Annotated in this window: 51 protein-coding genes, 1 tRNA gene, 2 pseudogenes and 1 riboswitch (2 of these 55 running past the window's edge); of the genes and pseudogenes, 20 read left to right on the forward strand and 34 right to left on the reverse strand. The window is 71.3% G+C overall.

What is annotated here, in order from left to right; translation table 11 throughout:
* From ABD355_RS21370 to ABD355_RS21400, 7 genes are all read right to left on the reverse strand, one after another.
* Positions 1-525 carry the beginning of a hypothetical protein gene (locus ABD355_RS21370; protein ID WP_344402119.1) on the reverse strand. 780 nt of this gene lie to the left of the window's left edge, so only the first 525 of its 1,305 coding nucleotides appear in the window; it begins with the start codon at positions 523-525; its stop codon lies off the left edge, out of view.
* A complete protein-coding gene (locus ABD355_RS21375; protein WP_344402120.1) occupies positions 522-1,601 on the reverse strand; it encodes a hypothetical protein in 1,080 nt (359 codons plus the stop codon). The genes ABD355_RS21370 and ABD355_RS21375 overlap by 4 nt, the downstream gene beginning before the upstream one ends.
* Complete coding sequence (locus ABD355_RS21380) at positions 1,598-2,425, reverse strand: hypothetical protein (protein ID WP_344402121.1); 828 nt, start codon at positions 2,423-2,425, stop codon at positions 1,598-1,600. The genes ABD355_RS21375 and ABD355_RS21380 overlap by 4 nt, the downstream gene beginning before the upstream one ends.
* Before the next feature lie 150 nt (positions 2,426-2,575).
* On the reverse strand, positions 2,576-3,256 hold the full coding sequence (locus ABD355_RS21385; protein ID WP_344402122.1) for an LPXTG cell wall anchor domain-containing protein: 681 nt from the start codon (positions 3,254-3,256) through the stop codon (positions 2,576-2,578).
* Positions 3,257-3,418: 162 nt separating this feature from the next.
* The gene (locus tag ABD355_RS21390; RefSeq protein WP_344402123.1) at positions 3,419-3,604 is read right to left on the reverse strand and encodes a hypothetical protein; all 186 of its coding nucleotides are present in this window, start codon (positions 3,602-3,604) and stop codon (positions 3,419-3,421) included.
* Positions 3,577-4,104 (reverse strand): ATP-binding protein, encoded by a 528-nt coding sequence (locus tag ABD355_RS21395; protein ID WP_344402124.1) that lies wholly within the window; start codon positions 4,102-4,104, stop codon positions 3,577-3,579. The genes ABD355_RS21390 and ABD355_RS21395 overlap by 28 nt, the downstream gene beginning before the upstream one ends.
* A gap of 260 nt (positions 4,105-4,364) precedes the next feature.
* Positions 4,365-4,742, reverse strand: coding sequence for an STAS domain-containing protein (locus ABD355_RS21400; protein WP_344402125.1), 378 nt, complete (start codon positions 4,740-4,742; stop codon positions 4,365-4,367).
* Between the two features lie 238 nt (positions 4,743-4,980).
* Here ABD355_RS21400 and ABD355_RS21405 point away from each other — a divergent pair, with 238 nt between their 5' ends.
* Together ABD355_RS21405 and ABD355_RS21410 are read left to right on the forward strand one after the other, a co-directional pair.
* Positions 4,981-5,910 carry an RNA polymerase sigma factor SigF gene (locus ABD355_RS21405; protein WP_344402126.1) on the forward strand — a complete coding sequence of 310 codons (930 nt, stop codon included), beginning with the start codon at positions 4,981-4,983 and terminating at the stop codon, positions 5,908-5,910.
* 212 nt (positions 5,911-6,122) lie between these two features.
* Complete coding sequence (locus tag ABD355_RS21410; protein WP_344402127.1) at positions 6,123-7,715, forward strand: ricin-type beta-trefoil lectin domain protein; 1,593 nt, start codon at positions 6,123-6,125, stop codon at positions 7,713-7,715.
* A gap of 13 nt (positions 7,716-7,728) precedes the next feature.
* On the opposite strand, the gene hutI is transcribed toward ABD355_RS21410, so the two are convergent.
* The 4 genes from hutI to hutU form a co-directional block, all read right to left on the reverse strand.
* Positions 7,729-8,901 (reverse strand): imidazolonepropionase, encoded by a 1,173-nt coding sequence (gene hutI / locus ABD355_RS21415; RefSeq protein ID WP_344402128.1) that lies wholly within the window; start codon positions 8,899-8,901, stop codon positions 7,729-7,731.
* 38 nt (positions 8,902-8,939) lie between these two features.
* Positions 8,940-10,301, reverse strand: coding sequence for a formimidoylglutamate deiminase (locus ABD355_RS21420; protein WP_344402129.1), 1,362 nt, complete (start codon positions 10,299-10,301; stop codon positions 8,940-8,942).
* Entirely contained in the window at positions 10,298-11,500 is a 1,203-nt protein-coding gene (locus ABD355_RS21425) for an allantoate amidohydrolase (protein ID WP_344402130.1), read from the reverse strand. Before ABD355_RS21425 ends, ABD355_RS21420 begins: the two co-directional genes overlap by 4 nt.
* A 482-nt stretch (positions 11,501-11,982) precedes the next feature.
* On the reverse strand, positions 11,983-13,647 hold the full coding sequence (gene hutU, locus ABD355_RS21430) for a urocanate hydratase (RefSeq protein WP_344402131.1): 1,665 nt from the start codon (positions 13,645-13,647) through the stop codon (positions 11,983-11,985).
* Positions 13,648-13,794: 147 nt separating this feature from the next.
* Here hutU and ABD355_RS21435 point away from each other — a divergent pair, with 147 nt between their 5' ends.
* The 5 genes from ABD355_RS21435 to ABD355_RS21455 all read left to right on the forward strand — a co-directional run bounded on the left by ABD355_RS21435 (position 13,795) and on the right by ABD355_RS21455 (position 17,533).
* The gene (locus ABD355_RS21435; protein ID WP_344402132.1) at positions 13,795-15,174 is read left to right on the forward strand and encodes a type III PLP-dependent enzyme domain-containing protein; all 1,380 of its coding nucleotides are present in this window, start codon (positions 13,795-13,797) and stop codon (positions 15,172-15,174) included.
* A 169-nt stretch (positions 15,175-15,343) separates the two neighbouring features.
* Positions 15,344-15,751: a hypothetical protein gene (locus tag ABD355_RS21440; protein WP_344402133.1), complete on the forward strand. Its 408-nt coding sequence runs from the start codon at positions 15,344-15,346 to the stop codon at positions 15,749-15,751.
* Entirely contained in the window at positions 15,748-16,605 is an 858-nt protein-coding gene (locus ABD355_RS21445) for a transcriptional regulator (RefSeq protein WP_344402134.1), read from the forward strand. Before ABD355_RS21440 ends, ABD355_RS21445 begins: the two co-directional genes overlap by 4 nt.
* A gap of 22 nt (positions 16,606-16,627) precedes the next feature.
* Positions 16,628-17,137 carry a roadblock/LC7 domain-containing protein gene (locus ABD355_RS21450; protein WP_344402135.1) on the forward strand — a complete coding sequence of 170 codons (510 nt, stop codon included), beginning with the start codon at positions 16,628-16,630 and terminating at the stop codon, positions 17,135-17,137.
* 21 nt (positions 17,138-17,158) lie between these two features.
* The gene (locus tag ABD355_RS21455) at positions 17,159-17,533 is read left to right on the forward strand and encodes a roadblock/LC7 domain-containing protein (protein ID WP_344402136.1); all 375 of its coding nucleotides are present in this window, start codon (positions 17,159-17,161) and stop codon (positions 17,531-17,533) included.
* A gap of 9 nt (positions 17,534-17,542) precedes the next feature.
* On the opposite strand, the gene ABD355_RS21460 is transcribed toward ABD355_RS21455, so the two are convergent.
* The 3 genes from ABD355_RS21460 to ABD355_RS21470 form a co-directional block, all read right to left on the reverse strand.
* Positions 17,543-18,139 carry a hypothetical protein gene (locus ABD355_RS21460; protein WP_344402137.1) on the reverse strand — a complete coding sequence of 199 codons (597 nt, stop codon included), beginning with the start codon at positions 18,137-18,139 and terminating at the stop codon, positions 17,543-17,545.
* 92 nt (positions 18,140-18,231) lie between these two features.
* Positions 18,232-19,092 carry a MurR/RpiR family transcriptional regulator gene (locus ABD355_RS21465; RefSeq protein WP_344402138.1) on the reverse strand — a complete coding sequence of 287 codons (861 nt, stop codon included), beginning with the start codon at positions 19,090-19,092 and terminating at the stop codon, positions 18,232-18,234.
* Positions 19,089-20,606, reverse strand: a complete 1,518-nt coding sequence (locus ABD355_RS21470; protein ID WP_344402140.1) for an aromatic amino acid ammonia-lyase — start codon at positions 20,604-20,606, stop codon at positions 19,089-19,091. Before ABD355_RS21470 ends, ABD355_RS21465 begins: the two co-directional genes overlap by 4 nt.
* Positions 20,607-20,748: 142 nt before the next feature.
* Here ABD355_RS21470 and ABD355_RS21475 point away from each other — a divergent pair.
* The 4 genes and pseudogenes from ABD355_RS21475 to ABD355_RS21490 form a co-directional block, all read left to right on the forward strand.
* Positions 20,749-21,039: pseudogene (locus tag ABD355_RS21475) on the forward strand (ATP-binding cassette domain-containing protein); the annotation flags it as partial.
* Positions 21,040-21,277: 238 nt separating this feature from the next.
* A complete protein-coding gene (locus ABD355_RS21480; RefSeq protein WP_344402141.1) occupies positions 21,278-21,952 on the forward strand; it encodes a carbonic anhydrase in 675 nt (224 codons plus the stop codon).
* Between the two features lie 32 nt (positions 21,953-21,984).
* Positions 21,985-23,586 (forward strand): SulP family inorganic anion transporter, encoded by a 1,602-nt coding sequence (locus tag ABD355_RS21485; protein WP_344402142.1) that lies wholly within the window; start codon positions 21,985-21,987, stop codon positions 23,584-23,586.
* A 32-nt stretch (positions 23,587-23,618) separates the two neighbouring features.
* Positions 23,619-24,050 carry a hypothetical protein gene (locus tag ABD355_RS21490; RefSeq protein ID WP_344402337.1) on the forward strand — a complete coding sequence of 144 codons (432 nt, stop codon included), beginning with the start codon at positions 23,619-23,621 and terminating at the stop codon, positions 24,048-24,050.
* Positions 24,051-24,052: 2 nt separating this feature from the next.
* Here the strand turns inward: ABD355_RS21490 and ABD355_RS21495 are convergent, their stop codons facing one another.
* Complete coding sequence (locus tag ABD355_RS21495) at positions 24,053-24,814, reverse strand: SDR family oxidoreductase (RefSeq protein ID WP_344402143.1); 762 nt, start codon at positions 24,812-24,814, stop codon at positions 24,053-24,055.
* Between the two features lie 147 nt (positions 24,815-24,961).
* Here ABD355_RS21495 and ABD355_RS21500 point away from each other — a divergent pair, with 147 nt between their 5' ends.
* Positions 24,962-25,816, forward strand: coding sequence for a helix-turn-helix transcriptional regulator (locus ABD355_RS21500; RefSeq protein ID WP_344402144.1), 855 nt, complete (start codon positions 24,962-24,964; stop codon positions 25,814-25,816).
* 338 nt (positions 25,817-26,154) lie between these two features.
* On the opposite strand, the gene ABD355_RS21505 is transcribed toward ABD355_RS21500, so the two are convergent.
* The gene (locus tag ABD355_RS21505) at positions 26,155-27,543 is read right to left on the reverse strand and encodes a cystathionine beta-synthase (protein WP_344402145.1); all 1,389 of its coding nucleotides are present in this window, start codon (positions 27,541-27,543) and stop codon (positions 26,155-26,157) included.
* 149 nt (positions 27,544-27,692) lie between these two features.
* Here ABD355_RS21505 and ABD355_RS21510 point away from each other — a divergent pair, with 149 nt between their 5' ends.
* From ABD355_RS21510 to ABD355_RS21520, 3 genes are all read left to right on the forward strand, one after another.
* The gene (locus tag ABD355_RS21510) at positions 27,693-28,721 is read left to right on the forward strand and encodes an SGNH/GDSL hydrolase family protein (protein ID WP_344402146.1); all 1,029 of its coding nucleotides are present in this window, start codon (positions 27,693-27,695) and stop codon (positions 28,719-28,721) included.
* Positions 28,722-29,008: 287 nt separating this feature from the next.
* Positions 29,009-30,229 carry an acetyl-CoA C-acetyltransferase gene (locus tag ABD355_RS21515; RefSeq protein ID WP_344402147.1) on the forward strand — a complete coding sequence of 407 codons (1,221 nt, stop codon included), beginning with the start codon at positions 29,009-29,011 and terminating at the stop codon, positions 30,227-30,229.
* Positions 30,230-30,512: 283 nt separating this feature from the next.
* Complete coding sequence (locus ABD355_RS21520) at positions 30,513-31,289, forward strand: hypothetical protein (RefSeq protein ID WP_099929345.1); 777 nt, start codon at positions 30,513-30,515, stop codon at positions 31,287-31,289.
* Positions 31,290-31,292: 3 nt separating this feature from the next.
* On the opposite strand, the gene ABD355_RS21525 is transcribed toward ABD355_RS21520, so the two are convergent.
* A complete protein-coding gene (locus ABD355_RS21525; protein WP_344402148.1) occupies positions 31,293-31,604 on the reverse strand; it encodes a hypothetical protein in 312 nt (103 codons plus the stop codon).
* 105 nt (positions 31,605-31,709) lie between these two features.
* Here ABD355_RS21525 and ABD355_RS21530 point away from each other — a divergent pair, with 105 nt between their 5' ends.
* Complete coding sequence (locus ABD355_RS21530) at positions 31,710-31,940, forward strand: DUF4287 domain-containing protein (RefSeq protein WP_115907750.1); 231 nt, start codon at positions 31,710-31,712, stop codon at positions 31,938-31,940.
* Between the two features lie 108 nt (positions 31,941-32,048).
* Here the strand turns inward: ABD355_RS21530 and ABD355_RS21535 are convergent, their stop codons facing one another.
* The 3 genes from ABD355_RS21535 to ABD355_RS21545 all read right to left on the reverse strand — a co-directional run bounded on the left by ABD355_RS21535 (position 32,049) and on the right by ABD355_RS21545 (position 34,605).
* Entirely contained in the window at positions 32,049-32,942 is an 894-nt protein-coding gene (locus tag ABD355_RS21535; protein WP_344402149.1) for a Bax inhibitor-1/YccA family protein, read from the reverse strand.
* 230 nt (positions 32,943-33,172) lie between these two features.
* Entirely contained in the window at positions 33,173-34,348 is a 1,176-nt protein-coding gene (locus ABD355_RS21540; RefSeq protein ID WP_344402150.1) for a 4-hydroxybenzoate 3-monooxygenase, read from the reverse strand.
* A 170-nt stretch (positions 34,349-34,518) separates the two neighbouring features.
* A tRNA-Leu gene (locus ABD355_RS21545) sits at positions 34,519-34,605 on the reverse strand.
* 414 nt (positions 34,606-35,019) lie between these two features.
* Between ABD355_RS21545 and ABD355_RS21550 the strand changes: the two genes are divergently transcribed.
* Together ABD355_RS21550 and ABD355_RS21555 are read left to right on the forward strand one after the other, a co-directional pair.
* The gene (locus ABD355_RS21550) at positions 35,020-35,793 is read left to right on the forward strand and encodes an ABC transporter ATP-binding protein (RefSeq protein WP_344402151.1); all 774 of its coding nucleotides are present in this window, start codon (positions 35,020-35,022) and stop codon (positions 35,791-35,793) included.
* Positions 35,793-38,321: an ABC transporter permease gene (locus ABD355_RS21555; RefSeq protein WP_344402152.1), complete on the forward strand. Its 2,529-nt coding sequence runs from the start codon at positions 35,793-35,795 to the stop codon at positions 38,319-38,321. Before ABD355_RS21550 ends, ABD355_RS21555 begins: the two co-directional genes overlap by 1 nt.
* Positions 38,322-38,381: 60 nt before the next feature.
* On the opposite strand, the gene ABD355_RS21560 is transcribed toward ABD355_RS21555, so the two are convergent.
* Positions 38,382-39,677, reverse strand: coding sequence for a class I SAM-dependent methyltransferase (locus ABD355_RS21560; RefSeq protein ID WP_344402153.1), 1,296 nt, complete (start codon positions 39,675-39,677; stop codon positions 38,382-38,384).
* Positions 39,678-39,849: 172 nt separating this feature from the next.
* On the reverse strand, positions 39,850-41,232 hold the full coding sequence (locus ABD355_RS21565) for an NAD(P)/FAD-dependent oxidoreductase (protein ID WP_344402154.1): 1,383 nt from the start codon (positions 41,230-41,232) through the stop codon (positions 39,850-39,852).
* Between the two features lie 567 nt (positions 41,233-41,799).
* Between ABD355_RS21565 and ABD355_RS21570 the strand changes: the two genes are divergently transcribed.
* Entirely contained in the window at positions 41,800-42,069 is a 270-nt protein-coding gene (locus ABD355_RS21570) for a DUF3761 domain-containing protein (RefSeq protein WP_344402155.1), read from the forward strand.
* Positions 42,070-42,087: 18 nt separating this feature from the next.
* Here the strand turns inward: ABD355_RS21570 and ABD355_RS21575 are convergent, their stop codons facing one another.
* The 6 genes and pseudogenes from ABD355_RS21575 to ABD355_RS21600 all read right to left on the reverse strand — a co-directional run bounded on the left by ABD355_RS21575 (position 42,088) and on the right by ABD355_RS21600 (position 47,848).
* Positions 42,088-43,020 carry a Ppx/GppA phosphatase family protein gene (locus tag ABD355_RS21575; protein WP_344402338.1) on the reverse strand — a complete coding sequence of 311 codons (933 nt, stop codon included), beginning with the start codon at positions 43,018-43,020 and terminating at the stop codon, positions 42,088-42,090.
* Between the two features lie 237 nt (positions 43,021-43,257).
* A pseudogene (locus ABD355_RS21580) lies at positions 43,258-43,659 on the reverse strand (DUF501 domain-containing protein); the annotation flags it as partial.
* Positions 43,660-43,705: 46 nt separating this feature from the next.
* The gene (locus ABD355_RS21585) at positions 43,706-44,182 is read right to left on the reverse strand and encodes an FtsB family cell division protein (RefSeq protein ID WP_344402156.1); all 477 of its coding nucleotides are present in this window, start codon (positions 44,180-44,182) and stop codon (positions 43,706-43,708) included.
* Positions 44,183-44,297: 115 nt separating this feature from the next.
* A complete protein-coding gene (gene eno, locus ABD355_RS21590; protein WP_344402158.1) occupies positions 44,298-45,584 on the reverse strand; it encodes a phosphopyruvate hydratase in 1,287 nt (428 codons plus the stop codon).
* Positions 45,585-45,818: 234 nt separating this feature from the next.
* A complete protein-coding gene (locus tag ABD355_RS21595; protein WP_344402159.1) occupies positions 45,819-46,499 on the reverse strand; it encodes a transglycosylase family protein in 681 nt (226 codons plus the stop codon).
* Positions 46,500-46,503: 4 nt separating this feature from the next.
* Positions 46,504-46,672: riboswitch (cyclic di-AMP (ydaO/yuaA leader) on the reverse strand.
* 195 nt (positions 46,673-46,867) lie between these two features.
* A complete protein-coding gene (locus ABD355_RS21600) occupies positions 46,868-47,848 on the reverse strand; it encodes a transglycosylase family protein (RefSeq protein ID WP_344402160.1) in 981 nt (326 codons plus the stop codon).
* Between the two features lie 218 nt (positions 47,849-48,066).
* Between ABD355_RS21600 and ABD355_RS21605 the strand changes: the two genes are divergently transcribed.
* The gene (locus ABD355_RS21605; RefSeq protein WP_344402161.1) at positions 48,067-49,305 is read left to right on the forward strand and encodes a cytochrome P450 family protein; all 1,239 of its coding nucleotides are present in this window, start codon (positions 48,067-48,069) and stop codon (positions 49,303-49,305) included.
* Here ABD355_RS21605 and ABD355_RS21610 read toward each other — a convergent pair.
* The 6 genes from ABD355_RS21610 to ABD355_RS21635 form a co-directional block, all read right to left on the reverse strand.
* Positions 49,270-50,280 carry a nucleoside triphosphate pyrophosphohydrolase gene (locus ABD355_RS21610; RefSeq protein ID WP_344402162.1) on the reverse strand — a complete coding sequence of 337 codons (1,011 nt, stop codon included), beginning with the start codon at positions 50,278-50,280 and terminating at the stop codon, positions 49,270-49,272. The genes ABD355_RS21605 and ABD355_RS21610 overlap by 36 nt on opposite strands.
* A gap of 99 nt (positions 50,281-50,379) precedes the next feature.
* Entirely contained in the window at positions 50,380-51,027 is a 648-nt protein-coding gene (locus ABD355_RS21615) for a SurA N-terminal domain-containing protein (protein WP_344402163.1), read from the reverse strand.
* Between the two features lie 145 nt (positions 51,028-51,172).
* Positions 51,173-52,000: a glycoside hydrolase domain-containing protein gene (locus tag ABD355_RS21620; RefSeq protein ID WP_344402164.1), complete on the reverse strand. Its 828-nt coding sequence runs from the start codon at positions 51,998-52,000 to the stop codon at positions 51,173-51,175.
* A 158-nt stretch (positions 52,001-52,158) separates the two neighbouring features.
* Positions 52,159-53,652 carry a serine/threonine-protein kinase gene (locus ABD355_RS21625; protein ID WP_344402339.1) on the reverse strand — a complete coding sequence of 498 codons (1,494 nt, stop codon included), beginning with the start codon at positions 53,650-53,652 and terminating at the stop codon, positions 52,159-52,161.
* A gap of 38 nt (positions 53,653-53,690) precedes the next feature.
* Complete coding sequence (locus tag ABD355_RS21630) at positions 53,691-54,281, reverse strand: hypothetical protein (protein WP_344402165.1); 591 nt, start codon at positions 54,279-54,281, stop codon at positions 53,691-53,693.
* A 160-nt stretch (positions 54,282-54,441) separates the two neighbouring features.
* On the reverse strand, positions 54,442-56,580 hold the 3' portion of the coding sequence (locus tag ABD355_RS21635; RefSeq protein ID WP_344402166.1) for an N-6 DNA methylase. 42 nt of this gene lie beyond the right edge of the window; 2,139 of the gene's 2,181 nt are visible here — the last part of the coding sequence; the start codon falls outside the window, past its right edge — the gene reads right to left on this strand; it ends in the stop codon at positions 54,442-54,444.

Raw genomic sequence — 56,580 nt, forward strand, 5'->3', positions numbered from 1 at the left:
GGTCTCCTTCGGCGTGCACTTGGTGTCCGTCGACATGGCGTTGACGGTGTACGCGTCCGGCGTCAGCGTCACCTCGCCCGGCGCCGTCAGCTTCAGGCTGCCCTTCATGTCGGACAGCACCATGGCGCCGCCCTTGGGGATGGCCGGGTTCGTGCGCGTGCCCTGCATCGCGATGTCGGCGGCCTGCGCGCCGGCCGCCTTCAACACCCCGGACGGCTGCACCGAGTTGGCGGGCAGGTCGATGATGTCCGGGTTCTTGGAGGCGGCCTGGACGAACTTCCATACGACGTCCACCGTGTCGCCCACCTTGGCCGTGGCCGGCGCCGTGATCTCGACCTTCGTGGTGCCGTCGACGGGTGTGATGCCCGCGGGAGGCACGCAGTGCGTCGCGAACGACACCTCCGCGGCCTGCGCGGGTCCGGCGGCCAGGCCCAGCAGGATGCCTGCCGAGCCCAGTACCAGGGCGGCGCCCGCCGCACCCGCTCTCCCGCTGCCGACCGGTGTGACTCTCCTGCGCTTTCTCACGGGGGTCCCTTCCTGGTGGGAGTCGTAGGACTCGTCGGGCTGTCGTCGTGGTGCGGTGCGGAGAGCCGACCGGCCGTGCCCGGATCGGAGTCAGGGGTGAACCACGGCAGGGTCGAGTTCGAGGGGGGCTCCTGAGCCGTCCTGGGACTGAACCTCGGGATGCGCAGGGCCAGTTCGGGCAGGCGGAGTCCCCGGTGCCGGAGGCCGCCGGCGCGGCGCGGCCGTACCCGGTCCACGATCGCCATCCCGGCGCGGAACAGCGCGGCCGGCACGACCACGCAGACCAGCAGCCAGAACAGGGTCACGCCCCACGGGCGGCCCACGCCCCAGGGCTGCTCGGCGAGGACCTTGCCGCTGTACTTGAGGGAGACGGAATAGTCGCCGTGCGCCCCCGCCGTCAGCTCGACGGGGAGTTTGATCTCGGCCTTCCTGCCGGGTGCGATGGTGCCGCGCCACTCCTGGTCCTCCCACTGCGGGGCGAACACACCGTGGGAGGTGCCGAGTTGGAAGACCGGGTTCTTGATCGCGCCGGTGCCGGCGTTGCCGACGGTGAAGACCAGGGTGCGCGAGGGCGGCGCGCCGAACCAGGTGAGCAGGCCGCTCGACCCGTCGAGCCGGGTGTCCGTCAGCATCGACAGGCGCCCGCCGGACGGCTCGGCGGGCAGCGGTTCGACGGCGTGTCCGGCCACCTGGAAGACCGCGTCCGCCTGCGCCTTCGCACCCTCGACCGTTGCCACGTGCACCACACACGGGCACGGCACCGGCGGCTCGGCGACCGGCAGCTTCTTGCTGAAGGAGCCCTTGGCGTCGGTGGTGACGGCCCTTCCGTCCGAGTTGGCGCAGGAGTTGGTGCCGCCGATCACGCCCCGGGCCGGGGTCGCCTGGCCGCAGATCAGCATCATCAGCAGGGCGTTCGGCCGCCAGCGGCTTCCGCTGACGGTGATCGAACCGCCGGTGCCGGCCTGGGACGTGGAGAACCCGACGGTCGGCCCGTCCGCCGCAGCCGTGCCCGCCAGGGGCAGCAGGAGCAGCGCGAGCACCACCGGCAAGGCCGTGATCCGCAGCTTGCCGTTCACGTCACCGCTCCCGTCAACTCGACTTCCGTACGCGGGGATTCGACCGCCTCGCCGTCGCGGGTACGGCGCCTACGACCTCGTACGAGAAGCAGCGCGCCCCCCGCCACCGCCGCACCCGCGACCCCCGTCACCGCCCCCCACGGCACGAAGCGCGCCGCCACGCCGGCCGAGTCGTGCGCACCGCCCGCCGCCGTCACGGTCAGCCGGACGTCGACCGAGTCCAGGACGGGACGGTCGGGCCAGGGTTCGGCGAGACGAAGGCGCTGCCCGGGCCGGAGGCGGATCGGCAGCGCCCGCGGGGCCCGGTCGAGGACCGCCCCGAAGACGCCGTCGACATGCACGGCAAGGCTCGGAACAAGCACCGTCGTGCCGCGATTGACCAGGTCATACGTGATGCGACCACCCCGCACGGCCACATGCTCCACGGTCAGCGCGGACAGCACCGGCCCACCCACCCGCAGCCGCACCGGAACTTCAACCCGGCGGCCGTCCTGGTCACGGGCAACGATCTCGCCCCTGCGATCACCACGCGCACTCACCGCGAACGGCACGTCGGCCCGCGTACGGGCGCGCACCCGCACCCGCTCGGCGGCAAAGGCGACCGGAACCCCGCTGCCACTCAGCCGCACCGTGACCACCCGCCCACTCCGGTTGACCACGGACACCGCATCCTGCAGAACGGCCCCGGGCACACCCTCGGCGTAGAAGGCCGGGCGGGACCCGCCGGAGGGCATGATCGACCAGCCGTCGGCGGCCGAGGCCGCAGGGGCGGCAGCCATTACGAGCAGCAGGGACATGAGCAGGACACGGGCGGCAGATGTCATCCGGCGGCTCCAGTGGTCTTCACGCGGCGGTTGGGCAGCGCCCCGAAGGGGCGCGGGCTGTGTCGATTTGCGGCTCCGCCGCGTGGGCGCGACCAGCCACAGCGGCGCCGCGGCCGATCCGCGGCTCACCTCGGCACGGCCGACGAACCGTTACCGCCGGACCGCTTGATTCCTCCGCGTGATCCACAACGCCCCCGCCGCTCCGGCAAGGAGCACCGTGCCGCCAAGCGTCCCCAGCGCGACCGCCGAGTCATCAGGGCCGGTCTGCGGCAGGGAACCGCCGGAATCCGCCCCGCCCTGACCACCCCCGGCGGAGCCCCCCGCGGCCGTCACATCAAGACTGAGCGCCGGCCCCGGATTGTTCGACGGTGTGCACGTGGTCGTCGTACCGAGCGCCTTGATGGTGAGGACACCCGGCGTGAAGGTGACCTTCCCGGTCTTCTTCGGCGTGTACGTGCCCGTCAAGTCGTTGATCTTGATGGGGGTGTTGGCGGGGATCGCCGCCTGGTTGGCGGGCCCGGAGACGGACACCGTGCCGCTGTCGGCGCCGCCCAGCACGATGGTGGCGCTCGGGTTCATCGCGCCCTTGCCCAGTTCGACCGGGCTGGAGGAGACGCCCTTCTGCCACGACATGGTGAGCTTGTAGGCGCTGCCGCTCTTGACGCTCTTGATGTCGATGGGCGAGACGGCACTCTTGTTGCCGATCGGCGTCTTGCACTGGTAGTTGACGTCGACGACCGTGGCCTCGGCTGCGGGGGCGGCGAGCAGCACCGCCGAGCCGGCCAGGGCCGCGGCGGACGCGAGCGCGGCGGTTCGATTCCGGTACGACACGGTTCCGCTCCCTCTTCGAGTTCCTGACGGCACATCAGATTCGGCCGTCAAGGTACGCCCGGCGTCTTGAGGAGGGAAGAGAAGGTGCGCGCCGGAGTTGTGGGGATCCGGCGCACACAAGAGGGGGTTCGAGTGGAGGGGGTGACCGTGGGTAACCCCGAGCTAGTGCGCCCGCAGAACGTCCGGCGCCCCCCACCGCCGCAGCACCTCCGGCACCACCACCGCGCCGTCCGCCCGCTGGTGCTGCTCCAAGAGCGCGGGCAGCAGGCGGCTGGTGGCGAGGCCTGAGGCGTTGAGGGTGTGCAGGTAGGCCGGTTCCCTTACGCCGGAGCTCCCAGCTCCGCCCACACGGTCTTGCCGGTCACTCCCGGTGTCCGTACGACTCCCCAGTCCAGGCACAGTCGCTGCACGATGAACATGCCGTGCCCGCCGGGGCGGCCCGCGCGGTGCGGGGTGCGGGGTGCCGGCTGGCCGGCGCCCTTGTCCGAGACCTCGATGCGGATGACCTTGTTGTCGCAGGCGATCCACAGCTGGTCCGGGCCCTCGGCGTGCAGACAGGCGTTGGTGACCAGCTCGGAGACGACGAGCAGCACGTCCTCGGCGGCGGCCCGCTGGTCGGCCGTGGCGGCGGGCAGCCAGCCCCACGCGTACAGCGCCTGGCGGGTGAAGTCGCGGGCGAGCGGCACGACGCCGCTCTCGCCGTCGAAGCTCAGCCTGCGGGCCTGGCCGCCGCCCGCGGACGACTCGGGCGCAGCCGAGGACGGGGCCTCGTCGCCCTCGGACGCCCCGGAAGCGCCGCTCGGCTCCGGGCCGCGGTCGCCCGGCGAGTAAGGCCGGGTGGTGCTCATCAGCGCTTCACCTCACCGATTCACCGATTCACCAGTTCACGATTCAAAAGTCGGTACGTACCTCGACGGTGGATCCGCCGCTGTGCCGTCGGACATAGTGCTGCCGACATGTTCAGGATGTCCCTGCCGACAGGATGTCTCCTGCCCGACCGAACCGGCAGAACACCCCCCTATTCGGCCCGGAGGGCGCGACGCCCGGAAAAGGCCGGTCAGACAGGGGTGAGTGGGGCAGGACACGGGGTCGGGCGCGGCGGCCGGGCTCAGCCGGATTCCCCGGCCAGGGCCGCCTCGAGCGTGTCATGGACGGTGAAGACCGCTTCCGCCCCGGTGATCTCGAAGACGCGCGCCACCACGGGCTGCATCCCCGCGAGATGCACTCCGCCCCCCGCGGCCTCCGCCTTCAGACGTGCGCCGAGCAGCACGTTGAGTCCGGTGGAGTCGCAGAACTCCAACCGTGTGCAGTCCACCACCAGCCGGCTGAATCCCTTGGTGAGGCATTCCTCGAGGGGCTCACGCAACAGATCGGCGGTGTGGTGATCCAACTCACCCACCGGGGTCACTACGGCGCTGGAGCCCTCTTCCCTGACCTCCACCAGTAGCCGGCCAGACTGTGCGCTGCCGACCGTCCCGCGGTCCATGCCGTCTTTCTCCCGACGTCGTGGCTGCTGACTCACGCCCTCGAACACTACGCCTTCCTCACACTCTCCGACACCCGAACAACCGCACGCAAACGGACATATACCCACAGAACGCACTTGCGGCGGACGTGGGAAAGCGGGTAGGGCTAGTAGAGATACGTAACCGACCACGGCCGGCTTTGGAGGCGCCGCACACCGCAGTGCACGCACTGGCTTCGGCAGCCATATGCCGAGAACGATGGAGGACATCATGTCACCCCGGCTCGACGCATCGCATACCCAGGAGGCGACGTCGGCATCCCCTCCGGAACATCTGGATCCCATCGAGAGCATCGAGAGCAACGACCCAGACACGCTTGCCGGACTGGCAGGCCTTCCGGAGATCCCCCCGTACGACGAAGTGGGACCGGTAGACGCACGCGCGCTCTCCAAGACCCTCTTCGAGCGCCTCGAGTCCCTTGAGGAAGGCACGTACGAATACTCGTACGTCCGCAACACCCTCGTCGAGCTCAACCTCGCGCTGGTCAAGTTCGCCGCCTCCCGCTTCCGCTCACGGAGCGAGCCGATGGAGGACATCATCCAGGTCGGCACGATCGGCCTGATCAAGGCGATCGACCGGTTCGAACTGGCGCGGGGTGTCGAGTTCCCCACGTTCGCCATGCCGACCATCGTCGGCGAGATCAAGCGCTTCTTCCGCGACACCTCGTGGTCCGTGCGCGTCCCGCGCAGGCTGCAGGAGCTCCGGCTCGACCTGGCCAAGGCCGGTGACGAGCTGGCCCAGAAGCTCGACCGGGCCCCGACGGTCGCGGAGCTCGCCGAGCGCCTCGACCTGACGAAGGAAGAGGTCGTCGAGGGCATGGCGGCGTCGAACGCGTACACCGCCTCCTCGCTGGACGCGCAGCCCGAGGAGGACGACGCCGAGGGCGCGCTCGCGGACCGGATCGGCTACGAGGACCACGGACTCGAAGGCATCGAGTACGTCGAGTCGTTGAAGCCGCTGATCGCCGAACTCCCGCCCCGGGACCGGCAGATCCTCTCCCTGCGGTTCGTCGCGGGTCTTACCCAGTCCGAGATAGGCGAAGAACTCGGCATCTCGCAGATGCATGTGTCGCGGCTGCTGTCGCGGACGCTGATGCGGTTGCGCAAGGGCCTGACACTCGAGGAGTGACGGCCGAGGTATGACGGCCGAGGCCTGACGGTCTCCCCTGCCTCGCTTTCTGAGCGCGGTTCGTCCGGTTGCCGGGCGGGCCGCGCTCAGGCGTTCCCTGGGTTACCCACAGAAACTCTTTCCCCAGAGGTTTCCATCCATCACTATGGGCCCCCATACCCGCTGGTAGGTCAGAATCCCGGCGGGCTGCAAGGGCGCAAGGAGGCGGGCGGATGGCTCGGGCCGACGGGACCGACAACGGAGTCGAGACCGGGGGCGGCCGGGGGTCTGGGGGTGTCCCACAGACAGAGGTGCATGCGGGCGCGTCCGACGCGCGGCTGACCGAACTGCTGCGCACCAGCGCCCCGACCCTCTATCCGGCCCTGCAGGAACTCCGCGCCCGCCATCAGCCGTCGGTCCTCGGCTACGCCCGGCTGTGCACGACGAGCGAGTCCGCCGCACGGGACCTGGCCGCGCAGGCGTTCACCCTGGCGGCCCGGCAGACGGCACGCGGCACCGAACCCCTGGTCCCCCTCCGGCTCCACCTCCTGTTGCTGACCGGGCAATTGGCCGCCTCCTGGCCGGCCGCAGGGCGAGCCGGCGGTCTCGACCCGGGCCTGCTGCTCGCCTTGACCGCGGCGGGCTCCGACGTGCCCGTACCGCCCATGCTCACCGCCTTCCAGTCCCTTCCCTCCCGTGCCCAGGGCCTCGTCTGGTACGGCGTCGTGGAGCAGGAGGCGGCGGACAGGACGGCGACCTTCCTCGGCCTGACCCGCGAGGACGTGGGCCACGAGACCGCCTCCGCCCTCCAGGCCATGGCCCAGGCGTGTCTGCGTTCCCGGCTGGCCGCCTCGGCCGACCCGCGCTGCGGCAACTTCGGCCGGCTCATCGAGGAGTCGGTACGGCCGCACAACCCGCGCACCAGCGCCGACCTGCGGGCCCACATGGTGCACTGCGCCCACTGCACGACGGCGTACGAGGAACTGTCGGCCCTGCGCGACGCGCCACGCACCGCGCTGGCCGAGGGGCTGCTGCCGTGGGCGGGCAAGGCGTATGTCACGACGCCCGAGGAGGCGCCGCGCCCCAAACCCCGAGCGGACGACGCGCCGTGGCCTCCGTCCCGGCGCCTCCTGCTGACCTCGATCGCCGCCGGGGTGGCCCTGGCGCCCCTGATCGTCTTCCTGCTCTCCCAGGCCGGTTCGCCGTCCTCGCCGCCCCAGGAGGCGGCGGGCGCGGTGGGTACGCCGACGATCCCGGCGCAGGTCACGGTGACGGCGACGGTCTCCGCCGTCCCTTCCCCGTCGCCGTCACCGTCGACGAAGAGCAAGTCGCCGTCACCGACGCGGAGTTCCGCCCCGTCCAAGCGGCCCTCGAAGGCGCCTTCGAAGTCTCCGAAGCCCTCCCCCTCGCCCACGCACGCCCCGGACGGCACGTTCGCGCAGATCGTGAACGTCGCCACCGGCCGGTGCCTGGACGTCCGCGACGGCGACTTCCAGGACGGCACGGACGTCATCACGGCCCCCTGCTCCTCGTCCCGCACCCAGCGCTGGCGTTTCGACTCCGGGCGCGGGGTGGTGCAGTCCTTGGCCGACCCGGACTTCTGCCTGGACAGCCGGGGTGATGTGGACAGGGGCGTGGGCATCTGGGAGTGCGACTCGGTGTACAGCAGGAACGGCCAGAACCTCATGTTCATGGTCGACGCCGACGGTGTGATCCGGCCCGCGATCGCCATCGAGACGGCGTTGACCCCGTACGGGTACGACGGGCTGTCGCTGCGGCCGCTGGACGGCGGTGCCGAGCAGCGCTGGCGGGCGGGGGCCTCCTGACCGGGAAGGCCGGTCAGACTTCCCGGACGCCCCGCCGCCACACCCCGGTGACCAGCGGCACACCCGGCCGGTAGGCGAGGTGGACATGGCTCGGGGCGTCGAGGGTGATGAGGTCCGCGCGGGCTCCGGGGCTCAGGCGGCCGACGTCGTCCCGGCGCAGGGCCCGCGCGCCGCCCGCGGTGGCCGCCCAGACCGCCTCGTCCGGGGTCATCCCCATGTCCCGTACCGCGAGGGCGATGCAGAAGGGGACGGAGGAGGTGAAGGACGAGCCCGGGTTGCAGTCGGTGGACAGGGCGACGGTGGCGCCCGCGTCGAGGAGACGGCGGGCGTCCGGCCACTCGGCGCGGGTGGAGAACTCGGCACCGGGCAGCAGGGTGGCGACCGTGGCGCTGCCCGCGAGGGCGTCCACGTCCGCGTCCGTGAGGTGGGTGCAGTGGTCGGCGCTTGCGGCATCGAGCTCGACCGCCAGCTGCACGCCGGGGCCGTAGGAGAGCTGGTTGGCGTGGATGCGCGGGTGCAGGCCCCTGGCTTTGCCCGCGCTGAGGATCGCGCGGGCCTGGTCGCCGTCGAAGGCGCCCTTCTCGCAGAAGACGTCGATCCAACGGGCGTACGGCGCGCAGGCGTCGAGCATCTCGCCGGTGACCAGGGCGACATAGCCGGCGGGGTCGTCGGCGTAGTCGGGGGACACGATGTGGGCGCCGAGGTAGGTGACCTCGTCGGTGTGGGCGGCTGCGATGCGCAGGGCGCGGGACTCGTCCTCGGTGGTCAGGCCGTAGCCGGACTTCGTCTCGAAGGTCGTGGTGCCCTGGCGCAGGGCTTCGGCGAGGTACCGGGTGAGGTTGGCCTCCAGCTCCTCGTCGCTCGCGGCGCGGGTGGCGGCGACGGTGGTGCGGATGCCGCCCGCGCTGTACGACCGTCCGGACATCCGGGCGTTGAACTCCTGCGTCCGGTCGCCCGCGAAGACCAGGTGGGAGTGCGAGTCCACGAAGCCGGGGAGTACCGCCCGGCCGCCGGCGTCGACCCGGTTGTCAGTGGCGGGTGCTTTGCTTGATTCACCGGTCCACGCGATGCGGTCGCCGTCGACGACGAGCGCCGCGTCCTGGATCAGGCCCAGGGGGGAACCGTCACCGAGGGAGGGGTCGTTGGTGACCAGCGTGGCGATGTTGGTGATGACGGTGCTGCTCATCGTCGTGTCCTCGTGGGTGGCCGGACGGGGGATGGGGGTCAGCCGCGCAGGGCTTCGACGGCCTGTGCCAGGGCCTGCGGCACATCCGGTACGAGCGCGTGCGCGCCGTCGCGTACGACGTGCCGGCCGCCCACGATCGTGTGCCGTACGTCCGCTGCACTCGCGGCGAATACGGCGGTCTCGGCGCCGAGCCTGGGCAGCGGTCCCGCGGTCCTGACCGAGTCGAGCGCGATCGTCGTGAGGTCGGCGAGGGCGCCCTGTTCGATCCTGCCCGCCTCGTCCCAGCCGAGGGCGGCGTGACCGTCGGCGGAGGCCGCGCGCAGCAGTGCGGCGGCGGTCCAGTGGCCGCGGCTGCGGGTGCGCAGGCGCTCGTCGAGCTCCATCGCGCGGGCCTCTTCGAGCAGGTCGATGACGGCGTGGCTGTCGGAGCCGAGACTGAGCGGGGAGCCCTCGTTCTGCAGGGCGGCGGCTGGTCCGATGCCGTCCGCGAGGTCCCGCTCGGTCGTCGGGCACATGCAGGTGCCGGTGCCGGAGCCGCCGATGAGGGAGATGTCCTCGGCGGTGAGGTGGGTGTTGTGGACGCCGGTGGTGCGCGGGCCGAGCACCCCGTGCAGGGCGAGGAGCTGGGTCGGGGTGCAGCCGTGGACCTCCAGGCACGCCTCGTTCTCGGCGGTCTGCTCCGACAGGTGCACATGGAGCGGGGCCCGCCGCTCCTCGGCCCACCGCGCCACGGTCGCCAACTGGCCGGCGGGCACGGCCCGTACGGAGTGGATCGCCGCACCGATCCGCGCGTGATCGCGTTCCTTGAGAACTGAACAGCGTTCGGCCCAGGCCTCCGCGCTGCCGTCGGAGAAGCGCAGCTGGTGGGTGTTGGGCGGCTCGCCGCCGGGCCGGTTCGAGAGTCCGGAGGAGAGGTAGAGGGTGTCGAGGAGGGTGATACGGATACCGGCGTCGGCGGCGGCCGCGATGAGGGCCTCACCCATGGCGTTGGGGTCGGCGTAGGGGGTGCCGCCGCGTGCATGGTGGACGTAGTGGAACTCGCCGACCGAGGTGACTCCCGCCAGCGCCATCTCGGCGTACACGGCGCGGGCGAGCGCGTGGTAGGTCTCGGGGGTCAGCTTGTCGGCGACCGAGTACATGACCTCGCGCCAGGTCCAGAAGGTGCCGGAGCCGACCTGGACGGTGGAGCGCAGGGCGCGGTGGAAGGCGTGCGAGTGGGCGTTCGCCAGTCCCGGCAGCGTGAGTCCGCGCAGGATCTCGGCGCCGGGGGGCGGGGCGGGCACGCCGGTGCGGACGGCGGCGATGCGGCCGTCGGCGACGTCGAGGGCGACTCCCGGCTCGACGTGGGTGTCGAGCCAGGCGTGCTCCAGCCAGTACGTCCGCGTGTGGGGGTGCGTCACCTGCAGGCCAGCCCTTCCAGTACGTCGGCGAGTGCGAGCACCCCGGCCACGCAGTCGTCCTCGGCGGCGAACTCGGCCGGGGAGTGCGAGACACCCGTGGGGTTGCGCACGAACAGCATGGCGGTCGGGATGCTCCCGGAGAGGATTCCGGCGTCGTGTCCGGCACCGGTACCCAGGACGGGAACGGTGATGTCGGTGTCCTTGCCGAGGATGCGTGCCAGTTCGTCGCGCAGGGCGTGGTCGAACTCGACGACGGGCGTGAAGGACTCACGGACCACGTCGAGGTCGATGCCGTGTGCGGCGGCGTACTGGCGGGCCCCGTTCTCGATCCCGCCGACCACGGCGTCGAGGCGCTCCTGGTCCTCGGCGCGGGAGTCGAGCCAGCCGCGCACGAGCGAGGGGATGGCGTTGACGCCGTTCGGCTCGACGGCGATCTTGCCGAAGGTGGCGACGGCACCGGCGAGTTCGGCCTCCCGGCGGGCGGCGAGCACGGTCTCGGCGTACGACAGCATGGGGTCGCGCCGGTCGACGAGACGGGTCGTGCCGGCGTGGTTGGCCTCGCCCCGGAAGTCGAACCGCCAGCGGCCGTGCGGCCAGATGGCACTGGCGATGCCGACGCGGTCGCCGGACAGGTCGAGCGCCCGGCCCTGCTCGACGTGCAGCTCGACGAAGGCGCCGATCCGCCCGAGCCGCTCCGGGTCGGCGCCGATGGCGTCGGGGTCGTATCCGGCGGCCTCCATGGCCTTGGGCAGGCTGACCCCGTCCCCGTCGGTCAGCTTGTGGGCGTTCTCGACGGTGAGCTGCCCCGCGGTGAGCCGCGACCCGACACAGGCCAGCCCGAACCGGGCGCCCTCCTCGTCACCGAAGTTGACGATGGCCAGCGGCCTGCGGAACTCCACTCCCCTGCCGCGGAGTTCGTCGAGGGCGGCGAAGGAGGACACGACGCCCAGGGGCCCGTCGAAGGCACCTCCGTCGGGCACGGAGTCAAGATGCGACCCCGTGACGACGGCATCTCCGGCCGCCGGATCCCCGAGCCAGGCCCACTGATTCCCGTTCCGGTCGACCTCGTACGCCAACCCACGCCCCCGCGCCTGCTCCTTGAACCAGGCCCGACACTCCACATCGGCCCCGGTCCAGGCGAACCGCCGGTACCCACGCGACTCGGCGTGCCGCCCGATGGGAAGCAACTCGCTCCACATGGAATGGAACGAGCCACCACCGCCGGTCTGCGGGGCGCCGGCCCACCCATCAGGCTGCGGTTCCTCAGCCCGCCCAGGCTGTCGGGCCTCAGCCCGCCCACCGGACTGTGGGGCCTCAGCCCGCCCAGGCTGTCGGGCCTCAGCCCGCCCACCGGACTGTGGGGCCTCAGACCGCCCAGGCTGTCGGGCCTCAGCCCGCCCACCGGACTGTGAGGCCTCAGCCCGCCCAGGCTGCCGGGCCTCAGCCCGCCCACCGGACTGTGAGGCCTCAGCCCGCCCAGGCTGCCGGGCCTCAGCCCGCCCACCGGACTGTGGGGCCTCAGACCGCCCAGGCTGTGGGCAGTCGTTCCGCAGGGCGATGGGGGTCCCCCCGCTCGAACGAAGTTGAGAGTGGGGGCGGGTGGGCACAGCCGAACCCGCAGTCGGCGACGAGACCTCGGCCCCCGCCGGACGGTTGCCGCGCCGCTCATCTCCCGGAAGGGTCACGCGTCGTCACCCTCGCGCATCGGAACCCGCACACCCCGCTCGTCGGCGACCGACTCGGCGATGTCGTACCCGGCGTCGACATGCCGGATGACACCCATCCCGGGGTCGTTCGTCAGCACCCGCCGGATCTTCTCGCCCGCGAGCTTGGTGCCGTCGGCGACGGACACCTGCCCCGCGTGGATGGACCGCCCCATGCCCACACCGCCACCGTGGTGGATGGACACCCAGGACGCACCCGACGCCACGTTCACCATCGCGTTCAGCAGCGGCCAGTCGGCGATCGCGTCCGAGCCGTCGAGCATGGCCTCGGTCTCGCGGTACGGAGACGCCACGGACCCGCAGTCCAGATGATCCCGCCCGATGGCCAGCGGAGCCGCCAGCTCACCGGAGGCCACCATGTCGTTGAACCGCTCCCCGGCCTTGTCCCGCTCGCCGTAGCCGAGCCAGCAGATACGCGCGGGCAGACCCTGGAAGTGGACCCGCTCCCCCGCCATCTTGATCCAGCGCGCGAGGGACTCGTTCTCCGGGAAGAGATCCAGGATCGCCTTGTCGGTCTTCGCGATGTCGGACGCCTCACCCGACAGCGCGGCCCACCGGAAGGGCCCCTTGCCCTCACAGAACAGCGGCCGGATATACGCCGGCACAAAGCCGGGGAACGCGAACGCCCGCTCGTACCCGGCGAGTTGGGCCTCGCCACGGATCGAGTTGCCGTAGTCGAAGACCTCCGCACCGGCGTCCATGAAGCCGACCATCGCCTCGACGTGCTTCGCCATCGACTCCCGCGCGCGCACCGTGAACCCGGCGGGGTCCTTCGCCGCCGCGTCCGCCATGTCGTCGAAGTCGATGCCCAGCGGCAGATACGACAGCGGGTCATGGGCGGAGGTCTGGTCGGTGACGATGTCGATGGGGGCGGACTCGGCGAGCATGCGGGGCAGCAGTTCGGCGGCGTTGCCCAGCAGGCCGATGGAGAGCGGGCGGCGGGCGTCGCGGGCCTCGACCGCGAGCTGCAGGGCGTGCTCCAGGCTGTCGGCCCTGACGTCCAGGTACCGGTGCTCGATGCGGCGCTCGATGGCACGCGGGTCGCAGTCGATACAGATGGCGACGCCGTCGTTCATGGTCACGGCGAGGGGCTGGGCGCCGCCCATGCCGCCGAGGCCGGCCGTCAGCGTGATCGTCCCGGCGAGGGTGCCGTTGAACTTCTTCGCGGCGACGGCGGCGAAGGTCTCGTAGGTGCCCTGGAGGATGCCCTGGGTGCCGATGTAGATCCAGGAGCCGGCGGTCATCTGCCCGTACATGGTCAGGCCGAGGGCCTCCAGGCGGCGGAACTCCTCCCAGTTGGCCCAGTCGCCGACCAGGTTGGAGTTGGCGATGAGGACACGCGGGGCCCACTCATGGGTCTGCATCACGCCGACCGGGCGGCCGGACTGGACCAGCATGGTCTCGTCCTGCTTCAGCCCCTTCAGGGTCCGCACCATGGCGTCGAAGGAGCGCCAGTCGCGGGCGGCCTTGCCGGTGCCGCCGTAGACGACGAGCTTGTCGGGGTGCTCGGCGACCTCCGGGTCGAGGTTGTTCTGCAGCATCCGCAGGGCGGCTTCCTGCTGCCATCCCAGGGCGCTCAGTTCCGTGCCGCGCGGTGCTCGGACGGGGCGGGGTCCTGACATGGTCTGCCTCCTAGCGGATTGTTGCTGCCGTTATTCACATCCTGACGCCCTGAATAGAACTAGTCAATACATCCGCGGGCCAGCGTGCGCCCGCCGCAGATGTTTGGCTGGATGCACAGGGACGGACGGCGAGGAACGGGGGACGTCATGGACGGCAGGTACGGCAGGGACGGGGGCGGGGCCGAGCGGTCGGCCCGGCGCGACGAGGCGGTGCGGGCCGCCGTGGAGCAGGGGCTGCTGGGGCCCGGCACCCCCATCGTGGGCCTGCTCGACGTCACCGGCATCCGGGAGGCGGCCGCCGAGCTGCGGTCGGCGTTCGACGCGGTCACGGCGCCCGGCACCCCCGTGCTGCACGCCTTCGCGGTGAAGGCGACCCCGCTGGTGCCGGTGCTGCGGCTGCTGCACGCGGAGGGGGTCGGCGCGGAAGTGGCGAGCCCGGGTGAGCTGGCGCTGGCGCGGGCGGCGGGCGTGCCGCCGAACCGCACGGTCCTGGACTCGCCCGCGAAGACCCCGGCCGAGCTGCGGGAGGCACTGGCACTGGGCATCGCCGTCAACGCGGACAACCCGCAGGAGCTGGACCGCATCGACGCCCTCATGCGCTCGGCAAACAGCCGCTCCCCGCTCGGACTCCGGGTGAACCCGCAGGTCGGCGGTGGTTCCATCGAGGCGACCTCGACCGCGACGGCGACCTCGAAGTTCGGGGTGGCGCTGCGCGACGAGGGGGCGCGGGAGTGGGTCGTGCGGGCGTATGCGGACCGCCCGTGGTTGCGGCGGCTGCATGCGCACACCGGGTCGCAGGGCATTCCGCTCTCGCTGATGGTGCAGGGCGTGGCCGAGACGTATGCGCTCGCCGAGGAGATCAACCGGCGGCTCGGGCGCCCGCAGATCGACACCCTCGACATCGGCGGCGGGCTGCCGGTGAACTTCGGCTCGGACGACACGACACCGACGTACGCGCAGTACGCGCGGCTGCTGAGCGAGGCGGTGCCGGGGCTCTTCGACGGGCGGTACGGGCTGGTCACCGAGTTCGGGCGGTCGCTGCTGGCCAAGCACGGCACGGTGGTGGCCCGGGTGGAGTACGCCAAGAGCGCGGGCGGGCGGCCGGTCGCGGTCACGCACGCGGGTGTGCAGGTGGCGACGCGGACGGTGTACGTGCCGGGCACCTGGCCGCTCAGGATCGCCGCCTACGACGGCAAGGGGCGCCCCAAGGAGGGCCCGGCGGTCGTCCAGGACGTGGCGGGGCCGGCCTGCTTCTCGGGCGACCTGCTGGCGGAGGGGCGGGCGCTGCCGCCGCTGGAGCAGGGGGACTATGCGGCGGCACTGGACACGGGCGCGTACTACTTCGCGCACCACTATGCGTACAACTCCCTTGCGCGGCCCGGGATCTACGGCTTCGCGCCGGACGGGGCCGGGGGTATCGCCTTCGCGACCGTCCGGGAGCCGCAGAGTCTCGACGAGATCGTGGCCGAGTCGGGAGGGGCGCACGTGGACTCGCTCACCACCCTCCGGGCGCCTGACCCCCGTTGACGTGCGCCGGTGGATGTGATGGTCAACTACGTGTGAATCAAGGCAAGTTGACCCACCTTAGTCGTCCGGCGCATGTTCCACTGGAAAATGCCAGAACGCTCACCCCTCGCGCACACGTTGCGTAGTTTCGGCGTCACTCAGCCGAACCGCAGGCGGGAGGGGAGCCACGGTGCCCGGAATCGACGAGTGTCTGCTGGAAGCGATGCGACTGCCCGGTGCCCGGGGGGCCGCACTGATCGACTGGATGAGCGGGCTGGCCCTGGGCACCGTCGGCGAGTCGCCCGGCGGCGATCAGGAGGCGGCCGCGGTGGAGGCCGCCGAGATCGCCCGGCTCGCCGCCGAGCAGCGTGCCTTCGCGCCGGACGACGATCCCGGCGACGGGGCGGCCGCCGACGCGGATCCGCCGGTCGAGGACCTGATCGTCAGCAACCGGGACAGCTATCACGTGCTGCGGTTCGTGGGGGCCTCCTTCGACGGCAGCGTGTTCCTGCACCTGTGGCTGGCCCGCGCGGAGGGCAACCTGGCGCTGGCCCGCATCCGGCTGGGCGAGATGGCCGAACGGCTGGTGCTGGCATGACCGCCGTCCGGACGGCCGAACCCCCGCGTCTGCCCGTGCGCACCAAGACCGCGGCCGGCGAGCGGGGGTGGGGCGGTGTCTCCCCGATGCTGACCCGGCTCGCCGCCGAGCGGGCCACCGGCGTCCTGGTCCGCGAGCGCGGCACGCTCCACCTGGCCGAGGGCCAGGTCGTACACGCCGAGAGCCCGTCCGCACCCGGCCTTGGCACCCTCCTCACGGCCCACGGCACGCTCGCCCCCGAGACCTGGCAGCGGGCGCTCACGGCGGCGGACGACGGTCACGGCGTCACCGGCCACCTGGTCGAGGGCGGCCATCTCCCCTCCGGTGCCCTGGAGTTGTGCCAGCTGACGGCCCTGTACGACGCCGCTTACTTCGCCCTCGCCCCCAGCAGCACGCCCGGCCGCTTCCGCTACGGCAGCGCCCACCCGCTCGGCCCGGTCCACCCGGTCCCGGTGGCCGCCCTGGAGCACGAGACGCTGCGCCGCCGGGACCTCCTGCACCGCATCTGGCCGGACCCGAGGACGGACGAGGCCCCCCTGATCCGCGCGGACCCCGTGGCGGCCCCCGCCCTCACCCGCCGCCAGCGGACCGTGCTGAACCGGGTGAACGGCAAGCGCACGGCACCGGACATCGCCCGCGAACTGGGCCGTCCGGCCTTCCACACCCTGGTGGACGTGCGGCGGCTGGTGGCGGCAGGGGTCGTATCCCCGCTGCCAGGACCGGCACGGCCGAAGCCGGCCCCGCCGCCGTCCGCTGGGGGCGGCTCGCCACCGGCCGGCGGCCCCGAACAGCTGCCGCCCGATCCCCACACCGTCTTGCTGAAGAGGCTCAGGGATGCGCTGGAGGCCCTTTGACTGGTTCGAGAGGAGACACCGGATGGCTGCCGACCCCCACATCCTCGAGGAGCTGCGCCGTCTGAGGGCCCGCGTCCCCCAGCTCACCGGCGCCCTCGCGACCGGCCTCGACGGGCGCGTCCTCGCCCACGACACCCCGGGCGTCGAGCCGAACAGTATGGCCGCGCTCGTCGAGACCGCGCACGGCGCAGCGGTGAAGCTGGCGGACGCGACGGGACAGGGCGAGTTCCGCGAACTGCTCGTGCGGGGCGTCTACGGCTATGTGGCGACGTACGCGGCGGGCGGCGCGGCCGTGCTGACGCTGCTCGCCCAGGACCGCGTGAACCTCGGCCGGCTCCTCCTGGAGGGCCGCCGGGCGGCCGCCCGCATCGCCGAAATCGGCGACAGCCGTACGACACCCGCCCTCCGGAGCAGTCCGGCCGGGGAGGCCAAGGAGGCCAAACCGGAGACCAAACCGGCCGCCGCACGGACCAGAACCCCGCGCGCAGCACGCAGCACGACCGCCAACGCGCGCACCACCACGGAAAGTTGAGAGGAACCGAGGAGCACAGTCATGGCCAACACCGAAACCGCACTGAAAGAGGCGCTCGCCTCCATCGAGGGCGCCACCGGCGTCGCGCTCGTCGACTACACCAGCGGCATGGCGCTGGGCACGATGGGCGGCAGCAAGGCCTTCGACCTGAATGTCGCCGCCGCCGGCAACACCGATGTCGTCCGCGCCAAGATGCGCACCATGGAGCACCTCGGGCTGAAGGGCCAGATCGAGGACATCCTGATCACGCTGAGCGACCAGTACCACCTGATCCGCCTGATCAGCGGCCGCGGCGGCAACGGTCTCTTCCTGTACCTGGTGCTGGACGCCAAGAGGTCCAACCTGGCGATGGCCCGCCACCAGCTGAGGAAGATCGAGGAGGAGCTCGAGGTCTGACCGTCCGTCTCACCGGACGAGTGCAGCGGTGCGGCGCCGCGCTCCGCCCGGAGCCGCGTCGCCCGCCGCGATGCCCGTGCTGCGGTACGCCTTGACGGTTTTGCCGGCCGGGCGGCCGCCGTTCGCGGCGAGCCAGTCGACGCGCACCCACAGCAGGGCGTCGTCGGCCCGCTCGCGCCGCCCGAGCCAGGCGGCCTTCAGCCGCAGCCCGGTCCCGCACCCGGCGAGCAGCATGCCCCCGGCGGCGGGCACCGCGAACGAGCTGCCCACGGCCGCCGCGAACGCGAGCAGCAGCCACCAGCGGTGCCCGCGGCGCCAGTTGCGCACGCTCACCGCACGGTCCTGGAGCACGTCGTGCCTGCCGGCGCGGGCGGCCGCCCGGGCGAGCCCGGCGTACCGCTTGCGCCGCACGGTCGAGACGACCGCCACGGCGAGGACGAACAGCGCGGCTCCCGCCATCACGCCGATCCGCCGCCCGGTCAGCCCCGGCACCAGCAGCCCGACACCCGCAGCGAACACCCCGGCCCACCAAAGGGGTGCGGCTCCGGCCCGTACGACGACGGCCACCCGAGCCAGACCCTGGGCTCTGCCTTCTCCGCGTGCCACGTCCGTCTCCCGTCTCATGTCTGTGCGGCATCCGTGAGACGCACGCTAACGAGGCAACGTGAGACGAATCTGAAAACGTGGGCCACGTGGGCCTACTCCACGAACAGCCCCCGCGCCGCCGCCCGTGCGTCGAACTCCTCCAGTCGGGCCTGCGCGTCCGGCAGGTCGTCGCACATCGCCTCCAGCAGGACGCGCCCCAGCAGCATCGGAGCGCAGGCGGTGTCGAAGGCGAGGCCCGTGCCGACGGCGGCGGGCAACAGCAGGTCGGAGACCTTGGCGACCGGTGCGAAGGCCGAGTCGGCGACCGTCACCACCGTGAGACCGGCCTCCTTCGCGAAGGCCAGCGTGTCCACGACCTCGCGCGGGTGCCGGGGCAGCGCGAAGCACAGCAGCGCCGTCGCCCCGGCCCGTACGGCGGCCTCGATGCGGTCCTGGATCATCGTGCCGCCCTCGTTCAGCAGCCGTACGTCCGGGTGGACCTTGGCGGCGAAGTAGCCGAAGCCGTAGGCCTGGGAGGCGGCGGCGCGCAGCCCGAGGACGGGCAGCGGGCGGGAGGCCGCCAGCAGCCGGCCCGCCTTCTGCACGGGCCGTGGGTCGGCGAGCAGCTCCGCGAGGTGCCGGAGGTTCTCGATCTCGGCCTCCACGGCCTGCTGGTACTCGTTGTACGAGCCGGCGTCCGCGGCCTGTTCGGCGGGGGCGACCTCGCGCAGGTGCTTGCGCAGCGCCGGGTAGCCGTCGAAGCCGAGGGCGACGGCGAAGCGGGTCACGGACGGCTGGCTGACCCCGGCCAGTTCGGCCAGCTCCACGCTGGACAGGAACGGCACGTCGGCGGCGCGCCGCACCATGCTGTGCGCGATGCGCCGCTGGGTCGGCGTCAGCCGGTGCCCCTCGAAGAGCGCCTGCAGCCGCCCCGCCGGACTGTCCACCACGCTCAGCTCCCTCTCCGTGCTCATGACCCGCTCCCCCTCCAGATGTCCGTGAACCGGTCCAGCAGTGCGGCCGCCGCCGTCACGTCGTCCGTGAGCGGCCGGTCGGCCTGGTCGGCCGCCAGTACCGACTCGGCGAGCTCCAGTGCCCGGCCCACCGGGAGGTCCGGTTCGGGCCGCAGGTCGCGCTGGCGCAAGGCGCGTACGGCGGCGACCAGTTCGCAGCCCACGACGAGACGGTACGCGCGGCAGGCGCGCAGTGTCTGACGTGCGGCGAGCGAGGCGAAGCTGGCCTGTTCCTCGACGCCCCGGGAGAGTACAGCGTGCCCGAGCGAGGCGGGGGCGGAGAAGGCCCGCAGATCACCGAGGGCGGCCCCGGCGGCGTACTCGAGGATCATCACGCCGGAGGAGGCGGGCGCCTCGTCGGCGAGGAAGGGCCGCAGCCGGGTGAAGGCGGGCTCGTTGAGCGTGGACAGGCGTGAGGTCGACAGGCGGGCGACCTGGGTGAGGGACAGCCTGAAGTGGTCCAGGGCGAGGGCGAGTTGGGCCTGGTAGAAGCCGCCGTGGTGGTAGGCGGCCATGTCCTCGGGTGAGATCAGGGGGTTCTCGGCGGCCGCGTTGATCTCGATCGCCACGACCTCCTCCAGGTCGTCCGCCGCGTCCAGCGCGGGGCCGTGGATCTGGGGCAGACAGCGGAAGCCGTACGGGTCCTGGATCCGGCCGAGGGGAGGCGTGGGCCGGTCCGCGGCGCCGATCAGCTCCCGCATCCGGCGGGCGACCTCGCTGGAGCCCCGGTGCGGGCGGGCGGCGTGCACGGGGGCGGCGTACGCCTCGTGCGAGCCGTCGACGGCGAGCAGGGACAGGGCGGCGACGACCTGGGTGGCCTGCACGAGCCCGCGCAGTTCGTGCAGGGCGAGGGCGGACTGGCCGAGGGTGAGGGCGTTGCTGCTGATGAAGGCCAGTGCGTCGTTGTTGTCGAGCGGCTGGGGCTTGGGCGCGTTCGGCCCCCGCCAGGGGTGCTCCCCGGCGAGCGCGAGGCCCGCCTGGGCGAGGGCCGCGATGTCGCCGGTGCCGACCGAGCCGAACTCGTTGACGACCGGGTGCGCCCCGCTCTCCAGCGCCTCGCACAGCGCGGTGACGACGGTGGGCCTGAGGCCTGCGCCGCCCGCGAGGAGCTGGTTGGCGCGGACGGCGAGCATCGCCCGTACCTCCCGCGCGGGCAGTTCCTCGCCGATCGCGCCGGCATGGCTGCGCAGCAGCCTGAGGCCGTGCTCGGCGGCCGCCTCGGTGGGCACGTCCTCGTTCCGGTTGGCGCCCACGCCGGTCGAGCGGCCGTAGACGCGCCCGGTCGCGGCGATCTGCCGGGCGGCGTCCCAGGACTCCTCGACGCGCCGCATCGCCTCGCTCCCGGGGACGGGCCGCGCGGCCCCGTCGGCGAGGTGCACGACGTCCGCGACGCCGAGTCCGACCCCGTCGAGGACCACGAGTCCGGTGCCTCCGGAGAACGCCGCAGGCGGCGCGTCCACGATCCGAGACGACATAAGCCCCCAAGCTCCCCTCAGTCCGGACACTCGATCTTGCTCTTCGGTCATCCGTTACCTCGGATTAACACCAACCCGTTGACAACCTATTCAGCTACCAAGAACTCTGCATGACGTTATACAGTCGGGCAAGGGACAACTCATGATCCAGTTCGACGCGGTCCACAAGCGCTTCCCCAACGACACGACAGCAGTCCACGACCTCTCCCTGGAAATGACGGAAGGGGGCGTGACGGTCCGCGTCGGATCGTCCGGTTGCGGCAAGACGACCACCCTGCGGATGGTCAACCGCATGGTAGAGCCGACCTCCGGGACCATCCGGGTCGGCGGCCGGGACGTCACGCGGCAGGACGCCGCCGAGTTGCTGGAGACCGTCGGCCTCGCCGTCGACGCCGGCAAGCGCTATCCGCACCGGCTCTCCGGCGGCCGGCAGCTGGGGGTGCCCCCAGGCCCTCAAGGCACTGGGGGAGCGTGGGCGTGGCCCGCGCCCCGACGCGTACGCCAGGCAGCACGGACTCGTCCGATCAACGGATGAAGAGATCAAGAAGGGGTATCCGGGCGGCGATGATCTGACGACGAATCAACCAAGTGTCCTTAAACGGGCACTCAGGGTGACTGATCGCATGCATACGGTGAAGGTGCGCTGTCAGCACAACACCTGAGGATGCGTCATGGCCTCGAACCGCAGGGCCTTTCTCGCCGCCACCGCCGTCGGCGCGCTGGCCGCCGCCCCCGCGTCGGCGGCCCCCGCCGACCCCGACGCCCGGCCCCGCCCGCCCGTCACCGCCCGCTCCGCCCTCGCCGACCTGCTCGCCGGCAACCGGCGCTACGCCACCGGCAAGGCCCGCCACCCGCACGAGAGCAACGGGCGGCGGCACGCGCTGGCGGCCGGTCAGCACCCCTTCGCGGTGGTCGTCGGCTGCATCGACTCCCGGGTACCGCCGGAACTCGCCTTCGACCAGGGCCTCGGAGACCTGATCTGCATTAGGACGGCCGGCCAGGTGCTGGACGAGGCGGTGCTCGCCTCCATCCAGTACGGCGTCCAGGAACTGCACATCCCGCTGGTGCTGGTGCTCGGGCACGAGCGCTGCGGGGCGGTCGCGGCCACGCTGGACCACCTGCGCACGGACACCCCGGTTCCCGGCCATCTGGAGCTGCTGGTGGACGAGATCGCCCCGGCCGCCCTGCGCACCCGGCACCTGCCCGGCGACTGGGCCGAACACACCATGCGGGCCAACACGGTCTGGGTACGGGACGCGATCCGCGCCGACCCGGCCTTCACCTCGGCGCACATCACGGCGGCCCGCTTCGACCTCGACACCGGGCTGGTCTCGCTGCTGCCCTGAACCACCTGTCACCCCCCTCACGAAGAAGACCCATGAACCCCCCTCGTTCGGCCCTGTCCGTCCTGCCCTCCCTCGCCGACCTCCGCTCCATGACCCGCGCCCCGCGGCGCGACCTGCTCTGCGGCCTCACCGTCGCCGTCGTGGCCCTCCCCCTCGCCCTCGGTTTCGGGGTCACCTCCGGGCTCGGTGCCGCCTCCGGGCTGGTCACCGCGATCGTCGCCGGGTCGCTCGCCGCACTCTTCGGCGGCAGCGCACGCCAGGTCAGCGGCCCCACCGGCGCGATGACCGTCGTCCTCGTGCCGATCGTGCACCACTACGGCGCCGACGGCGTCCTCACCGTCGGCCTGCTGGCCGGGCTGATGCTGCTGGGGCTGGCCTTCGCCCGGGCCGGATCCGCCATGGCGTACGTGCCCGCGCCCGTGATCGCCGGCTTCACCCTCGGCATCGCGGCGGTGATCTCCCTGCAGCAGGTGCCGAACGCACTCGGCGTGCCGCTCCCGCACGGCGAGCAGGTCGCGGTCGTGGCGGCCCGGGCGGCCGAGGAGTTCGGGGCCGCCCCGCACTGGCCGGCCCTGCTGCTCGCCCTCGGCTCGGCGGCGCTGATGCTGGCGGGCGCCCGCTGGAAGCCCGGCGTGCCCTTCTCCCTCGCCGCGGTCGCCGCGGCGACGGTCGTGGCCGAGGCCCTGCACCTGCACGTCACCCGCATCGGCTCGCTCCCGCCCTCCCTGCCCGCGCCCTCCCTCGCCTTCCTCGACGTCACCCGCATCCCCTCCCTCATCGCGCCCGCAGCCGCGGTCGCCGCGCTGGCGGCCCTGGAGTCCCTCCTGTCCGCGTCCGTGGCCGACGGAATGCGCCCGGGCGAACGCCACAACCCCGGCAAGGAGCTCTTCGGGCAGGGCATCGCCAACCTCGCCGCCCCGCTCTTCGGCGGCGTCCCGGCGACAGGCGCGATCGCCCGCACCGCGGTCAACGTCCGCACCGGCGCCACCTCCCGCCTCGCCGCCCTCGCGCACGCCGTGATCCTGGCCGGGATCGTCGCGGTCGCCGCTCCGCTGGTGGGCCGTATCCCGCTGGCCGCGCTGGCGGGCGTCCTGCTCGCGACCGCCGTACGGATGGTGGAGACGGAAGCCGTACGGGCCATGGCCCGGGCGACCCACGGCGACGCGCTGGTCCTGGTCCTCACCGCGGCCTCGACGCTCGCCCTGGACCTGGTGCGGGCCGTACTGATCGGTCTCGGCGTCTCCGTCCTGCTGGCCCTGCGCGCGGCCGTCCGCGGCACCCGCCTCACGCCCGCCGCGGCCGACGAGGTACCCGGTGGGGCGGGCAGGGTGACGTACCGCTTCGACGGCCCGCTGTTGTTCGCCGCCGCCCAGCGCTTCCGCCGCAGCCTCGCCGACGTGCAGGGTGTCGCGGCCGTCGACCTGCGCCTGTCGGGCCTGACGGCGGTGGACGCGACCGGCGCGATGGCGCTGAAGGACGTGGTCGGCGAGCTGCGCGGCCGCGGTATCGAGGTCAGCATCAGCGGGGTCGGCCAGGACCACCGCAGAGTCCTGGAACCGTTCGGTGTCCTCCCGGTCAGCCCCAGCCCCGACAGGGGGGCTATCCCCAGTGCGGTGAGCGCCCCGGCTCCCTAACGTGGGTTCCCATGACGGGAATGGAGACGGGGATGGACGCGCGGGACGCCGAGCTCAAGAAGGAACTCAACGCCACCCTCCAGGCGCGCAGGGAACTCGGCGAGGAGTACGAGTCGGCGCTGGTCGACTCGTTCCTGGAGAAGGTCGACCAGCGCATCGACGGCGCGGTCGAGCGCCGGGTGCGCCGGCAGCTCGCCGAGCAGCAGATGGTGGTGGCCCGGGGCGCCCGGGCGCCGAAGCCGCCGACGGACTCCTGGGGCGAGCGCTTCGGCTTCGGCATCGTCTCGCTGGTCCTGGCGATCCCGCTGTCCGCGATCGGCGGCGGCATCGGCCATCTGGCCGGCCTGTTCATCACCTGGGCCGGCATCGTCGGCGTCAACGCCTTCCAGGCCGTCCGAGCCAACGCCGACCTCTTCGGCCGCCGTCGCCGTCCCGCCAAGGACGAGGACCGCTGGCAGGACTGACCTCACGCCTGCCGGGTCGGCAGCACCATGATCTGCCGCAGGTTGACGTGCCGAGGGCGGCTGCTGACGTAGGCCACGACATCGGCGACCTCCTCGGCCGACAGCGCACCCAGCGCCTCGACCATCCCCTCCACCTGCTCCTGCAGCGAATCGCTGTCGATGTGCTGCGCCAGCTCGGTCGCCGTCAGCCCGGGCTCGATGTTGGTGACGCGCACGTCACGGGGTCCGAACTCACCGCGCAGGGACTGCGAGAGATAGGTGACGGCGGCCTTGGTCGCCCCGTACACCGCGTAGTTGGGGAACGTGATGTGCGCGCCGACGGACGAGATGTTCACGAGGTCCGCGCTGCGGCCGTCCGCGGCCGCGCCCACCAGGTCGGCGGTGAAGGCGCGGATCACCCGCAGCACACCGCTGACATTGGTGTCGAGCATCCGCTGCCACTCGTCGACCCGTCCGTCGTCGACCGGGTTCGGCAGCATGACTCCGGCCGAGTTCACGACCAGGTCGACGGTCCCGTAGGCGGCATGGATCCGCTCGACGGCCGCGTCCACCGACCCGCCGTCGGTCACGTCGGCGACCACGGCGAGCGCCTGCCCGCCGTTCGCCCGGATCTTCTCCACGATCCCGTCCAGCCGCTCCCGGCGCCGGGCCAGCAACGCGACCCTGGCGCCCTGCGCGGCCAGCAGCACGGCGACGGCCTCGCCGATCCCGCTCGCGGCCCCGGTGACGACAGCGGTACGGCCGGCCAGGTTCTCGTACGACATGAGTGCTCCTTGGCAAGGAAATCGCCCGGGCGTTTCCCGGCGACGCCCACCACCCTGCGCCGCCCGGCGGGCCCTACCCAGGGATGAGCTTTTCCTGGGTCTGCCAGTACCAGGTTCGGATTCCGCCCCTCCCCTACGATCGAACCCATGGACGGGGACCTCGGAGATTTCCTGCGCTCGCGCCGCGCCCGCATCCGGCCCGAGGAGGTGGGGCTGGCCTCACACGGACGGCGCCGCGTGCCCGGCCTGCGCCGGGAGGAGGTGGCGCAGCTGGCGGGCGTCAGCGTCGACTACTACATCCGGCTGGAACAGGGCCGCGGTCCTGGGGGCCCCTCCCGGACGAAGTCCGGGGGAGTGTCGGACGCGGTACTGGACGCCATCGCGCGCGTCCTGCGGCTGGACGAGGAGGAGCACGCGTATCTGTACGCGGTTGCCCGTCCGCAGAAGAAGCGCGACCGGCGCCGGGCCGCGCCCCGGGTCCGCCCCGGCATCCAGGTGCTGCTCGACGGCATGGCGCACAACCCGGCGTTCGTCCTCGGGCCCGCCATGGACGTCCTGGCCTGGAACGCGCTCGCCGACGCCCTGATGGGCTTCAGCCGGATGCCGCCCGCCCGGCGCAACGTCGCCCGGCACCTGTTCCTGGACCCCGACGGCCGTAACGTCTACCCCGACTGGGCCGCGGTCGCCGCCCAGACCGTGGCCCATCTGCGGCTGAACGCGGGCGAGCGCCCCGACGACCCCGGCCTGCGCGACCTCGTCGGCGAGCTCTCCCTCAAGAGCGAGGACTTCCGCCGCCTGTGGGCCGACCACCAGGTCAAGGCGTGCATGTACGGCGTGAAGCACGTCCGGCACCCGGTCGCAGGCCTGCTGACCCTCCCGTACGAGTCCCTGTCACTCCCGTCGGAACCGGACCAGACGATCGTGGCGTACACCCCGGAACCGGGCTCGGAGACGGCGGAGAGGCTTGCCCTGCTGGGTAGTTGGACCACTACGGGCGCATAGCCCCGCAGAAAGAGATATGCGCGGGGACCGCCGCACCCCCGTTGCCGGGGGGCGGGACGACGGCGGTCCCCGCGAGGGACGCTGACCGGGTCAGGGCCGGGTCTCACGTCCGGGCGTCCATGGAGGTCCGGGAGCCGCTCCGGAGGTCCTTGGACGTTTCGGCGTCGGCCGGGGCGGGGAGCCGCTCCCGCCCTGCCGACACCCACCAATGTGCCGGATCCGTGTTAAGCGTGTGCTGCGTGGACGTGACGCGCTCGTACCACTTCGACGAAGTCCACCACTTCGGTAGGCAAACGGAAGTTCGCCTCCGGCACCCGCCGTTCACCGGACGTTTGCCGCTACTTCCCGCCCTTGGCGAGGAAGGCCAGCAGGTCCTGCCGGCTGACCACACCGGTCGGCTTCCCCTCGACGAGCACGATCGCCGCGTCCGCGGCGCCGAGCACGGACATCAGGTCGCCGACCGGTTCGCCGGAGCCGACCTGGGGCAGCGGGGCGGACATGTGCTTCTCCAGCGGGTCCTCCAGGGAGGCCCGCTTGGTGAACAGGGCGTCGAGCAGCTCGCGCTCCACGACCGAGCCCACGACCTCGGCTGCCATGACGTCCGGGTGGCCGGCGCCCGGCTTCACGATCGGCATCTGGGAGACGCCGTACTCGCGCAGCACCTCGATGGCCTGCCCGACCGTCTCGTCCGGGTGCATGTGGACGAGGGACGGGATGGCGCCGTGCACCTTGTCGCTGAGGACGTCGGCGACGCGGGCGCTCGGGCCCTCGTCCTCCAGGAAGCCGTAGTCGGCCATCCACTCGTCGTTGAAGATCTTGCTGAGGTACCCGCGCCCGCTGTCCGGCAGCAGCACCACCACGACGCCGTTCTCGTCCAGCCGCTCGGCGACCCGCAGGGCCGCCACGACCGCCATGCCGCAGGAGCCGCCGACGAGCAGCCCCTCCTCCTTGGCGAGCCGGCGGGTCATCTGGAACGAGTCCTTGTCGGACACCGCGACGATCTCGTCGGCGACGGTCCGGTCGTAGGCGGTGGGCCAGAAGTCCTCACCCACACCCTCCACGAGGTACGGCCGCCCGGAGCCGCCCGAGTAGACGGACCCCTCGGGGTCGGCGCCCACGACCTGGACGGCGCCGTCGCTGACGTCCTTGAGGTACCGCCCGGTGCCGGAGATGGTGCCGCCGGTGCCCACGCCCGCCACGAAGTGGGTGATCTTCCCCTCGGTCTGCTCCCACAGCTCGGGGCCGGTCGAGTGGTAGTGGGAGAGCGGGTTGTTGGGGTTGGAGTACTGGTCGGGCTTCCACGCGCCCGGCGTCTCACGCACCAGCCGGTCGGAGACGTTGTAGTACGAGTCCGGGTGCTCCGGGTCGACGGCCGTCGGGCAGACGACGACCTCCGCCCCGTACGCCCGCAGCACGTTGATCTTGTCGGTGCTCACCTTGTCGGGGCACACGAAGATGCACTTGTACCCCTTCTGCTGCGCCACGATGGCGAGGCCGACGCCGGTGTTCCCGCTGGTCGGCTCCACGATCGTCCCGCCGGGCTTGAGCGCGCCGCTCTCCTCCGCCGCCTCGATCATGCGCAGGGCGATGCGGTCCTTCACGGAGCCGCCGGGGTTGAAGTACTCGACCTTGGCCAGGACGGTCGCCCGGATGCCCTTGGTCACGCTGTTGAGCCTCACCAGCGGGGTGTTGCCGACGAGACTGATCATCGAGTCGTGGAAATGCACCGTTGTCTCCGGATGCTTGCAAAAGAAGTGGTCGTGATTGTCCCGCCAGCCTACGGCCCGGGGGAGCCGTTCACTCGCCGTTGAGATTGGCGAACGGCCGGTACGGGGCAAGGAGTGGATGTACGGCTACGAGGAGGTGGCGGCGGCGTATGACGAGCATGTCGAGGGCGAGGGTGGCCCGGCGGATCGCGGCCGGCGCGGCATACGGCGGCGGCGGGATCGGCCTGGCCGGCGCGGCCGCCGTCGGTCTGCTGCTGGCGGAGGTCCGGATGGCCAGGCGCCATGTGGGCAACGGCTCCGGCGGGCGCGTCCCCGTGGCGGACGGCCTGTACGGCACCACGTACGCCACCCCCGACGAACCGCCCCTGCGCCTGACGATGCTCGGTGACTCCACGGCGGCGGGCCAGGGCGTGCACCGGGCGAGCCAGACGCCGGGCGCGCTGCTGGCCTCCGGGCTGTCCGCGGTGGCGGAACGCCCGGTGGAACTCCACAACGTGGCCCTCCCGGGGGCCACGTCCGACGACCTGGACCGCCAGGTGGCGCTGGTGCTGGCGAATCCCGCGCTGGTGCCGGACATCTGCGTGATCATGATCGGCGCGAACGACGTCACCCATCGCATGCCGCCGACCCGTTCGGTCCGGCACCTCTCGGCGACGGTACGGCGGCTGCGGACGGCCGGGGCGGAGGTGGTGGTCGGCACCTGTCCCGACCTGGGCACGGTGGAGCGGGTCCAGCAGCCCCTGCGCTGGCTGGCCCGGCGGGCCTCCCGTCAGCTGGCGGCGGCCCAGACGATCGGCACGGTGGAACAGGGCGGGCGCACGGTGTCGCTGGGTGATCTGCTCGGCCCCGAATTCGAGGCGAACCCCCGGGAGCTCTTCGGCCCCGACAACTACCACCCCTCGGCCGAGGGGTACGCCACGGCGGCGATGGCGGTACTGCCGACGGTCTGCGCCGCCCTTGAACTGTGGCCGGCCGAGGAGGAGCGGCCCGACGTCACCCGCCGCGAAGGCTTCCTGCCGGTGGCCAAGGCGGCCGCGGAGGCCGCGTCGGAGGCGGGCACAGAGGTCACGGCAGCCATGCCGACGGGCCCGCGAGGGCCGTGGGCCCTGCTCAAGCGGCGGCGCCGCCGCCGGGTTCCGGAGCCGGAACGGGCCCCCATGCAACAGCCGTCCCAGTGATCTCGCCCCGTCCCGGGGGCCAGCCCCCGGACCCCCGCTCCTCAAACGCCGGAGGGGCTGTTTCTCAGCCCGTCCGGCGTTTGAGGACGAGGCCGTTCAGGCCGAAGCGGGGGTCTGGGGGCGGCAGCCCCCAGGGTCGGGACGGGAAGGGGCGGCGGGGGCGAAAAAAGCAAGCGCTTAGAAAATTGCGGCCAGGGTCACACGGCGACACCCGTGACCCAAGCCATACGTACGGGTAACTTCCCAGTCAGCCCTGCCCAACCCCCCGTAACGCCAATGGAGCCGTGATGCCCGAAGCCGTGATCGTCTCGACCGCCCGCTCCCCCATCGGCCGCGCCTTCAAGGGCTCCCTCAAGGATCTGCGCCCCGACGACCTCACCGCCACCATCATCCAGGCGGCCCTCGCCAAGATCCCCGAGCTGGACCCCCGCGACATCGACGACCTCCACCTCGGCTGCGGCCTCCCCGGCGGCGAGCAGGGCAACAACCTCGGCCGCATCGTCGCCGTACAGATGGGCATGGACCACCTCCCGGGCTGCACCGTCACCCGCTACTGCTCCTCCTCCCTGCAGACCAGCCGCATGGCCCTGCACGCCATCAAGGCCGGCGAGGGCGACGTCTTCATCTCGGCCGGTGTCGAGATGGTCTCCCGCTACGTCAAGGGCAACTCCGACAGCCTCCCCGACACGCACAACCCCCTCTTCGCCGAGGCCGAGGCCCGCACCGAGGCCGTCGCCCAGCAGGAGGGCACCACCTGGCACGACCCGCGCGAGGACGGCCTGGTCCCCGACCCCTACATCGCGATGGGCCAGACCGCGGAGAACCTGGCCCGCCTCAAGGGCATCACCCGCCAGGACATGGACGAGTTCGGCGTCCGCTCCCAGAACCTCGCCGAGGAAGCCATCAAGAACGGCTTCTGGGAGCGCGAGATCACCCCGGTCACCCTCCCCGACGGCACCGTCGTCTCCAAGGACGACGGCCCCCGCCCCGGCGTGACCATGGAGGGCGTGGCGGGCCTCAAGCCGGTCTTCCGCCCGGACGGCCTGGTCACCGCCGCCAACTGCTGTCCCCTCAACGACGGCGCCGCCGCGGTCGTCATCATGTCCGACACCAAGGCCCGCGAGCTCGGCCTCACCCCGCTCGCCCGCATCGTGTCGACCGGCGTCTCGGGCCTGTCCCCGGAGATCATGGGCCTCGGCCCGGTCGAGGCCTCGCAGCGGGCCCTGCGCCTGGCCGGCCTCACCATCGACGACATCGACCTGGTCGAGATCAACGAGGCGTTCGCCGCCCAGGTGATCCCCTCCTACCGCGACCTCGGCATCGACCTCGACAAGCTGAACGTCAACGGCGGCGCCATCGCCGTCGGCCACCCCTTCGGCATGACGGGCGCCCGTATCACGGGCACGCTCATCAACTCCCTCCAGTTCCACGACAAGCAGTTCGGCCTGGAGACGATGTGCGTCGGCGGCGGCCAGGGCATGGCGATGGTCATCGAACGCCTCAGCTGACGCCTGACCCCACCTCTCGGTAGTCAACTCGGCACCCACCGTGAGCCGATGGCCCGGAGTCCGGGAAACCCCGGCCCTCCGGGCCATTTTGTGATCCAATCTCCCCCAGGATGTGACCTATCTCCCTTAGAAGGGGGATTTACGCAGGTCAAGGCGGGCGCGCCACTAAACCCCGGACCGAAAGTCCTGCCCGTTTCGTGACGTTACGCACTGACAGCTGGTTAGTCCGCCCTTCAAGCTGATGTAGGAAGTCGGGGGTCGACTTTGAACCGGGAGTACGTCAGTGAGCGCCATGCCGATCACCTTGCTGGTCATCACGGCCGCCACGGGCGCCGTGGGCGTCGCCGTCCTGCGGACGCTCATGGTGTTGCGCCGTGAGGTCGCGGCACTGCACACCCAGCTCGCCGAGCACCGCACCGCCCGCGGTCTGGTGCCCGCCGCCCGCCCCTCCTCGGAGGCCGACGACATACGCGCCGCGGTGGCCGAGGCGCTCGCCGAGGAGCGTGAGCGCGAACTGGCCGAGGCGCGCGCCTTCTGGGCCGCCCAGGAGGCCCGTGACGCCTCCGACGCGCCCTCGCTGCTCGGCCTCGCGGACAGCGAGCTGTTCCTGCCCCGGCAGGCCGACTTCATGGGCCTGGAGCCGGTGAGCGAGCCGACCGCGGACGCCGACGAGTTCGCGGGGGACTCCCCCGAACTGGCCGCGGCCCGTCGCCGCCACCCCTCCCACCCGGACTTCGTCCCGGTCCAGTCACCGGTCGTGAACGACCACGAGCGCACGGTGGCCACCCTTGAGGAACTCGCCGCCTCCCGCGTGGAACTGGCCGACGTACGCCCGGGCCCGCTGGGCACCCTCGACGTCTACGTCTTCGCCGACGGCACCACCCTCTGCATGACCCCGGGCCACCGCGAAACGGCGGAACGTCTCGCCGCGGCCCTGCGCGCGGGTGAAACCCCGGTCCTGCTGGGCGGCTCGGGCATCTCGGGCGCGTACACGCTGACCTTCGAGTGCGGCGAGGAGAACGTCTACATCCTGGCGGACAGGGTCATAGCGTCCCTGTAGGGATCACACCCCGGCGCGTTTCTGCGCCTCCTCCACCAACCGCAGAGCTTCCTCCACCTGGCCCTCGTCGCTCAGCACGAGGGCCAAGTCATGTACGGCGACGGTGATTTGGTCGGCGGCGGCGAACATCCCGGCGTCGGGCATCTCCCGGGGCTCCGTCCCGGGTTCCTCCACGGCCTGGGCGCGCCGGGCCATCTCCCTGGCCAACTCCAGGGCCTCGGCGGCGGCGCCGCGCTGCAGCCGACTCTGAGGTGCGGCCCTCAGACGGTCGGCGAAGTGATCAACGGCACGAGTCAAGGGCGTCGTATCAACCACGGAGTGGAGCGTACGCGTCGCATCCCGACTGTTGCCAACGGGCGAACGCTCAGGCACGGTGACCTGAAGGACCGGCTTACATCCCCTTTGCGTCCGGAGGCGCCGATGTCCCAAGTCTTCTCCGAGGAGACCCATCGCAACCTGCTAGCCCGCATCCCCCACTGCACCGGCCGTGAGGTCTCCGACTGGCTTCGCGCCGTCGAGGAAGGCCCGGCTCTCTTCAACTTCGAGGAGAAGGTCAGCTGGCTCCGCCACGAGCACAATCTGGCGTACGGCCACGCCAAGGCGATTGTTCATGAGTACGACCTGAGGAGGGCCGCGCGCAAATTCCTCTAGCGCGCACTGGACGACGGCAAAGGGCCCCGGGTGGCCACGCGGCGGAAGCCGCATATGGTCAACGCCGGGGCCCTTTGTTGCTCACGGCCTGCTCACGACCGTCGGCGACTAGTTGTCGCTGTTGAGGATCGCGAGGATCCGCAGGAACTCCATGTAGATCCACACCAGCGTCAGCGTCAGACCGAAGGCCGCCAGCCACGCCTCGCCCTTCGGCGCGCCGTAGGCGATGCCGTCCTCGACCTGCTTGAAGTCCAGGGCGAGGAAGCAGGCGCCGAGGATGACGCCGACGACGCCGAAGAAGATGCCGAGCCCGCCACTGCGGAAGCCGAGGCCGTCACCGCCGCCGAAGACGGCGAACAGCATGTTCACCATCATCAGCAGCACGAAGCCGAGCGCGGCCGCCATCACGAAGCCGTAGAAGCGGCGGTTGACGCGGATCCAGCCGGCCTTGTAGGCGATCAGCACCGCGGCGAAGACCGCCATCGTGCCGATCACGGCCTGCATGGCCGCGCCGCTCGCGATGCGGTTGTCGACGATGCTGGAGACGACGCCGAGGAAGACACCCTCGAACGCGGCGTACGACAGGATCAGCGCCGGCGAGGCCGTCCGCTTGAAGGACTGGACGAACGCCAGGACCATGCCGATCAGCGCGGCGCCGATGCCGATGCCGTAGGACCGGCTGATGTGGGCGTCGTCGACCGGCAGCAGCGCCCAGGCAAGCGCGGCCGTCACGATCAGCGTGCCGAGCGTGGACGCCGTGCGCAGCACGACGTCGTCCATCGTCATCCGGCCGGTGGTGGCCGGCGCCTGCGGCGGGGCGCCCGACTGCAGGCCCTGCTGGGCGTAGGGGTTCTGCGCGTACGGGTTGCCGGTCGGCTGGGCGTACGGGTTGCCCTGTGTGGCGACGGCGGGGCCCCCGGCCTGCGGCGCGGCGTTGAAGCCCGCGTAGCCGTTGTCGCGGCTGAACCCCCGTCGCGAGAAGACCGGGTTTCTGCTCCTCATTGCACTCCTCCATGGCCGCCGTGCGCGGCCTTGAGCATCAAGGGTAATGGGTAGGCAAAGGATTGACCCTAGTGCTTGGGGAGGATCTTTCCCTCGTCGTGGTGCGCAACACGCTACGCGGATCCGTGATTCCCCTCACCGTGGGGCCCCATTCATGACCAAGCTGCGACATGGCCGGAACCCGTCGGAGATCAACTGCTTACGCCGTCCGTACGTCGGGCGCCCATACGTCAGTGCAGCGGGAAGCCCGTGTAGCCCTCGGCGAGGTCGGTCTCGGCCGCCCGCGAGGAGGCGATGCGTTCCAGCCGGGCGAGCTGCAGCCGGTCCTCGAAGGGCGTGGCGCCGGGGGCGCGGTGCAGCAGGGTGGTCATGTCGTACGAGAACCGCTCGGCCTGCCAGACGCGGCGCAGACAGGTCTCGGAGTAGGAGTCGAGCAGTTCCGCCGAACCGGTCTCCTTCTGATGGGTCAGGGCCCGCGCGAAGGTCACGACGTCCCCCACGGCCAGGTTCAGCCCCTTCGCTCCGGTCGGCGGCACGATGTGCGCCGCGTCCCCCGCGAGGAAGAGCCGGCCGTGGCGCATGGGCTCGTGGACGTACGACCGCATGGGGGTCACCGACTTCTGGGTGATGGGCCCGCGCTCCAGCCGCCAGCCGTCCTCGGTCTCGAACCGGCGCTCCAGCTCGGCCCAGATCTCCTCGTCCCCCCACTCCTCGGCGTCCGTGCCCTCGGGCACCTGGAGGTAGAGACGGGAGACGGACGGGGAGCGCATGGACAGCAGGGCGAAGCCGCGGTCGTGGCGGGCGTAGACGAGCTCCTCGTGCGAGGGCGGCACGTCGGCGAGGATGCCGAGCCAGCCGAAGGGGTACGTCCGCTCGAAGACCCGGGTGAGCTCGGCCGGGACCGCCTGCCGGGCCACGCCCCAGAAGCCGTCGCAGCCGACGACGTAGTCGCACTCCAGGACGTCCTCGCGGCCCTCGTGCCGGAACCGGACGGACGGGCTGCCGGTGTCCGCGCCCTCGACGGCCAGCGCCTCCGCCTCGAACAGCAGCAGGCCGCCCTCCTTGAGCTGCAGTGCGATGAGGTCCTTGCACACCTCGGTCTGCGCGTAGACCATCACGGACCGGCCGCCGGTGAGGGCGGGGAAGTCGACCCGGTGGCGCTTCTTCGCGTACCGCAGCTCGATGCCGTCGTGGCGCAGCCCCTCGCGGTCCATGCGCCCGGCGGCGCCGGCCGCGCGCAGCACGTCCACCGTGCCCTGCTCCAGGATCCCGGCGCGCTGGCGCTGCTCGACGTAGGCGCGGCCGCGGCTCTCGAGCACGACCGAGTCGATGCCGGCGTTGTGGAGCAGCCGGGCGAGGAGGAGACCGGCGGGGCCGGCTCCGATGATGCCGACGGTGGTGCGCATCCCTGCATCCTTTGGTCGTCGCGTCGGAGGCATTCGCTTTGTTCGTGCAGTGAAATTTAGTTCACCGAATTGCTGACGTGAGTTTCCGTCCGCTCGGGCCCGATGTCAACGGGTCCCGCGGTGAAGTCTTCAATGCAGGATGCAGGGATCGCCACGCATCGACGACATGGTGGTGCCCGGAGCCGGACTTGAACCGGCACGCCCGCGTAGGGGCAGCGAGGTTTAAGCTCGCCGTGTCTGCATTCCACCATCCGGGCAGGCCATGGGCTCCGCGTCGAGGTTCCGAGCCTATCGGGATACATCCCCCGAACAGCGGAACGGCGGACCGATGTTGTCTTATTTTATTGACGTCTGAGGGTGCATCAGCCCATGGAACGGGCCATCCGCACTTGCCAATAGCCTTGCGTGCGACGGTCGGCGGTGTATGCGGAATGACGGAATTTCACCGCCCGAACGAGGGTGCTCCACCGGTTCTCGACGGGGCGTTCGCCGGGGCCGCCGGAGCGCCGGGCGTCAGGGGTCCCCGTCATCCCCAGGTATGACACGGCGGACCCGGGTCCCTCCGAAGTCGCCCCCGGGAACCGGAACAGCGGCTGACTACACGGCAGACTCCGGCCACCACGATGGAACACGTCCCCTTCACGACGTCGTCCCACGAGGAGTTCCTGCCCGTGACCACCACACCCGTCGCCGACCGGTCGACCACCACCGTGGCCGCACGAGCCACGGATCTCTCGAAGATCTACGGACAGGGCGAGACCCAGGTGGTCGCCCTCGACCGGGTCTCCGTCGACTTCCGGCAGGCCGAGTTCACCGCGATCATGGGCCCCTCCGGGTCGGGCAAGTCCACGCTGATGCACTGTGTGGCCGGTCTCGACACCTTCTCCTCCGGCTCCGTGCGCATCGGCGAGACCGAGCTGGGCTCCCTGAAGGACAAGCAGCTCACGAAGTTGCGCCGGGACAAGATCGGCTTCATCTTCCAGGCGTTCAACCTGCTGCCGACGCTGACGGCCCTGGAGAACATCACCCTCCCGATGGACATCGCGGGCCGCAAGCCCGACCGGCAGTGGCTGGAGCGGGTCATCGACATGGTGGGGCTGCGGGACCGTCTCGGTCACCGCCCGGCCCAGCTCTCCGGCGGCCAGCAGCAGCGCGTCGCCGTGGCCCGTGCGCTCGCCTCCCGGCCGGACATCATCTTCGGCGACGAGCCGACCGGAAACCTCGACTCCCGCTCCGGCGCCGAGGTGCTGGGCTTCCTGCGCAACTCCGTAAGGGAGTTGGGGCAGACGGTGGTCATGGTGACCCACGACCCGGTGGCGGCGGCGTACGCGGACCGGGTGGTCTTCCTCGCGGACGGGCAGATCGTCGACCACATGCTGCAGCCGACGGCGGAATCGGTCCTGGACTTCATGAAGCAGTTCGACGCGAAGGGCCGCACCAGCTGATGTTCCGTACCGCCCTGCGCAACGTACTCGCGCACAAGGCCAGGCTGCTGATGACCGTGCTCGCCGTGATGCTCGGCGTCGCGTTCGTGTCGGGAACCCTGGTCTTCACCAACACCATCTCGGATGCCTACCAGAACAGTTCGGCCAAGGGCTTCGACCGGGTCGACGTGGCCGTGCAGGCCAAGTCCCAGGAGGACAAGGGCAACACCATCAGCAAGACGCCCGAGCTGACCCAGGCCATGCTCGACAGGAGCGCGAAGGTGCCGGGGGCCGCGTCCGCCGTCGGCGTCGTGAGCGGCTTCACCGCCATCGCCGACAAGGACGGCAAGCTCATCGGCGGCGGCTTCCAGTCGCAGGGCGGCAACTACTGGGGCGACAAGGACGCCCGGTACCCGCTGAAGTCCGGCAGCGCACCGCACGGCAGGGACCAGGTCGCCATCGACTCGGAGACCGCCAGGCGCGCCGGGTACAAGGTCGGCGACAAGGTCCGCCTGTCCGTGAACGGCCCGGTCCTGACCCCGACCGTCAGCGGCGTCTTCACGACCGACGACGGGAATGTCGCGGCGGGCGGCAGCCTCGCCCTCTTCGACACGGCCACCGCCCAGAAGCTCTTCGGCAAGCCGGGCACCTACGACGAGATCGATGTGAAGGCCGCCTCCGGCACCTCCCAGACCGCCCTGAAGGCCGGGCTGGACGACGCGCTCGGGACGAAGCTCGTCGAGACCACCACCGGCAAGAAGCTCGCCGCCGACCAGGCCGAGCAGATCTCCTCGTCGATGAGCGGGCTGAAGCAGGGCCTGCTGGTGTTCGCGGGTATCGCGCTGTTCGTCGGCACGTTCATCATCGCCAACACCTTCACCATGCTGGTCGCCCAGCGCACCAAGGAACTGGCCCTGCTGCGTGCCGTCGGCGCCTCCCGCCGCCAGGTCACCCGGTCCGTGCTGATCGAGGCCTTCGTGGTCGGAGTGGTCGCAGGCGTCACCGGGCTGGTCGCGGGCATCGGCATCGGAGCCGGACTGCGCTCCCTGATGACCACGCTGGGCGCCACCGTCCCGGACGGACCGCTGGTCGTCTCGCCCGGCACGGTCGCGAGCGCCCTCGCGGTGGGCGTCGTCATCACCATGCTGGCCGCCTGGCTGCCCGGCCGCCGGGCCGCGAAGATCCCGCCGGTCGCCGCGATGAGCAGCGTGCACGCGCAGGCGACCACCAAGTCGCTGGTGCTGCGCAACACGCTGGGCGCGCTGTTCGGTGCCGCGGGCGTCGCGACCGTCCTGGCGGCCACGACGATGGACGGCACGGACGGCCAGGCGCCCATGGGGCTCGGCGCGGTCCTGCTCATCATCGGCGTCTTCATCCTCACGCCGTTGCTGTCCCGCCCGCTGATCGCGGCCGCGGCCCCGGTGCTGCGCGTCTTCGGCGTCTCGGGCAAGCTGGCCCGGCAGAACTCGGTGCGCAACCCGCGCCGTACGGCCGCCACCGCCTCCGCGCTGATGATCGGGCTCACCCTCATCACCGGCATGACGGTGATGGCGGGCAGCCTGCAGAAGTCGATCGACAAGATGGCCTCGTCCGCCATCAAGGCCGACTACGTCGTCTCCATGGCGAACGGCAACGAGCTCTCCCCGGACGTCGACGACAAGCTGAACGCCACCGCCGGGGTGACCGCCACCAGCCCGCTGCGCAACGTCTATTCGCGCATCGACGGCACGGGCGAGTCCCTGACCGGTGTGAACGGCCCGGCGATCGCCGAGCTGACCGACCTGAAGGTGGACAACGGCACCTTCAAGGTGGGCGGCACACAGGTGACCGTCGACAAGGACACCGCCGAGTCCCACGGCTGGCAGGCGGGTTCGACCTTCACCGCGCACTACGAGGACGGCAAGTCCTCCCGTCTGACGGTCTCCGGGATCTACGAGGGCAACGACCTGATCCGGGGCATCCTGCTCGACAAGAACCTCGTCACCCCGCACATGACCGCCCCCGGCGACATGCGGGTCCTGGTCAGGACGGCGGACGGCGCCTCCGACACGACCAAGGACAAGCTGGTCAAGGCCCTCGGCACCAACCCGGCCATCAAGGTCCAGAGCAAGCAGGACCTGTCGAACGACATCGCGCAGATGTTCACCCTGATGCTGAACATGCTCTACGGCCTGCTGGCCATGGCGGTGATCGTCGCGGTCCTCGGTGTCATCAACACCCTGGCCATGTCGGTCTTCGAACGCTCGCAGGAGATCGGCATGCTCCGCGCGATCGGCCTGGACCGCAAGGGCATCAAGCGGATGGTCCGGCTGGAGTCCCTCGTCATCTCGCTCTTCGGCGGGGTGCTCGGCATCGGCCTGGGCGTGTTCTTCGGCTGGGCGGCCGGTGAACTCCTCGGCACCAAGATGGCGACGTACGAACTGGTCCTGCCCTGGGCCCGAATGGGCGTCTTCCTCCTGCTGGCGGCGACGGTCGGCGTCCTGGCGGCCCTGTGGCCGGCCCGCCGGGCGGCGCGGCTGAACATGCTGACGGCGATCAAGTCGGAGTAGCGGTACGACGCTCGGGGCCCCGTTCGCTCGCCGAACGGGGCCCCTTCGTGCGTACGGGACTCAGGCCCCCCAGGTGCGGGCGCGCAGCGGCATCCCGGACTCCCCGCCCTCGGGGGTCCGCACCGCCAGCACCTGGTTGACGCCGATGCGGTTGTGCTCGAAGGCGAGGGCGCAGGCGGCCATGTACAGCCGCCAGACGCGGGCGCGGCCGGGCCCGGCCAGCCGCATCGCGCGGGGCCAGTCGGCCTCCAGATTGGCCACCCAGCGGCGCAGGGTGAGCCCGTAGTGCTCCCGGATCGCCTCCACGTCACGGACCTCGAACCCGGCGCGCTCCAGCTGCCCGACGGTGCTGCCGAGGGGGGCGAGTTCACCGTCGGGGAAGACATAGGCGTCGATGAACTCGTCGACGCTGTAAGAGGATTCGTCGCACTGCGGGCGCCGTGCGATCTGGTGGTTGAGCAGCCGTCCGCCGGGCTTCAGGAGGCGGTACAGGTCCTCGGCGTACTCCAAGTACCTTTCGGCTCCCACGTGTTCGGCCATGCCGACGGAGGCGATGGCGTCGTAGGGCCCGTCGGGGACGTCCCGGTAGTCCTGCACCCGGATCTCGACCCGGTCGGTCAGCCCCTCGTCCGCGACGCGCTTTCGGGCGTACGCGGCCTGTTCCTGCGACAGGGTGATGCCGACGACGTTCACGCCGTACTCGCGGGCGGCGTGGATGGCCAGGGAACCCCAGCCGCAGCCGACGTCGAGCAGCCGCTGACCGGTCGTCAGGGAGAGCTTGCGGCAGATGAGTTCGAGCTTGTCGCGCTGGGCTTTCTCGAGGGTGGCGTCGGGGGCGGGCCAGTAGGCGCACGAGTAGACCATCGACGGGCCGAGGACGATCTCGTAGAAGTCGTTGCCGACGTCGTAGTGGTGGCTGATGGCGCGCCGGTCGCTGCGCTTGGTGTGCAGATGGGTGCGGGTCCGGCGGACCTCCTCGCGGGGCGGGGCCGGTGGCAGCGGGAGCCCGGCGACCTTCACCAGGCCGCGGGCGGCGGCGCGCACCTCGGGGTCGCGCACCATCTGCAGCAGGGTTCTGGTGTCCTCCCCGCGCTCCCACACGAGCTCCGACATCAGATCGAGGGCGGCGTAGAGGTCGCCCTCGATGTCCAGGTCCCCGGCGACCCAGGCGCGGGCGAGCCCCAGCTCCCCCGGCTTGAACAGGAGCCGTCGTACCGCCCGCCGATTCCGCACGACCAGCGCCGGTGCGCCCGGCGGCCCCGCCTGCGAACCGTCCCAGGCGCGGATGCGCACCGGGAGCGGGACCCCCAGCAACTGTTCGACGAGGCTCTTCAGCCGCTGCGCGGCTTCGGCCATGGCGCACACCTCCGTGACAGCACTCCCGGAATGTCCAACACCACGTATAAACAAAACGGGGTGTCTGCACAGTCCCCCGTGCGCGTTACATATTCCGCCCCGGAAACGCAGAAAGACCCCCCGCACCACGGACGGCGGGAGGTCTTTCGGCCGGATCAGCGACCGGAGGCGGTCAGGAGGCCTTGGCCTCGGTCTTCTCCTTGGGCGCGGCCGCGACCGGGGCCGGCTTCGCGGCCTCGTAGAACTCCTCGCGGGGGTGCTCCATCGCGCCGAGGGAGACGACCTCGCGCTTGAGGAACATGCCGAGGGTCCAGTCGGCGAACACGCGCACCTTGCGGTTCCAGGTCGGCATGGCCAGACCGTGGTAGCCGCGGTGCATGTACCAGGCGAGACGGCCCTTGAGCTTGATCTTCATCTTGCCCATGACGATCATCGCGACGCCCTTGTGCAGGCCGAGGCCCGCGACGGCGCCCTTGTTGCCGTGGCTGTAGTCCTTCTGCGGGAAGCCCCGCATGCCGGAGATCACGTTGTCGCCGAGGACCTTGGCCTGGCGCAGCGCGTGCTGGGCGTTCGGCGGGCACCAGGCGTTCTCGTTGCCCGCCTTGCGGCCGACGAGGTCCGGGACCTGGGCGTTGTCGCCGGCGGCCCAGATGTAGTCGGTGCCCTGGACCTGGAGGGTCGGGGCGCAGTCGACGTGACCGCGGGGGCCGAGCGGCAGGCCGTAGCGGGACAGGACCGGGTTCGGCTTGACGCCGGCGGTCCACACGATGGTGCTGGAGTCGACCTCGAGGCCGTTCTTCAGCACGACGTGGCCGTCGACGCAGGAGTCCATCGAGGTGGAGAGGTAGATCTCCACGCCGCGGCTCTCCAGGTGCTCCTTGCCGTAGGCGCCCAGCTTGGGGCCGACCTCGGGGAGGATCTTGTCGGCGGCGTCGACGAGGATGAAGCGCATGTCCTCGCGGGAGACGTTCTTGTAGTACTTGGCCGCGTCGCGGGCCAGGTCCTCGACCTCACCGATGGTCTCGGCGCCGGCGAAGCCACCGCCGACGAAGACGAAGGTGAGCGCCTTGCGGCGGATTTCCTCGTCGTTCGTGGAGTCGGCCTTGTCGAGCTGCTCGAGGACGTGGTTGCGCAGGCCGATGGCCTCCTCGATGCCCTTCATACCGATGCCCTGCTCGGCGAGGCCGGGGATCGGGAAGGTGCGGGAGACCGCGCCGAGCGCGATCACCAGGTAGTCGAAGGGCAGCTCGTACGCCTCGCCGACCAGCGGGGCGATCGTGGCGACCTTGCGGTCCTGGTCGATGGTGGTGACCCGGCCGGTGAGGACCTCCGCCTTCGGCAGAACGCGTCGCAGCGGGACGACGACGTGGCGCGGGGAGATGTTGCCGGCGGCGGCTTCGGGGAGGAAGGGCTGGTAGGTCATGTACGACCGGGGGTCGACGACCGTGACGGTCGCCTCGCCGTAGCGCATCTTCTTGAGGATGCGCCGAGCTGCGTACAGGCCTACGTACCCACCGCCTACTACGAGGATCCTGGGACGCTCCGTGGTGCTCATGCCATCGAGTATCCACCTGCCCCAGGGGGGTCGCTCGTGCGCCCCTTCACAAGCTCTTGCAAGGGGTGTGTTATCCTCCGCGACTCGCTGTCGCGGGGCAGGTCGCGGCGAGATCTCCGCGGGGCGGTACGTCCCGTTGTCAATGCCGCGTGAGCTGCCTCTCCGCGCGATCGGAGGTGCGGTGAGCCCTCCGCAACACCCCCTCGTGAGCGTCCTTCCAGGAAGCTTCCCATACCCCTTCTGAACACGTTCAAGGGCCTGTTGGGCCCCCGGAAGGCCCAACCGGACCCTTTTCGTGCTTCCACAGGGCGGAATTCCTTGTGAAGAACTTCACGAACTTTCCTGGCGGCGTGTCGCCAAGGGGCCCCGAAAGGCCCCCTGGACACGCTCATACGCTATCCGACCTGCTCGTCCGAGAGCTACCCATCGGTAACAATCGAGACCTACGCCACGGCCCGAGGGGCAGGGGCGAGAAGCCGCCTCCATGACTTCTTCCAACAGCGTCCACAAGTCGTTCACACCCCTATAAGCTCCCGCTGCCAAGCACCTCAAGGGGGAGGAACTCCTATGCGCGCACGCCTTGCTGCCTCGGCGATCACCGTCGCCCTCGCCGGCGTCCTCATCAGCGCACCGACGGCTTCCGCGGCCACTCTGCCGGCCACCAACACGGCCCACCACTGCGTCAGTCACACCACCGGTGTGTGCGGCTGGACGCACCACCAGCGGCCGACGGACAAGTACGAGACGGCGAAGTGCAAGGACGCCACCTTGTCCTACTCCCGCCACTCGCAGGGCACCTGCTCGCACCACCACGGCGTGCGGTACTGGTTCAAGTAGGCCGCGGCAGCCGGATCGTCAGACGCCTTCCGCCACCTTGAAGGCGATCCCGTCGAGGATGTCGTGCTCGCTCACCACGACCTCCTCGGCGCCGATCCGCTCCATGATCGACAGCAGTACGAGGGCACCCGCGGCGATCACGTCGACACGCCCCGGGTGCATGGAGGGGACGGCCGCGCGCTCGGCATGGGTGGAGTGCAGCAGCCACTCGGTGATCTCGCGGACCCGGTCGCGGGAGATCCGGGAGTGGTGGATGCGCTCCGAGTCGTACTCGGGCAGCTCCTGAGCGATCGCCGACACGGTCGTCACCGACCCCGCGAGGCCGACCAGCGTGCGCGCCTCGCGCAGCGGGACCGTCTCCTCGGCGAGGTCGAGGGCCCGCTCGATGTCGGCCCGCATGGCCGCGATCTGCTCCTCGGCGGGCGGGTCGGTGACGGCGCCGTCCCGCACCAGGTGCCGCTCGGTCATCCGCACGCACCCGACGTCGACGGAGCGCGCCGCGCGCACCTGGTCGTCGCCCACGACGAACTCGGTCGAGCCGCCGCCGATGTCGACCACCAGATAGGGACGGTCGAGGTCGTCACGCCCCTTCAGTTCCTTGGTCGCCCCCGTGAAGGAGAACTCGGCCTCCTGCTCGCCGGAGATGACCTCGGGCTCGACACCCAGGATGTCCACGACGCCCCGTACGAACTCGTCGCGGTTCGAGGCGTCCCGCGAGGCCGACGTGGCCACGAACCGCACCTTGTCGGCGCCCAGGTCACGGATCACCTCCGCATACTCCCGGCAGGCCGCGAACGTCCGCTCCAGCGCCTCGGGGGCCAGCCGCCCGGTCCGGTCCACGTCCTGTCCGAGCCGCACGATCGTCATGCGCCGGTCGAGCTCCAGCAGTTCGCCCGTGGCCGGGTTCACGTCCGCGACCAGAAGCCGGATGGAGTTCGTACCGCAGTCCACGGCCGCGACCCGGCTGAAGCCGGCGGGGACGAGGGGTGTGTACGCGAAGAAGCCGCTGCGGACCTCGGTGGGGTCGGTGACCTCACCCTCCTCGCCGGGGATCTCGTCCGCCGGGTCGGGCGCCACCAGCGGCTGCACGCACGGGCCCTTCAGCCACCACTCCGGCAGCATCGCGATCGCCTCGTCGCCCAGCGGGTTGACGCCGGGGCCCGCGGCCAGCGAGTGGCCCACCAGTACGTGCAGGCACTTCACCCGGTCGGGCATACCGCCCGCGCTGGGGAAGCCCTCCAGGACCTCGATGGCGTCACGGCGCGCGAGGTAGTCCTCGTGCGCGGCACGGTAGGCGGCGGCCAGCTCCGGGTCCGTCTGGAGCCGCTCCGTCATCTCCTTCATGACGCCGTTCGCCTCCAGCGTGCCGATCGCCGAGGCGGCACGGGGGCACGTCAGGTAGTACGTCGTCGGGAAGGGCGTGCCGTCCGGCAGGCGGGGGGCCGTCTCCACGACGTCCGGCTGGCCGCAGGGGCAGCGGTGTGCGATGGCGCGCAGCCCGCGCGGCGGCCGCCCGAGCTGCTGCTCGAAGGCCTCGACATCGGCGTCGGTGGGCTCGGTGCGCGGGGTGGGCGGCGGGGGCGTATCCATGCCTGTACTGAATTCCTCTGTCGATATCACTGGGCGCAGGGCCTGATCACTGGTCGGATGCGTCCGACTTGTCGACCCCGTCCCAGACGTTCGTGTACCAGGGGCGGTGGCCCGCGCCCTGCTCGAAGCGCGACTGCTTGGCCACGCTCGGGTCGATCACGACGTAGCTCGTCTCCCCGGGCAGCACATAGTGCAGCCGCAGCCGGATCTGCTGCTCGGCGTACTCGTCGTCCTGCCAGCGCGCCTTGAGGTCGCGCAGCTGCTCGACCCGCGCCCTGGCCTGCTCCCGCTGCCGCTGGAGATCGGCGATCTGGGAGCGCTGGGAGACGTACTGCCTTATGGGGTACGCCAGCGCCACCACCATCGAGCACAGCACCAGGGCGAGCAGCGCCGCCCGGCCGGTCAGCCGCGACCGGCGGGCCTGCCGCTTGGTCTGGGAGCGGTAGACCCGGGCCGCCGTCTGCTCGCCGAGCAGCCTGATCCTGGTCGCGGTGGAGAACCGGTCCCGGTCCTTCACGGCCATGTCCCCGCCTCCCGTCACACGTGTACGTCCCCGCACACGGTACGGGACCGGTACGGGGACGTACGTACGACTGGCTAAGGCTTAGCCCAGGATGGGTCAGCCCTGGAGCCTTTGCTCAGCCCTTGAAGCGGGGGAACGCGCTGCGGCCCGCGTACTCCGCGGCGTCGTCGAGGATCTCCTCGATGCGCAGCAGCTGGTTGTACTTGGCGACACGGTCCGAGCGGGCCGGGGCGCCGGTCTTGATCTGGCCGCAGTTCACCGCGACGGCGAGGTCGGCGATGGTGACGTCCTCGGTCTCGCCGGAGCGGTGGGACATCATGCACTTGAAGCCGTTGCGCTGGGCCATCTCGACGGCGTCCAGGGTCTCGGTGAGCGAGCCGATCTGGTTCACCTTGACGAGCAGGGCGTTGGCGGTGCCCTCCTCGATGCCGCGGGCCAGGCGCTCCGGGTTGGTGACGAACAGGTCGTCGCCGACGATCTGGACCTTGTCGCCCAGCTTGTCGGTGATGACCTTCCAGCCGGCCCAGTCGTCCTCGAACAGCGGGTCCTCGATGGAGACGAGCGGGTAGGCCGCCACGAGCTCCTCGTAGTACTCGGTCATCTCGGCGGCCGAGCGGGACTTGCCCTCGAACTCGTACTTGCCGTCCTTGTAGAACTCGGACGCGGCGACGTCGAGCGCGAGCGCGATCTGCTCGCCGGGGGCGTAGCCGGCCTGCTTGATGGCCTCGATGATGAGGTCGAGCGCGGCGCGGTTGGACTCCAGGTTCGGGGCGAAGCCGCCCTCGTCGCCGAGGCCGGTGGACAGGCCCTTGGTCTTCAGCACCTTCTTGAGGGTGTGGTAGACCTCGGCGCCCCAGCGCAGGGCCTCGGAGAAGGACTCCGCGCCGATGGGGGCGATCATGAACTCCTGGATGTCCACGTTGGAGTCGGCGTGCGAGCCGCCGTTCAGGATGTTCATCATCGGCACCGGCAGCAGGTGCGCGTTCGGGCCGCCCAGGTAGCGGAAGAGCGGCAGGTCGCTGGCCTCGGAGGCGGCGTGGGCGACGGCGAGGGAGACGCCGAGGATGGCGTTGGCGCCGAGGGAGCCCTTGTTGTCGGTGGCGTCCAGGTCGAACATGGCCTGGTCGATCAGGCGCTGCTCGGTGGCGTCGTAGCCGACCAGCTCCGGGCCGATCTGCTCGATGACGGCGAGGACGGCCTTCTCGACACCCTTGCCCTGGTAGCGGTTGGGGTCACCGTCGCGGAGCTCGATGGCCTCGAAGGCGCCCGTGGAGGCGCCGGACGGGACGGCGGCACGACCCGTGCTGCCGTCGTCGAGGCCGACCTCGACCTCGACCGTGGGGTTGCCTCGGGAGTCCAGGATTTCCCGGGCTACGACGACGTCGATGGACGGCACGAGCATCTCCTTCTTGGATGTGACACGGCTACGGCAGTAGCGCGGTGGCTCTGCGGGATGAGCCTAACCGCCCAAGGCCGATCGGCCACGCTGCCGACCACCTCTTGGGCAGAACCGAGAGTAAATTGTTTCCGAACGGAACAAAGAGGGGGAGCAAAAAGAACCCCGCCCCGGTGCGTACGGGGGAACACGCACCGGAGCGGGGAGCCCGTGGGGGACGGGGGTGGCTCTAGCCCTGCATCACTTCAGGTGCAGCTGCTGGCCCGGGTAGATGAGGTTGGCGTCCTCGACGATGCCCTTGTTCAGCTTGAACAGCTGCTGCCAGCCGCCCTTGACGCCGTGCTTCTCGGCGATCGAGCTGAGGGTGTCGCCCTTGACGACCTTGTACTCGCCGTCGCCCTTCTTGACCTTCTTGCCGGTCGGGGTGGTGACGGTCTTCGTGCTCTTCGTGCTCTCGGTCTTGGCGGCCGGGCGCTCGGCGGAGCGGGAGGCGGCCTGCGAGTCGGTGGAGCGGTTGGTGTTCATGCTGGGGGCGCTGCCGTTGTAGGCGGCACCGGACAGGCCCGTGCCGCAGACCGGCCAGGCGCCCTTGCCCTGCGCGGCGAGGACCTTCTCGGCGACGGCTATCTGCTGCGCCTTGGAGGCCTGGTTGGCCTGCGGGGCGTAGGCGGTGCCGCCGTACGCGGCCCAGGTGGAGGCGGAGAACTGCAGGCCGCCGTAGTAGCCGTTCCCGGTGTTGATGGCCCAGTTGCCGCCGGACTCGCACTGGGCGACCGTGTCCCACTCGGAGGCGGTGGCGGCGGAGGCGTTGCCGGCCGCCATCAGCGGAGCGGCGATGGCGACACCGGTGACGCCGGCCAGCGCGGCGGCGCGGGTGGCCTTGGACGGACGACGGTGCTTGCCCTTACCGGAAAACAGCATGGTTCGATCCCCTCACCGACGCCTGCGAGGTGAGCTGTCGGGTTCGGGCCGGTTGAGTTGCCCGGCCGTGCTCTCGCTCTCACGAGACACGGCTACACCCCTAGCCGCCCGTCAACTGCCCGGGCAGGCACCTACCTTGGGTCCCCCGCTCCTGCCTACGGCGCTTTACGCGACGACTGTTCCCGTACGGCCGCTGGCAGGATTCGGCGTTGCGGCAGCCGGGGCTCGTGTTGACGAGCGGTGACGACGGTAGACACGCGATCCGTCGAATTTCAAAGACGATCAGGGCTTCTGAGACTCATCCCACACTTTCACCAATCCGGACATTCAGTGGCGAAGTGTGACGTGAACTCCCGTTGTTTTTCGCCCTATTCGGCACCGAGTTTCAGGGTCTGACCGGCGAAGATGTGGTTCGGGTCGGTACCGATGGCGTCCTTGTTCGCGGCGTAGAGCGCACGCCACCCGCCGTCCAGGCCAAGGGAGTCGGCGATGGAGGCGAGAGTGTCGCCGGCATGGACGGTGTACGTGTCGTGCGTGCCGCCGTCCGTCTTGGTCTTGTCGGCGGCCTTGCCGGCCGTCTCGTCGGCGCTGGCGCCACGGTGGCGGCCGGTGCCGGTCGTGCCGGTGTCGACGAGGGTCCAAGTGGACGCCGGAGGCTCGGGATTGTCCGAGTCGTCCACCTTCGCCTTGTCTGTCGACGAGTTGTCGGCGCCCTGTGGGTTACCTGTGGCCTTCTTGGACGGAGAGGTGGACGGCGAGGCGGATGTGCCGGATTCGGTGGAGTTGTCCGTCGCGCTCGCGGAGGTCGAAGGGGAGGCACTGGAGGACGAGCCGGAGGACGAATCCGACGAAGAGGACCCATCGGAAGCGCTGCCCGAGGAGTTGGACAGACCCGTGGAGTCGGATGCCCCGGATGAATCGGACGAACCGGAACCGCCGCCCAGCACACCGGTGTCGATGGCGGCCGAGCCCGAGTCCTTGGTGAGCCCGGAGGTCAGTCCGCAGGTGTGGAAGGCGCCGACACCCTGGTCGTCCAGGAGCTTCTCGGCGACGGCTATCTGCTGGTTGCGGCTGGCGAGGTCGGCCCTCGGGGCATAGTCGAGGCCGCCGTACTTCTCCCAGTTCTCCTGGGTCAACTTGAGCCCGCCGTAGAACCCGTTGCCGCTGTTCTCGCTCCAGGAGCCGCCGGTCTCGCACTGGGCGACCTTGTCCCACGTGGTGCCGTCGGCGGCGCTGGCGCCGCCCGCGGCGAAGAGCGGGATCGCGATGGCGGAGCCGGTCACTCCGGCCGCGACGAGGATGGCCGGAGCCTGACGGGGGCGACGGTGTCGACCGTTCCCGGAGAGCATGCGGAGGCCTTTCGCGAGACAGCAATGACCGCGCGGCACATGACACCGACAGGCGTTCGATACCGCCGCGCTGGTCCGTGAACGTAGCCGGTGCCGATCACTTGTCACAAGTTAATGCCGCGTAGATCACGTGAAGATCACAGACTTGAACGCGCATCATCTTTGGCCCGTTCGCTGCGGCGGTCCATCCACCTGCGGGCTCCCGATACGGTCGTCCTGTGAACGTCCCGAACACCGCTCCCGAACTCTTCACCTGGGAATTCGCCGGCGACCCGTATCCGGCCTACGCCTGGCTGCGCGAGCACTCCCCCGTCCACTGGACGAAACTTCCCAGCGGGGTCGAGGCCTGGCTGGTGACCCGGTATGCCGACGCACGTCAGGCGCTCGCGGACGGGCGGCTCTCGAAGAACCCCGAGCATCACGCCGAGGACGCGCAGGGCAAGAGCAGGACCGGTATTCCGGGTGAGCGCAGCGCCAATCTCATGACGCATCTGCTCAATATCGACCCACCGGACCACACCCGGCTGCGCCGCCTCGTCTCCAAGGCGTTCACCCCCCGGCGGGTGGCCGAATTCGCGCCGCGGGTGCAGGAGTTGACGGACGACCTCATCGACCGGTTCGCGCCGCACGGCGAGGCCGATCTCATCCACGACTTCGCCTTCCCCCTCCCCATCTATGCGATCTGCGATCTGCTCGGCGTCCCGCGCGAGGACCAGGACGACTTCCGCGACTGGGCGGGGATGATGATCCGGCACGGCGGCGGCCCGCGCGGCGGCGTCGCCCGCTCCGTGAAGAAGATCCGCGGCTATCTCGCCGAACTCATCCACCGCAAGCGGGGCGACCTCGGCGAGGACCTGATCTCGGGCCTCATCCGCGCCTCCGACCACGGCGAGCACCTGACCGAGAACGAGGCCGCCGCGATGTGCTTCGTGCTGCTCTTCGCCGGCTTCGAGACCACCATCAACCTGATCGGCAACGGGACCTATGCGCTGTTGCGCAATCCCGGGCAGCGGCAGCGGCTCCAGGAGTCGATCGGGCGCGGTGAGAGCGCACTGCTCGACACCGGTATAGAGGAGCTGCTCCGCTACGACGGCCCGGTGGAACTGGCCACCTGGCGCTTCGCCACCGAGCCGCTGACCATCGGCGGGCAGCGCATCGCCACCGGCGACCCGGTCCTGGTGGTCCTGGCCGCGGCGGACCGCGACCCGGCCCGGTTCTCGGAGCCCGACACGCTCGATCTCTCCCGCCGGGACAACCAGCACCTCGGATACGGCCACGGCATCCACTACTGTCTCGGCGCCCCGCTGGCCCGTCTCGAAGGCCGCACCGCCCTGGAGACGCTGCTGCGCCGCCTGCCCGATCTCGAACTGGCCGCCGACCCCGCCGAGCTGCGCTGGCGGGGCGGGCTCATCATGCGGGGGCTACGAGACCTGCCCGTGCGCTTCACCGCCACCTGACCGGCTCCGGCCCTCCGTCTCCTTGATCGCGTCCCGGTAGGTGCGGGCGGCCGCCCGCAGCGCGGCCTCCGGGTCCACGCCCTCCGCCTCGGCGCGCACCGCCAGCGCGAGCAACTCGTACCCCACGCCCTCGGCTTGGGGCAGCGGAACCGCAAGGCCCGCCGTCCGCACCCGCGACGCCAGCTTCGCCGCGAGGGCCAGGCCCGGCTGGCCCAGCGGTATGCCCTCCGTCACCGAGGTGCGCTGCTTCTCGACCGCCTTGGTGCGCAGCCAGTGCTCCTTGACCTCCTCGGGCGTGGCGGCGGTCTCGTCGCCGAAGACGTGCGGGTGGCGGTGGATGAGCTTGGTGACGATGCCGGCGGCCACGTCGTCGACGGAGAAGGGGGCGTCCGGGTCCTCCTCGGCGATCCGGGCGTGGAAGACCACCTGGAGCAGGACGTCGCCCAGTTCCTCGCGCAGTTCGTCGCGGTCGCCCTCCTCGATCGCCTCGACGAGTTCGTACGCCTCCTCGATGCCGTACTTCGCCAGGCCCTTGTGGGTCTGCCGGGACGACCAGGGGCACTCGGCGCGGATGCGGTCCATGACCTGGACGAGGTCCAGGAGGCGGGCGCCCGGGAGGTCGTAGGAGGCGGGGAGCAGCTCCAGCTCCGGCATCTGTATCCGTCCGGAGCCGGCGAGGCGGGCCAGGCCGTCGGTGAGGGCCGGCTCGCCCTCGCCGGTAGCGACCACGACGACCGTACGGCCGCCGGCACAGGTGCCGACCAGCTCCTCGGCGGTGGGGGCGGCCTCGTCGACCCGTATGCCCGCCTCCCGCAGATACGGCAGCTGCGGGTGGGCGCCGTCCGAGCACAGCACGCGGTCGGCGGCGTGCAGGGCCTGCCAGGCGGGCCAGGACAGCAGGCCGGGCGCGACACGGTGGCTGGTGGTGAGCAGGACGATGCGGCCGGGGGCCGGTTCCGAGCTGGTTGCGTTCACGATCCGAACGTAACGCACCCCGCCGACAGCCCCCGAAGTTGTCCACAGGGCTGTGGTCCGCCGGGCCGCGGTCCCAGGGGCGGCGGCCCTGGAGGCCCGTTACGCCGTCTGCTGCGTCCCGGTCGCCGTGACCTCGCGCACCCACGGGGTCTTCGCGTCGACACGGCTGCTCTTCTGGACGTCCCAGGTGCCGTAGCGCGGGTTCAGGTCGACGTGGAGCTCCTTGGACGCCTTGGACAGGGCGTTCCAGAAGGCCGGCTTGCTGGTGTCGGCGCCGAGGGCCTGGGCCAGCTTCTGGGCCTCGAGCTGGAGGCGCAGGTTCTCGTCCAGGCGCTGCGGGGCGACCCCGTACTGCTGGAGCCAGGCCGCCTGCAGGGCCTTGGAGCCGCCGACCTGCTGCTCGAGGCCGGTGCGCATCTGCTGGACCTCCCTGGGCGTGACGCTCACGCCCGCGTCCTGGGCGGCCCGGTGCAGCACCTGGTCGATGACCATTCCGTGCAGGGTGTCGCGGGTGAGGCTCGCGGTCTGCGAGACGGCCTGCTTGTACTGCGCGTCGTCCTTCACGGCCGCCCGCTGCGCCGCGCGCACCTCGTTCACCCGGGTCTGAAGCTGCGCCACGGTGATCCGCTGACCGCCGACGACGGCTGCCGCACCGGGGTGCGCATCGCTTCCGCAGGCGGTCAGGACGGGGGCCGCGGCGGCGATCGCGGCGGTGAGGACGAGCGCGGTGCGACGGCGGCGGTGCAAGGAAGCCTCCCGAGGAGATTGTGCGACGGTGCACAAAGTCTTGCGGTGATCGATGGTAGGCAGTGGGTCGGCTGTGGCCAACCCATTCGACCAACGATTCACCGCGACTTCGGGCACCGCCGCGCCTCCGCGGGGGCCGGGGGGCTCAGCCGGTGATGGCCACCGGGGCGTCCCACGCGTCGCGGTCCACGGTGATCGTGTAGCCGTTCCGCGTCTCCTTGCTGTTGACCAGGTACTGGTGACCGCGGCTGTGGTCCGTGTACTGGGTCGAGCCGAACGGCCAGTCCGTGGTCGTGGTGTTCTGCTTGTCCCACAGGGCGTACCAGAGGTTGCCCGGCAGGTCGGTCTTGTCGGCGGCGTTCGCGATGGCCTTCGCGCTGGAGCTGGTGAAGCCGTAGTAGCCGGCGCGGTAGACCTTGGCGCGCAGCTCCTTGTCGAAGGCGCGGACATAGGTGAGCACGGCGTTGTTGCACGACGTGTTCGTGATGTCGTACGACTCCATGTCCAGGTAGATCGGGCTGCCGGCCTTCATGCCGAGCGCCGATGCCTTGGCCACGGCGTCGTCCGCGTCGGCCTTGCCGAGGGAGGCGGCCGTGGTGGCGGTGATCTTCTCGGGGCTGGAGCCGGACTGGCAGGGCGGCTGGGCGCCGACGTAGATCGGAATGAGCTTCCAGCCGACCGTGCTGACCGACTTCACCCAGGAGGCGGTCAGGTTGGGCTGGGAGCAGCCGCGGTTCTTGCCGCCGACGTAGACGGCGGCGGCGCCGTAGAAGCCGGTGTGCCAGGCCTTCATCGCTGCCAGGGAGGGCGCGGCGCAGGTGTCGAAGGCGCGGCCGGTGTATGTCTTCTGCGCGGGCCAGGTGGTGGCTGCCATGGAGCTCTGCGCGGCAAGACCGGCTCCCGCGACCACGGCGGCGCCGGCGGCGGCCCAGGTGATGTATCTGCGCTTCTTGGACTGCCGATGGCCGGCCATGTGTACCCCACCCCTGGTTGTGCGTCGGTTGCGTTGTGCGTTGCCTGGCGTCATGCGTTGCCTGGCGTAAAACGAACGGAACGTATCCGAACGCGATCAAGCGTTCGGGAAACGTGAGCCCCCATAGATCACAAGAATCCCTCAGGGCTCGGTAAAAACTAGCCGCGCACCTGCCCCAACCACCCCAGAGTGCGGCGGATTTCGGCCACGAGCGGGTGCCCGGGGCCGCGTAGGCGCTCCACGTCGAGCAGGAGCCGGGCGAGGGTGTCGTGGGCGGCGGCGCGGTCGCCCAGGGCGAGCAGGAGGTGCCCGATGCGGCGGCGGACGTCGTGGGCGAGTTCGGGGTCGCCTGCCACGTACTGGTTCTCGTAGTAGGGCAGCAGCGCGCGGTACTCGGCGAGCGCGGCCGCCGGTTCACCGAGGGATTCCAGGCACTGGGCGGCCTCGTAGCGGAAGCGCAGCGACTGCGGGTCGGCCTGGCCGGCCTCGGCGGCGCGTTCGTCGGCGAGGCGGCGCAGTTCGGGCAGTGCGCGCCGGTACTGGCCGTCGTCCATGAGGGTGGCCGCGTACTGCTTGCGCAGGGTGCGGACGACCGGGGAGTGCTCGCCGTGCTGTTCGGCGGCGGCCGGCAGGATCGCGCCGAGGATGTCGACGGCCTGGGTGATGCGGCCCTCGCCGAGGAGTCGCTTGACCTCGTCGACGGCGCGGGCGACGTCCGGTTTCTCCGCCTTCTCGACCGCCGGGGTGACCGGGGCGGGCTGGGGCGCGGGCGTGCGCGCGCGGTCCGGCCAGGGGGCGTGCGGGCGGAGGAAGGGGCGCGTGGGGTCGAGCGGCGCCCCGGTCGGCTTCCCGCGCGCGGGCAGCATCAGCGCCAGGTGCTCGTACACGTCCTGCGCGGACGCAGGGCGGTGCTGCGGGTCCTTGGCGAGCAGGCGCAGGACCAGGTGTTCGAGCGGCTCGGGGACCTCGGGGCGGATACGGCGTACGGGGACCGGGGGCTCGTACAGATGCCGGTGCAGTACGCCGAGCGCCGTGGAGCCCGCGAAGGGGACGTCACCGCTGAGGAGTTCGTGCAGCAGCACACCGAGCGCGTACAGGTCGGTGTACGGGCCGACCGCGCCGCCCATGGCCTGCTCGGGCGCCATGTAGGCGGGCGAGCCGATGGGGGTGCCGGTGTGGGTGAGGCGGGTGGTGTCGGCGTCCATGACGGAGGCGACGCCGAGGTCGAGGACGGTGACCGTGCCGTCCTGCTTCACCATCACATTGCGGGGCTTGAGGTCGCGGTGGACGATCGGCACGGCATGCACGGCGCTCAGCACGGCGCACAGTTGCGCGGCGACGGCGACCGCCCACTGCCAGGGGTACGGGTCGTGCTCGGCGAGATGGTCGGAGAGGTCGGCGCCGTCGACGTACTGCATGACGAGGAACAGCTCCTCGCCCTCGCTGCCCGCGTCGTGCACGGTGACCAGGCCGGGGTGGTCGACCTGTGCGGTCACCCGGCACTCGCGCACGAAGCGGCGGCGCAGCTCGTCCGCCTCCTGCCCGGCCACCTTGTCGGGGCGCAACAGCTTCACCGCCACGCGCCGGTCGAGCCGCTGGTCGTAGGCCGTCCAGACCTGGCCCATGCCGCCCTGCCCGATGAGCGTGGACAGCGCATAGCGGCCGGCGACGACCCGTCCTGCCGCCACGCTCACCTTCCGTCCTCGTTGCCGTCCGGGTGGCCCGGGTGCCGGCGCAGATAGTCGCTGAGCTCGTCGAGTTCGGCGCGCACCTGGTCGATACGGGCGGGCGCGGGGCGCTGCTGCGGCGGGGGCGGTGGTACGGGGGCGGCGGGCGCCGCCACCACGGGCGTCTGTGGGAGCGTGGCCGCGTACGGCGACGGGGGCTGCGGGTAGCCGTAGCCCATGCCCGGCGCCGGGGGCATCGCATAGCCGGTGGGGTACGGCCCGAAGTGGCGTATGTCCGCGTACAGGTAGTAGCCGGCGCAGGCTGCGGCGTTAAGGAGCAGAATGATCATGCCGGCATTGCCGTTGGGTGTGCTGAAGTCGTCGGTGTGGTCGGTGCTCAGGAAGGCGAAGCTGATGCCGAGGACCACCAACGAGGCCGCGAAGATCCACCAGTCGGTGGCCTTGCGGGTCACGATCGCCGCGCGGAGCGTCGCCACCCATGCCAGGAATCCGATGCTGAGCAGCGCCACCGCCACGAAGACCACGCGCAGCAGGACCAGCACCCCGGTCGAGGGTCGACGGGGCGGAGGCGCGGCGTAGCCGTGGCCCTGCATGGCTGCTCCTGGAGGCCTGATGGGGACGAACATGAGTACCGGCACAAGTACTGAGTCCGAGCGTATAGGCCGACAAGGACAACGCGTCCCGGGTTGTACCGAACCGTTGTAGCGCTGGTCACGTCCCACGATCGGGAACGTATCGGTCCGGTCGGTCCGGTCAGTCCGGTGCGACCGTCCCGTCCGTCAGCCCGTCGTACATCCCGCGCACGAGTTGCTCTCCGAGGCGGCCCGCGTGCCGCAGGGCGCGTTCGAAGTCGTCGAGGGCGCGGAAGCGTTCGCCGTAGCGCCGTTGTTCGTCCAAAGGCAGGCGGGGGAGTTGGAGGCGGCGCACGTCGAGGCGGGTGGCGGTGGACGCGTAGCTGCTGGCCTGGCGGTTGTTGGCGGTGCCGCGCAGGAAGCCGGCGAGGAACCAGGGGTCGAGCGCCGTGGGATCGGGGCGCAGCAGGACGAGGTTGCGCCCCAGGGCGGCGCCCGCGGTCGCGTCGTCGATCACGCGCGCCACCGAGCCGCCCCCGAGCACCGGCACGACGACGTCGCCCGGCTGCGTCAGCACCGCGTCCTCGTCGCTCTCGGGCAGGGCGCCGGAGGGGGCGGTCTGGGCGAAGACGTCGTGGTCGGTGAGGACGGGCACGCGCGCGTGGCCGCCGTTACCGCCGGTGCGCAGCACCAGGGCGCCCCCGCGGGCGAGTTCGCCGACGGTGGTGAACGGCCAGCGAGGCGCGGGCTGCGCGTGGTCCGCGGGCGGCGGCGTGAGCTCGGCGGTCAGCCGCAGGGTCTCGCCGAGGCGTTCGCGTACGGCGGTGAGCGCGCCGGCGCCGTCGGCCGCGGCCGGGGGCGGCAGATGGCGGGCCGGAGCGAGGTCGACGTCGTCGTCGAGGAGGTCGATGACGGGGAGGGAGCGGGCCAGGCCCGGGCGTTCGTCGAGCGTTCCGGCGCGGTCGAAGGCGCCCCAGGCGTCGAGCACGGCCTCGCGCACGGCCCGCCAGTCGGGCCCGCCGCGTCCCTCGGTGGCGTACTGCCCGGTGTCGGCGAGCAGCACCTCGGGCTGCGCGGGCGCCTTGTCGGGGCGGCGCAGCACCCACAGGTGGAGCGGGATGTTGTACGGGGGTGCCGCGCCGAGGGGCAGGGCGACGACGGCGCGCAGTGCGCCGCGGCGCAGCAGGTCGGCGCGGATACGGCGGCCGGAGCGGCGGGAGGCGGCGGCGGGCGGCATCAGCAGGACGGCGGTGCCGCCGTCGCGGAGGCGGGCGAGGGCGTGCTGGGCCCAGGCCAGCTCGGATTCGTTGCGGGCGGGGAAGCCGTACTCCCAGCGGGGGTCGTAGGCGAGTTCGTCGTGGCCCCAGTTGCGTTCGTTGAACGGCGGGTGGCACAGGACGGCGTCGGCGCGCAGCCCGGGGTAGGCGTCGGCGCGCAGGGTGTCACCCGCGGCGCCGCGCACGGTCGCCGGAGTGTGCAGGGCGAGGCGCAGGGCGGTGAGCGCGGCGAGGTCGGGGGCGCTGTCCTGGGCGTAGAGCTCCTGGTCGGGTCTGGGGGTGACGGCGCGCAGGAGGGCGCCGGTGCCGCAGGCGGGGTCGAGGAGGGTGCGGGCGGTGCCTGCCAGGTCGGCCATGAGGCCGGCGAGTTCGGTGGGGGTGAGCGTGTACTGGCGGGGGTTGGCGTCGAGGTGGCGGCCGAGGAGGAACTCGAAGGTCTGACGGGCTCCTGATGCGGCGGCGAGTTCGGCGACGCCGCGCAGGAGGGGGGCGGAGGGGAGGAGTTGGGGGCCGGAGGGGGCTTGCACGGCGGGTGGTGGGGGGGCGGAGGCAGGGGTGGGGGCGGCGGTGGAGGTGTTCACGGCGAGCGGGGAGTTCACAGGCAGCGGCGAGTTCACAGATAGCGGGGAGTTCACACCCGGCGCCGCGCCTCCGGCCGTTCCGCTGTGAACACCGCGCCCTCGGACCGGCGGACCGAAGCGCGGCGCCAGGACGTCCTCCAGCGCGCCCGTCAACATCGCCGCCAGCCGCTCGTCCGACCCCGCGCTCGCCTCCAGCCAGACGGTCGGGCGGTCGTGGATGAGCAGCAGGGCGCAGCCGGCGTGGATCAACGCCGTGACGGGGCCCTCGGGATGTCCGGCGAGCTGCTGCCAGACACGTTCACGGAGTGGGACCTCGGCGAGTTTGCCCTGCTTGCGCAGCCAGGCCTCGACTTCGGCGAGCGCGAAGGACGGGCTCGTCTCGGTGCCGCCGACGGGCTTGGGGAAGTCGGCGTGGCGGCGGCGCCAGTTGCTGACGGCGGCGCGGCCGACGCCGGCCAGCCG

The sequence above is a fragment of the Streptomyces longisporus genome, assembly GCF_039532765.1.
Taxonomy (GTDB): domain Bacteria; phylum Actinomycetota; class Actinomycetes; order Streptomycetales; family Streptomycetaceae; genus Streptomyces; species Streptomyces longisporus.

Bases quoted from the DNA above. Each gene is read 5' to 3' on its own strand.
- ABD355_RS21380 (WP_344402121.1), bottom strand. From the start codon at position 2,425: ATGACATCTGCCGCCCGTGTCCTGCTCATGTCCCTGCTGCTCGTAATG.
- ABD355_RS21395 (WP_344402124.1), bottom strand. From the start codon at position 4,104: ATGAGCACCACCCGGCCTTACTCGCCGGGCGACCGCGGCCCGGAGCCG.
- ABD355_RS21400 (WP_344402125.1), bottom strand. From the start codon at position 4,742: ATGGACCGCGGGACGGTCGGCAGCGCACAGTCTGGCCGGCTACTGGTG.
- ABD355_RS21405 (WP_344402126.1), top strand. From the start codon at position 4,981: ATGGAGGACATCATGTCACCCCGGCTCGACGCATCGCATACCCAGGAG.
- ABD355_RS21410 (WP_344402127.1), top strand. From the start codon at position 6,123: ATGGCTCGGGCCGACGGGACCGACAACGGAGTCGAGACCGGGGGCGGC.
- hutI (WP_344402128.1), bottom strand. From the start codon at position 8,901: ATGAGCAGCACCGTCATCACCAACATCGCCACGCTGGTCACCAACGAC.
- ABD355_RS21425 (WP_344402130.1), bottom strand. From the start codon at position 11,500: ATGTGGAGCGAGTTGCTTCCCATCGGGCGGCACGCCGAGTCGCGTGGG.
- hutU (WP_344402131.1), bottom strand. From the start codon at position 13,647: ATGTCAGGACCCCGCCCCGTCCGAGCACCGCGCGGCACGGAACTGAGC.
- ABD355_RS21435 (WP_344402132.1), top strand. From the start codon at position 13,795: ATGGACGGCAGGTACGGCAGGGACGGGGGCGGGGCCGAGCGGTCGGCC.
- ABD355_RS21445 (WP_344402134.1), top strand. From the start codon at position 15,748: ATGACCGCCGTCCGGACGGCCGAACCCCCGCGTCTGCCCGTGCGCACC.
- ABD355_RS21450 (WP_344402135.1), top strand. From the start codon at position 16,628: ATGGCTGCCGACCCCCACATCCTCGAGGAGCTGCGCCGTCTGAGGGCC.
- ABD355_RS21455 (WP_344402136.1), top strand. From the start codon at position 17,159: ATGGCCAACACCGAAACCGCACTGAAAGAGGCGCTCGCCTCCATCGAG.
- ABD355_RS21465 (WP_344402138.1), bottom strand. From the start codon at position 19,092: ATGAGCACGGAGAGGGAGCTGAGCGTGGTGGACAGTCCGGCGGGGCGG.
- ABD355_RS21470 (WP_344402140.1), bottom strand. From the start codon at position 20,606: ATGTCGTCTCGGATCGTGGACGCGCCGCCTGCGGCGTTCTCCGGAGGC.
- ABD355_RS21480 (WP_344402141.1), top strand. From the start codon at position 21,278: ATGGCCTCGAACCGCAGGGCCTTTCTCGCCGCCACCGCCGTCGGCGCG.
- ABD355_RS21485 (WP_344402142.1), top strand. From the start codon at position 21,985: ATGAACCCCCCTCGTTCGGCCCTGTCCGTCCTGCCCTCCCTCGCCGAC.
- ABD355_RS21490 (WP_344402337.1), top strand. From the start codon at position 23,619: ATGGACGCGCGGGACGCCGAGCTCAAGAAGGAACTCAACGCCACCCTC.
- ABD355_RS21495 (WP_344402143.1), bottom strand. From the start codon at position 24,814: ATGTCGTACGAGAACCTGGCCGGCCGTACCGCTGTCGTCACCGGGGCC.
- ABD355_RS21500 (WP_344402144.1), top strand. From the start codon at position 24,962: ATGGACGGGGACCTCGGAGATTTCCTGCGCTCGCGCCGCGCCCGCATC.
- ABD355_RS21510 (WP_344402146.1), top strand. From the start codon at position 27,693: ATGACGAGCATGTCGAGGGCGAGGGTGGCCCGGCGGATCGCGGCCGGC.
- ABD355_RS21515 (WP_344402147.1), top strand. From the start codon at position 29,009: ATGCCCGAAGCCGTGATCGTCTCGACCGCCCGCTCCCCCATCGGCCGC.
- ABD355_RS21530 (WP_115907750.1), top strand. From the start codon at position 31,710: ATGTCCCAAGTCTTCTCCGAGGAGACCCATCGCAACCTGCTAGCCCGC.
- ABD355_RS21535 (WP_344402149.1), bottom strand. From the start codon at position 32,942: ATGAGGAGCAGAAACCCGGTCTTCTCGCGACGGGGGTTCAGCCGCGAC.
- ABD355_RS21540 (WP_344402150.1), bottom strand. From the start codon at position 34,348: ATGCGCACCACCGTCGGCATCATCGGAGCCGGCCCCGCCGGTCTCCTC.
- ABD355_RS21555 (WP_344402152.1), top strand. From the start codon at position 35,793: ATGTTCCGTACCGCCCTGCGCAACGTACTCGCGCACAAGGCCAGGCTG.
- ABD355_RS21560 (WP_344402153.1), bottom strand. From the start codon at position 39,677: ATGGCCGAAGCCGCGCAGCGGCTGAAGAGCCTCGTCGAACAGTTGCTG.
- ABD355_RS21565 (WP_344402154.1), bottom strand. From the start codon at position 41,232: ATGAGCACCACGGAGCGTCCCAGGATCCTCGTAGTAGGCGGTGGGTAC.
- ABD355_RS21570 (WP_344402155.1), top strand. From the start codon at position 41,800: ATGCGCGCACGCCTTGCTGCCTCGGCGATCACCGTCGCCCTCGCCGGC.
- ABD355_RS21585 (WP_344402156.1), bottom strand. From the start codon at position 44,182: ATGGCCGTGAAGGACCGGGACCGGTTCTCCACCGCGACCAGGATCAGG.
- eno (WP_344402158.1), bottom strand. From the start codon at position 45,584: ATGCTCGTGCCGTCCATCGACGTCGTCGTAGCCCGGGAAATCCTGGAC.
- ABD355_RS21595 (WP_344402159.1), bottom strand. From the start codon at position 46,499: ATGCTGTTTTCCGGTAAGGGCAAGCACCGTCGTCCGTCCAAGGCCACC.
- ABD355_RS21600 (WP_344402160.1), bottom strand. From the start codon at position 47,848: ATGCTCTCCGGGAACGGTCGACACCGTCGCCCCCGTCAGGCTCCGGCC.
- ABD355_RS21620 (WP_344402164.1), bottom strand. From the start codon at position 52,000: ATGGCCGGCCATCGGCAGTCCAAGAAGCGCAGATACATCACCTGGGCC.
- ABD355_RS21630 (WP_344402165.1), bottom strand. From the start codon at position 54,281: ATGCAGGGCCACGGCTACGCCGCGCCTCCGCCCCGTCGACCCTCGACC.